We start from the raw sequence: 56,918 nt of genomic DNA, 5'->3' as shown, positions 1-56,918 counted from the left end.
CGTTCTCCTTTGTCGCGCCCGCCGCTTCCCGGGCGCTGCGCGGTTCGGGTGGCAACCGGCTCCGGATCGACCCGCAAACGGCGATCCAGTCGGCGGCGGTTTCACGGCAGCGCCACGCTGGCCAGCAGCTGTTCGATCACGGCGTCCGCGGTCACGCCTTCGCCCTGCGCCTCGAAGCTGAGCCCCAGCCGGTGACGCAGCACATCCGGCGCCACGGCCTGCACGTCCTGCGGGTCGAGATAGTCGCGCCCCGCGAGCCAGGCATGGGCACGACCGCAGCGATCCAGCGCCAGACTCGCGCGCGGACTGGCGCCCCGCTCGATCCAGCGGCCCAGCGCCTCGGAGAGCGCAGCCGGATGGCGCGTGGCATCGACCAGATCCGCCATGTAGCGCTCGATCGGCTCTGCGACGTGCAGCGCGGCAATCTCGCGCCGGGCGTCGAAGACCGCGGCCTGAGCGATGACGACAGGTGCGTTGGCCGGATGCGTATCCTCGGCAGCTGCCGGCGGCTGAACGGCCCGCTCCTCGCCACGTACCAACCGGATCACCTCGACCTCCTCCTCGACCGCCGGATAGTCGATCAGCACCTTCATCAGGAAGCGGTCGAGTTGAGCTTCGGGCAGCGGGTAGGTGCCCTCCTGCTCGATGGGGTTCTGGGTCGCCAACACCATAAACAGTTCCGGCAGTGCATGCGTCTTGCCGGAGACCGTGACCTGGCGCTCCTCCATCGCCTCGAGCAGCGCCGACTGCACCTTGGCCGGCGCCCGGTTGATCTCGTCGGCGAGCAGCAGGTTGGCGAACAGCGGGCCGGGGCTGAAACGGAAGATCGCGCCCTCGGCCCCCTGGTGGTAGACATCGCTGCCGGTGACGTCCGAAGGCAGCAGGTCCGGGGTGAACTGGATGCGGCTGAAGTCGGCCTCGAGATGGCGCGCCAGCGCCTTGATCGCACGGGTCTTGGCAAGCCCCGGCAGGCCCTCGATCAGCAGATTGCCATTTGCCAGCAGGCCGATGACCAGCCGCCGGATCACAGCCTGTTGGCCGATGATCGACTCTCCGACCGACACTTCGAGCGACGCGATCGCCTCGCGACAACTCATGGCGTGGCGTCCGATGCCGGACTCGCTTGCAGGTCCGGGGCGTAGATCGTGCGCCAGTCGGCGGCCATATCGACCACGACCCAGTCTCGGCTCGCCGCCTCGTCGAGTCCCTGATCCAGCTTGCCGATGGCGCTCTCCCGGTCGTAGGCGACCTCGCGTGCGTCGTCGGTATGATGAATCAGCACGCCGAGCCGGGGGCCCTCGCCCTCGGTGGCCCAGATCATCATCGGCACGTCGCCATCCGAGTTGCCCACGGCCATGGCCGGCCGTCCACCCAGCGTGCGCTGGATGGCGATGGGCTTGCCGTCGACGTCATCCAGAAAGGCAATATCGCCGCGCTTGATGAGTGCAAGACGCTCACCCTCTCGCGACACTTCCAGATTGCCGGTGCTGCCGATCACGTTCTGCGGCGGAATGCCGTAGACGTCTTCGGCGAACACGCGCATGAAATCGACGCCACCGCCGGAGACGATGTACGTCCGGTAACCCGCATCGCGTAGGTAGCCGAGCAGTTCCAGCATGGGTTGAAAGACCATCTGGTCGTAGGCGAATCCACTTTCCGGGTGGCGCGCCTTGGCTAGCCAATCGGCGACATCGGCCTGGAAAGCCTCGACCGACATGCCGGAATGACTGACGTTGAGAATCTCAAGCAGCGCCTCATCGCCGCCCTCGAGAAGCGTTGCCAGATCACGCTCGTTCACGGCGGCCTGAAGTTCATCACTTAAGATGCCGGCGGGGGCGCTTTCCGCACGGTCCAGCGCGTAGGCGAGCTGAAAGTAGTAGGGCTGCTCCGACCAGAGCGTACCGTCGTTGTCGAACACGGCGATGCGTCGAGACTCGGGCAGGTAGCTGTCGCTCTCCGGATCGGTGGTCGTCTCCACGAAATCGATGATGGCGCTTTTGGTGTCGCCCGGTGCCCAGGTGGGCAAGGGATCGGCACGCGCCAGCGGTACCATCAGCATGGTCAGACTGAGCAAGGCAAGATGAGAAACCAGGCGTTTCATCAACATCGTGACTCCTGTCATGCCTCGCTGCGTGTGAGCCGGTGCTGGCCGTGACACGCAACGAGGTTTCATGAGTTCAGGCTCGGGCTAGCGCTTCCATACACCCGCCCGAAGCGTGCCGTTATTGGGCCAAAGGCTCCTGCAGGGTCTCCATTACCCGGTCCAGATTGAAGCTGGCCGCTTCCTGGCGTGGCGGAAATTCCTGGAACGTCTCGAGGAAGTTCGCCACGTAGGCCTGCGCCGGCACCAGCATGAAGGCGTGATCCATCAGCCAGTCGTAGTAAGTATTGGAGGTGATCTGCGCGCGCTCGTAGGGGTCGCGGCGCAAGTTGAAGATCAGCGGCACGCGCAGCGGCGTGAACGGGTTGGCCCAGACTTTTATAGTTCCCTCGGCGCGCTGTTCCATGAACACCAGCTTCCAGTCACCGTAGCGCAGGGCCATCAGGTCGCCGTCGTCAGAGAAGTAGAAGATCTCGCGACGGGGTGTCTCTTCCGTCTCGCCGGTCAGGTAGGGCAGGAAATCGTAGCCGTCGAGATGGACATTGTATTCACGGTCGATCGCCTGCACGCCGCCCTCCAGCAGCTCCTGCTTGATATTCGGATCGCCGGCGGCGTCCAGGAAGGTGGGTAGCCAGTCCATGTGGTGCATGACCTGGTTGGAGACCGAATCCGCCTCGATATGGCCGGGCCAACGCACCATGGCCGGTACGCGCCAGCCGCCTTCCCAGTTGGTGTTCTTCTCGCCCCGGAAGGGTGTCATGCCGGCATCCGGCCAGGAGTTCATGTGTGGCCCGTTGTCGGTGGAGTAGAACAGGATGGTGTTGTCGGCAATGCCCAGCTCGTCGAGCTTGTCGAGAAATAAACCGATATGGCGGTCGTGCTCGATCATGCCGTCGGCGTATTCGTTCTGTCCCGAGATCCCCCGCAGCGAATCCTTGACGTGCGTGCGATAGTGCATTCGTGTGGCATTCCACCACACAAACCAGGGCTGGTTGGCCTGCGTCTTGCGTTCGATGAAATCCAGCGCCGCCGCCGAGGTCTCGTCGTCGACCGTCTCCATGCGCTTGCGCGTCAGCGGGCCGGTGTCCTCGATCTCGCCGTCCGCCGTGGAGCGCACCACGCCGCGCGGCCCAAACGCCTCGCGGAAAGTGCGCCCATCCGGCAGCTCCATGTCGCCAGGATAGTCGGGCAGCTCCGGCTCCTCTTCGGCATTCAGGTGGTAGAGGTTGCCGAAGAACTCGTCGAATCCGTGATTGGTCGGCAAGTGTTCGTCGCGATCCCCCAGGTGGTTCTTGCCGAACTGCCCGGTGGCATAACCCTGCGCCTTCAACAAGCCGGCGATGGTCGGGTCTTCAACACTCATTCCTTCCGCCGCGCCCGGCATGCCGACCTTGGAGAGCCCGGTGCGCAGGACGCTCTGCCCGGTGATGAACGACGACCGCCCCGCCGTGCAGGACTGTTCGCCGTAATAGTCGGTGAACATCATGCCCTCGTTGGCGATGCGATCGATATTGGGCGTGTGATAGCCCATCAGACCGCGCGTGTAGGCGGAGATATTGGACTGGCCAATATCGTCACCCCACAGCACGAGGATGTTGGGCTTGGCGGTACCGCCGCCTGACGAATTCTGACTCTCCTGCGCCAGCGCGGCGCCCGGTAGCGCCATGGCCACGGCCAGCGCGGCGGAGAGTACGCCGTTCCAACGACGTGGAGGTGGGACCTGTTGAGCGAGTTCCATCGAACAATCTCCTGCAAATCATGAGTTTGTGAAGACAACGAACATGGAATGGCAAACCTCGGACCGCGACTCTCGACTCCTTGCCCCTCTCGGGGACGATAGCGGCCACCTCCCTGGCCTCATGACGGTGCAGTCGCGCTCGCCTCTGACGACTGCCCGGGATGGTCCACCGGGCGCCGGTACTCGACGCCCGATGTCACTTGATGTCGGCGTTTGGCGTCGCCCCCGATACGTCTACTCCTGTTTCTGGGCCTCCGCCGCCGCGTCACTGGCCCCCTCTGCATCCAGCGACCGCATCGAGGCGTCCTGCTCGATAGACGTCGCCTCGTCGGTTTCCGCCTCGACCGCTTCCATCGCCGCCTGCGCGGCCTCACTTTCCCCTTCACCCACGCCCTCTCCGGTCCCGCTCGACATGGGCTCGTCGGAAGGCTCGACACCGTCTCCCGTGTTCAAGGACTCCTCGTTGGCCTCATAGGACTCCTGCATGGCATCGCTCTGGGCGTAGACCGTTCCCGTCATGCCCAGCGCCATCAGGCATACCGATAGGAACAACGTTCGCTGTGCTGTCATGACCGCCTCCTGATTCCGCTTCCTTTTCATTTTTCACCTTCCGCTTTTTCAACTTTCACCTTCCACCACCGCCACCGCATGCTTGTCAGAAGCGCTCCCATCGAGGGTTCAGCGCCGCGACGACGCCCGTTTAGAACCGCCATCGCACCCCGCCGCCCAGCACATGCAGATAGGCGTCGTCGTACGTGCCGCTGACCCGTTTGCCGGACAGCCCCTGGGTCTGGTCCACATCCATGTCACCGAGATAGACCAGGGTGTAATTCAGCGTGAGATCCCAATCCGCAGCCCACGCATAGTTGATCCCCGTGGCGAACCGCCAGGCTTCGTTCATCGGGTTATCCAGCGTACGGTCGGCGCTTTTGACCGCGGCGCTGTCATAGGCGATACCCAGGTTCCAGCGCAGGTCGTGGTGGATCTGGCGCTGAGCCCCCAGCGAGATGTGCCAGGTGTCCTGGTAGTGGCGGTCCGCCTTTGCCGAGGCGCTACCGGGTGCAGCATCGAGCTCGACGGCGACGTCGCCGAACTCGGACCAGTTCTGCCAGCCCAGGCTGCCCATGACCGCCCATTCGTCGCTGATCTGGTGAAACACGCTGGCGGTCACCGTTTCGGGGATTCGCAACCCCAGTCCGAGCCGGTCGACGGCCAACTGCTGCACGGCATTCTCGAGCACGGGGTTGTTGAGTCCGCGAAAATCGGGCCGATCGTCGAAATCGAGGTCCACTTTGCTGGTGTAGGCGATGCCGAAGCGGGTGAAGTCGTCGAGTTCGTACAGCGCCCCCAGATTCCAGCCCCAGGCGGTGTCGTCGTCTTCGTACTCCATCTGTCCATCGGCGTAGCCCGAGGCCCCGGCGATGTTGTTGTCGACCGCGGACTCGGTGCGGAAATTGCCGTAGACAAGCCGCGGGCCGATGCCGACCGACAGCGCCGGCGTCAGACGGTAGGCGAAGGTCGGCTGCAGCGAGGCGGCAACGATCGAGGTTTCCTGTACGACATAGCGCCCGGCCCAATCGTTGTCGTAGTCGAGCCCCAGGCCGAAGTTGCCGTAGAGCCCGAGCCCGATCGTCGCGCGCTCGTCGAGCCGATGACTTAAGAAGAGACTCGGCCCCGGCGTCGGTACCAGTGCGTTGCCGCCCCCACCGCCGGTCGTCGTGGCCGAATCGCTATCGAAGTCGACGCGACCCACGATCAACTGACCGCCGACAGAGAGCTGGTTGCCCGGCAGCCGACTGATGCCGGCCGGGTTGGTCATCAAGACGCTCGGGTCCATCGCCCGGGCGGCGGCCCCGGCATTGGCCAGTCCACTGTCTTCCTGCCCCGCTTCGTAGAGCAGAATCCCCCCGCCTGCACGCGCCCAGCGACAACCAGTAACAGCATCAAAACCCACGCGCCGCCCCCGGCTAGCCGGGTTACTCGAGGCGCGAATACCCACTGGCAAATGGTCGAAGGCGCGTGCATGCGTCTCTCCCCGAATGAGTCTTACTGTGGATACAACAACGTCAGGATCAGTCGGGCGCCCCAGCCGTCGGGGCCACTGTCAGGCTGCTCCACCCAGTAGCGCACGCCACCGCCGACGCTGATCGGCTGGGCTCCCAGCGAGGTCAGTTTGGTGACGAACGCATTGACGGGGACCGACCACTGATTGGCCTCCCAGTCGTAGGTCGATTCGGAATTGACGCCGTAGGTCCAGGCTTCGGGCGTGGTGTAGGACGCGAACGGCTGCAGGAAGGTGCTGTCGATATCGTTGCGATGGCTCTCGCCGGCGAAATCCCAGAGATGGTTGGCCAGCAGCCCGGTCGTCCAGGGCCCTGACTGGCGCAACACCACGCCCGTGGGCCCGCCGCCCCATTTCTCTGCGCCTAGCGTGGTTTCGGTAGCCGTCGGCAGCAGAAAGACCGGCCCCACGCCCCAGATCACGCCGGAGGCGGTAGGCGCCTTGGGCGAAAAGAAAAAACTCTGGACGGTATCGCCGAGGCCGAACTGACTGCCCTCGCCGGGCACCACGTCATCCTGGCTGACGACGGGCAGGATCGTGCGACTGATCAGGTTCCAGTTATCGGAAATACCGAACGGAATGACCGGCTGGATATTGAGCAGGAAGCGCTCGCCGTTACCGCTACCGAGATCCTCATCGTAGTTGAACTGGAACGGCACGCTGATCAGGTTGGCGACCGGATTGCTCAGCTGTTTGGCAAGCGCCTCGTTGTTCGACTGCGCCGAGGCCGACATCGACATCATGCCGGCAAGACTACCTCCGACAAGACCACCACCGACGAGGTATCGGATAACCACACGCCACCCATCCCAAGACATTCTCATATGCCCCCCTGACCCCGTTCCCCGGAGAAGACAAGTGGATACGAGAAAGCGCATGACGCGTCTCGATGCGCCCCTTCGCTATTCCTTTCTTGGTTTACGTGCCTTCACGATTATTAATGGACACAACGGTAATAGTCGGCAAAGTCAAAATTGAAACCAATTGTTATCAACGCACCACAACAACGGCATAGTAAAATTAATTATAAATAGATGGCGTTAAAAAGACTTTAAAAATCATATTTATTGATATCTTACAGGAAGTAACAAAAAATCGAACACCCACCTCGATTTCAGACTTATTGATGAAATCATCGAAAGCCGATTATTCAACGGTTAGCAGCCCATTTATCTTTAAACGGTAACATTGATGAAGAGACAACCTGGCAAGGCCCGCTGAATCACGTCGTCGGTTCGCGAGCGGCCCACAAAAAAGCCGCTGATATCAGCGGCTGCATCTTCACCCGCCAAGACGGGCCTATGCGGTAAACCGGTGTCGATGCTGGCGTCACGGATCGATGCGCATCATCACCATCTGTGCCTCGCGATCGTTCTCGAAGCTCTTCAGCGTCAGCGTTGGCGTGCTCGCGGCATTGTGGAATGCCAGAGCGCCATCCTCGGCGGGAGAAGATGACCAGTCCGGCCCCAGACATTGACCGATCCCCGAGGCAGCGGCCTCGAGCTGCGAGGTACCGGCACCGGCCTCGATCCGCCCAGAGCAGGTGTAGTAGGTGGGCCCGCTGGCGGAAACGATCGAACAGGCATTGTCGAAAGCCTGCACGTTCGTATTCCAGATCCGCCCATAACGGGTCGAGCGACCACCACGCTTGAGATCGTCGAAACCATTGTCGGCACTGGCGACGGCCTGCTTGAGGTCATCGCAATCCAGATAGGTCGTGACCGATTGCTGCACCGGCCCGCTGGAACAGGCGCCCAGCGTCAGCATCACCGCACCGCCGATGAGTGCACGTCCCGTCATCGAAATCATCCGCATACGGATCCCCCTGTGGACAAGTTATGGTGTCGTTGACCGTTGGTTCGTTAAGCATGGTCGGCTGCGGGCGGGTCATCATTCCCATCGGCGAGGACCGCCGTCGCGCTTTCAGCGTAGGCCACAGCCCGCACGCCGAACAGGGGCCATTCGCGCACCCGGCCTCGTCCTCAAGGCTTTTGGCGCTTCAGCTCGGCACCGAAGTCGAGCATGCGACCGAGCGGCACCAGTGCGCGCTCGGCGATGACGGAATCGACATGGATCTCCTGACCGCAGCCGTTGGCGTCATTCAGCACGGCGAGCGTGTTTTCCAGTCCGTTCATCGCCATCCACGGGCAGTGGGCACAGCTCCTGCAGGTCGCGCCGTTACCGGCCGTGGGCGCGGCCATGAAGCGCTTTTCCGGCATCAGCTGCTGCATCTTGTAGAAGATGCCCCGGTCGGTCGCGACGATAAACGTCGGATTGTCGAGCTTCTGCGCCGCGGCGATCAGCTGCGAGGTGGAGCCGACGACATCGGCGATCTCGACCACCGAGGCGGGCGATTCCGGATGCACGAGCACGGCGGCTTCGGGGTGCAGCGCCTTGAGCTCGAGAATGCCCTTGGCCTTGAACTCGTCATGGACGATGCACTCGCCGTCCCAACAGAGAACGTCGGCGCCGGTCCGCTCGCGTACGTAGGCTCCCAGATGGCGATCCGGCGCCCACAGAATCTTCTCGCCACGCCGGTCGAGGTGGTCGATCAACTCGACCGCGATCGACGACGTCACGACCCAGTCGGCGCGCGCCTTCACCGCGGCCGAGGTGTTGGCGTAGACCACCACGGTGCGATCCGGGTGTTGATCGCAGAAGCTGGAAAACGTGTCGGCCGGGCAGCCGATATCGAGCGAACAGGTCGCCTCCAGCGTCGGCATGAAGACGCGTTTTTCCGGACTCAGGATCTTGGCGGTCTCGCCCATGAAGCGCACGCCGGCGACGATCAGCGTGGTCGCCGGATGATCCCGCCCGAAGCGCGCCATCTCCAGCGAGTCCGCCACGCAGCCGCCGGTCGCTTCCGCCAGCGCCTGAATCTCCGGATCGGTGTAGTAGTGGGCGACCAGCACGGCGTTTCGCGCGATCAGTCGCTCGGCAATGCGCTCGCGGTAGTGCGCCCGCGCCTCGTCACTCAACGACGGCTGCGCCGCTGTCGTACCGGCGAGATGTTCACGTACCTGTTCGCGCTGCATCATGACGACTCCGTGGCGCTGCCACCGTGGGCTAAAACGAGATCGGCCAGCCTACCAGAGGCTGGCCGATCTCGGGCCGATCAAGACCATGGTCTAAGACAACCGGTCGGGCATAGCCGGCTTCCGATCAGGCTCAGTCAGCGAGCCACTCGGTGTGGAACGTCCCTTCTCGGTCGACGCGCTGGTAGGTGTGCGCGCCGAAGAAGTCGCGCTGCGCCTGGATCAGGTTGGCCGGCAGCTTCTCGCTGCGGTAGCTGTCGTAGTAGGCGATCGCGGAGGAGAAGGTCGGCGCGGGGATGCCGTTTTGCACCGCATGGGCGACCACGTCGCGCAGCGCCTGCTGGTAGTTGCCCGCGATCTCGCCGAAATACGGCGCCATCAGCAGATTCTTGAGCTCGGGGTTTTCCTGATAGGCATCGGTGATCTTCTGCAGGAAGCGCGCCCGAATGATGCAGCCGGCACGGAACAACTTGGCGATCTCGCCGTAATCCAGGTTCCAGCCGTACTGTTCGGAGGCGGCACGCATCTGGGCAAAGCCCTGGGCGTAGGACGCGATCTTGCTGAAGAAGAGCGCCTTGCGCACCTTCTCGATGAACTCGGCCCGGTCGCCTTCGAGCGGCGTCTCCGCCGGGCCCTTGAGCACCTTGGACGCCTCAACGCGCTCGTCCTTCAGCGAGGAGATGAAACGCGCGAAGACGGACTCGGTGATCAGCGGCAGCGGTACCCCCAGATCGAGCGCGCTCTTGCTGGTCCACTTGCCGGTGCCCTTCTGGCCCGCGGCATCGAGAATCACGTCGACCACGTCCTGATCGCTGCTGTCGTCCTTCTTGGTGAAGATCTTCGCGGTGATGTCGATCAGGTAGCTGTCGAGCTCGCCCTCGTTCCACTCGCTGAACACCTCGGCCAGCTCGGCGTTCGAAAGCCCCAGCGAGCCCTTGAGGATCGCGTAGGCCTCGCTGATCAGCTGCATATCGCCGTATTCGATGCCGTTGTGGACCATCTTCACGTAGTGGCCGGCACCATCCGGGCCGACATAGGCGACACAAGGCTCGTCGTCATCGGCACGGGCGGCGATCTTCTCGAGGATCGGCGCGACCATATCGTAGGCTTCCTTCTGCCCGCCGGGCATGATCGACGGGCCTTTCAGCGCGCCCTCCTCGCCACCGGAGACGCCGGTGCCGATGAAGTTGAAGCCGGCCTCGGACAGCTCCTTGTTACGACGAATGGTGTCCTCGTACGGCGTATTGCCGCCGTCGATCAGAATATCGCCCTTGTCGAGATGCGGCGCCAGCGACGCGATCGTCTTGTCGGTGGGATCCCCCGCCTGGACCATCAGCAGGATACGACGCGGCGTCTCCAGCGAGGCGACGAACTCCTCCACGCTGTAGAACGGCTCGAGCTTGCTGTCGGGGTTCTCGCCCATCACTTCATCGGTCTTCTCGCGCGAGCGGTTGAAGATCGACACGGTGTAACCGCGGCTCTCGATGTTGAGTGCGAGGTTGCGCCCCATGACGGCCATGCCGACGACGCCGATTTGCTGTTTGGCCATTGACCATGCTCCTTGCAGAAAAAAGCCGTCACGCGGCAATAAAAGTGACACTAGTGTAAGGCAGAGAGGCCGATCCGCCGAATTTACCTCCACCCGACAGGCGGATGACAGCCGACCTCTCCTCAGGTGATCGCCGTCGCTCAGTGCGCCTCGTCCCAGTTGGCGCCGCTATTGGCATCGACGATCAGCGGCACGCTGAGTTCGGCCGCGTTCTGCATGCGCTCGCGAATGGCGACGATGAAGTCGTCGACCTGGGACTCGGCGACCTCGAAGACCAGCTCGTCGTGCACCTGCATCACCATCCAGGCGTCGAAATCCGCCTGGCCCGTCGACGGGTTGAGCCAGTGATGCACGTCGATCATGGCACGCTTGATGATGTCAGCGGCCGTGCCCTGCATCGGCGCGTTGATCGCGGTGCGCTCGGCGGCCTGGCGACGCGCGTGATTTTGCGCCTTGATCTCCGGTAGATGCAGACGGCGGCCGAAAACCGTTTCGACGTAGCCATCCTCGGCGGCCTGAGCGCGAATGTTGTCCATGAACCGCGCCACGCCGGGGTAGCGGTCGAAGTAGCGGTCGATATAGACCTTGGCCTGCTTGGCCTCGATATGCAGCTGCTTCGAGAGCCCCCAGGCACTCATGCCGTAGATCAACCCGAAATTGATCGCCTTGGCGCTGCGGCGCTGATCGGTGGTGACCTTCTCCAGCGAGACACCAAACACTTCCGCGGCGGTCGCGGCGTGAATGTCCAGATCGTTGGCGAAGGCCTCCAGCAGTCCCTTGTCGTCGGAGAGATGCGCCATGATGCGCAGTTCGATCTGCGAGTAGTCGGCGGCGACGATCCGGTAGCCATCCCGGGCCACGAAGGCCTGGCGGATCTTGCGCCCCTCGTCGGTACGGATCGGGATGTTCTGCAGGTTGGGGTCAGACGACGATAGCCGCCCGGTCGCCGTCACCGCCTGATGATAGCTGGTATGCAGCCGGCCGGTCGCGGGATTGACCAGTCGCGGCAGCTTGTCGGTGTAGGTCGACTTCAGCTTGGTCATGCCACGATGCGACATGATCAGCTTGGGCAACGGATAGTCGAGCGCCAGCTCCTCGAGTACCCCTTCGGCGGTGCTCGGCGCGCCCTTGGGTGTCTTCTTGATCACCGGAATTTTCTGCTCCTCGAACAGAATCTCCGCGAGCTGCTTGGGCGAGCCGAGATTGAATTCCTTGCCGGCGAGCTCGAACGCTTGTGCCTCGAGTTCGCGAATGCGCGTCTCGAGCTCCTGGCTCTGCGCATGCAGGCGCGCGGCATCCAGCGCCACGCCATTACGCTCCATATGCGAGAGCACCGGGACCAGCGGACGTTCGAGGGTATCGAGCACGTCGGCCAGCCGGCCGGTCGCCTCGAGTTTCGGACGCAGCTCGCGATGCAGCCGCAGGGTGATATCGACATCCTCGCAGGCGTAGGGCACCGCCTCTTCCAGCGCGATCTGGTTGAAGGTGAGCTGCTTGGCGCCCTTCCCGGCGATCTCTTCGAAGCTGATCGTTTTCTCGCCGAGGTACTTCAGCGCCAGCGAATCCATGTCGTGTCGGGTCGCCGTGGAGTTGAGCACGTAAGACTCGAGCATGGTGTCGTCGAGCGCCCCGGCGACGCGGATGTCATAGCGCGCCAGCACCGAGATATCGTACTTGAGGTTCTGGCCGATCTTGCCGATCTTCGGATTCGTCAGCAGCGGCGCGAGCGCCGCCAGCACCGCGGCACGCTCGAGCTGCGCAGGCGCATCGAGATAGTCGTGGCCCACCGGAATATAGGCAGCCTCGTGCGGTTCGATCACCAGGCCGATACCGACGATCTCCGCCTCCATATAGTTGAGGCTGGTCGTTTCCAGGTCGAAGCAGAAGACGTCGCTGGCCTCGAGCCGTTTCAGCCAGGCATCGAAATCGGCCTGTTCGAGCACGGTATGATCGCTGCGCTCGGGCTTGGCCAGCGCCGGGTCTTCATCGATCTCACTGGTCTCACCGCCGCCCTCACTACTGCCTGAAGTCGCCCCGACCGACGCGCCGGCCTGCACGTCATCGACGCCCTCGTCCTTGCCCTCGAGCAGCTCGGCAAGCCAGTTCTTGAACTCGAGCTGCGTATAAAGCGCTTTCAGCGCCTCCCGGTCGGGCTCGGCCAGATGCAGGTCATCCAGGCCGATGGACAAGTCGCAGTCAGTCTTGATCGTCGCCAGCTGGTAGGAGAGATAGGCCTGCTCGCGGTTGGCTTCGAGCTTCTTGGGCAGGGTCTTGGCGCCGCGAAAGCTCAACGTCGTGATCGTCTCCAGGTCGGCGTAGATCGTGTCCAGCCCGCCTTTCATCCCCTGCAGCAGTCCCAGCGCGGTCTTTTCACCCACGCCGGGGACGCCGGGAATGTTGTCGACCTTGTCGCCCATCAGCGCGAGGTAGTCGATGATCAGCTCGGGCGGTATGCCGAACTTCTCCTCGACACCGGCCACGTCGAGCGTCTCGCCTTTCATGGTGTTGACCAGCGTGATGTGCTGGTTGACCAGCTGCGCCATATCCTTGTCGCCGGTGGAGATCACCGCGTCGCGGCCGGACTCGGTGGCGAGCCGCGCCAGCGTACCGATGACGTCGTCCGCCTCGACGCCCTCGATGCACAGCAATGGCAAGCCGAGCGCCCGGACGCAGTCGTGCAGCGGTTCGACCTGGGGCCGCAGGTCATCCGGCATCGGCGGTCGGTGCGCCTTGTACTCAGCGTAGATGTCGTCGCGAAAGGTCTTGCCCTTGGCGTCGAACACCACCGCCATCGGGCTTTGCGGATACTGCTTGATCAGGCTCTTGAGCATCGACAGCACGCCGCGCACGGCGCCAGTCGGCTGGCCGTCCGAGGTGGAGAGCGGCGGCAGCGCATGGAAAGCGCGATAAAGATAGGAGGAGCCGTCGACGAGGACGATGGGGGCATCTGCCATGAGCGCGAGTATCCGTGGCTGGCTTTCAATGCGCTCATGATACGCAAGCCGCCGCCCAACGTCAGGGACTCCACGCCATGCGGCACGACCTGGCATGCCGCCAACCCGCGGAAACGCTACACTGGGCGCGGGTATCGAGCCTCGCGTTCTGCGCGGCCTCGCGCCTTGTCGACCCCCAGCCAAGCCGGTACCGGTAGGCGGGCTCGGTCGCCGATGGTTTTCGAACTCGACAGGAGTCCGCAATGTCTCGACGTCTGCTGATGACACTGATGCCGCCGCTGGTGATCGCCGGCCTGGCACTCTCGACGCTCACCCCGCCGGCCCTCGCCCAGTCGACGCCCCAGCCGGAGGTGACCTCGCAGCGGGAGGGGCAGCGCACGATCGACGAATACCGGATCGACGGTCATCTCTACGCGATCCGCATCGCGCCGGCCGATGGCCCTGCCTACTTCCTCTATGACGACGATGGCGACGGCGATTTTCAGCGCCTCGACACCGATAGCGTGGCAGTCCCCGACTGGGTGCAGAACGACTGACCGCGACGCCAAGCCGACACGACGGTAGGAGAGTGTCGCCCCAGCCGCTACAATGCGCGCTGTTTTTCTCGACCATTGCCCCTTTTTCCAACGACCGCCCCAGACCCGAGATCCCATGGCCGTATTCACCCCCTTGAGCGACGATCAGGTCGCCGAGTTTCTCGAGCGTTATACCGTCGGCAGCCTGCAACGACTCAAGGGCGTGCCCCAAGGGACCGAGAACAGCACGTTCTTCGCCACCACCGACCAGGGCGAGTGGGTCCTGACCCTCTTCGAACAGGGCGAATTCGAGGATCTACCCTTCTTCGTCGACCTGCTCGACTATCTCGCCGATCACCACCTGCCGGTGCCAGGCCCGGTGCACGACCGCGAGGGCGTGGCGCTTCAGCGCCTCGCCGGTCGCCCCGCGCTGCTGTTTCCGCGCATGCCGGGCAGCCATCCCAGCGCGCCCAATCTCGCCCAGTGTGCCGAACTCGGCGATGCCCTGGGGCGCCTGCATGTCGTCTCGCAGCAGTTCGACGGTACGCGCCCCAACCCGCGCGACCTGACCTGGCTCCAGCAGCGTCACGGCGAGGTGCTGGAATTTCTGTCGCCCGACGACCAGGCGCTGATGCGCGCCGAGATCGCGCACTACCGCGAGGTCTTCGCCGAGCGCGAACTGCCGCAGGGCGCCATCCACGGCGACCTGTTCCGCGACAACACGCTCTACGATGGCGACCGTCTCGGCGGCATCATCGACTTCTACAACGGCTGCACGGGCGATCTGCTGTTCGACCTGGCAATCGTGATCAACGACTGGACCAGCGACGAGGCGGGCAACATCGACCGTGCGCGTTACGAGGCGATTCTCGGCGCCTATCTCGCCCATCGCCCGCTGACAGCTACCGAGCGCGAGCGCTGGCCCAGCATGCTGCGCATGACCGCGCTGCGCTACTGGCTCTCTCGCCTGCTGGTGATCCACGTCGACCCGCCGGCCCACGACATCACCCCGCACGATCCGGCGCGTTTTCGCACGCTGCTGGGGCGGCGCCTCGCATCCGGCGTGCCACCACTGCCGACACCGGCCGCGCGGTAACGCCTTTACTACGGATCAATATTGACTAGGCTCTGCCGGAACATCCGGCTGCCCCGTCGATCTGATCGACAGGGCTTCGGTACGCGTCGCGGGACCCCGGTTTTTTTCTCCCGTAACACATGGTCGTGGGCGTCCGGCGACGGCATAATGCGCGCCACTGCGCCCCGGCCCTTCATCGCGTGTCATGCCGGGTATTTACTGCCGGCTGATCGGAGAGCGCCATGACCCATCCCACCCCCGCCGCCCAGGCTCGACGCACCTACAATATCGACCAGTGGGGCAGCGGCTATTTCGATGTCGACGATCAGGGGCGCACGCTGGTCCGACCGCTGGGCAGTGAAGTGCCTGGCCCCACGCTGGTGCTCGACAGCCTGGTCGACAAGCTGCGCGAGGCCGGCCTGCGCCTGCCGGTACTGGTGCGCTTCATCGATATCCTGCACGACCGGGTCGAACAGCTCTGCATGGCCTTCGATCAGGCGATGCGCGAAGAGCAGTATCGCGGCAGCTATACCGCCGTCTACCCGATCAAGGTCAACCAGCAACGCCGCGTGGTCGAGGAGATCCTGGCCACCCAGGAGCGCGGCCACGGCCGTGTCGGCCTGGAAGCCGGCAGCAAGCCGGAACTGATGGCGGTGCTCGCGCTCTCCGGCGATGGCCCCTCCCTGATCGTCTGCAACGGCTACAAGGACCGCGAGTACATCCGCCTGGCGCTGATGGGCGAGAAGCTCGGCCACAAGGTCTATCTGGTGGTGGAGAAGTATTCGGAGCTTTCGCTGATTCTCGAGGAAGCCGAGAAACTGAAGGTCAAGCCGCGTATCGGCGTGCGGGCACGCCTTTCCTCCGTGGGCAAAGGCAAGTGGCAGGATACCGGCGGCGAGAAGTCCAAGTTCGGCCTCACCGCCGGGCAGATCCTGGCTATCGCAGAGCGCCTGCGTGATGCCGATGCCCTGGAGAGCCTTCAGCTGGTGCACTTCCATCTCGGCTCGCAGATCGCCAATATTCGCGATATTCAGCGCGGCCTGCGCGAGTGCGCCCGCTTCTACCACAGCCTGCGCGCGGTCGGCGCACCGGTGGACACGGTCGACGTCGGCGGCGGCCTGGGCGTCGACTACGAAGGCACACGCTCGCGCAGCTTCTGCTCGATCAACTACTCGATGCGCGAGTACGCCAGCAACGTGGTCTGGGCGTTTCGCCAGATCTGCGAGACCCACGACCTGCCGCACCCGCAGATCATCTCCGAGTCCGGTCGTGCGCTCACCGCGCACCATGCCGTGCTGGTGACCAACGTGATCGGCGAGGAGCGGCTCGGCCACGTCGAACCCTCGCGTCAGACCGAGGGCGATGCCCACGTCGACGAGCTGTGGCGCGTCTATGACCGGCTCGAGGGGATGCGCGAGCCTCGCGATCTGGTCGAGGCCTATCACGATGTGGCGCAGGCACTGGGCGAGCTGCAGGAGCGCTTCGTGCTCGGGCTCGCCGACATTCATGCCCGCGCCGAGGGTGAGTCGGTCTACTTTGCCGCCTGCCAGCGCCTGCAGGACCGGCTCGACAGCCGCAATCGCGCCCATCGCGAGATCGCCGACGAGCTGGCCGAGAAGCTCGCCGACAAGCTGTTCGTCAACTTCTCGCTGTTCCAGTCGCTGCCGGATGTCTGGGGCATCGATCAGGTCTTCCCGGTACTGCCGCTGACCGGCCTGGAGCGGCCGCCGACACGGCGCGGCGTAATCCAGGACATCACCTGCGATTCCGACGGGCGCATCGATCTCTACGTCGACGGCCAGGGCCTCGAGTCGACCCTGCCGCTACCGGAGTGGGAAGACGATGACGACAAGCTGCTCGGCCTGTTCCTCGTTGGCGCCTACCAGGAAATTCTCGGCGATCTGCACAACCTGTTCGGCGACACCGACTCGGTTGACGTCGCCCTCGACGCCAACGGCGAGTGGCAACTCTCCCACGTACAGCAGGGTGACGCCGTGGCCGACGTGCTCGGCTACGTCAATTTCGACGCCGATGCGCTCAAACGCCAGCTCACCCAGCAGCTCATCGCCAGCTCACTGAGCGCCGAGGAGCGCGTGCAGTTCGTCGAGGAGCTCTCCGCCGGGCTGAGCGGCTATACCTATTTAGAGTAAAACGCTTCTGTAGGAAAACGCTTCTGGAGGAAGCGCCTCTGGAGGAAGTGTCTCTGGAGAAAACGCCTCAGGAGGAAAGCACTGCTGAGTCAGACGCCCGCGGCGATCGCCACAGGTGATCTCTCCTGACGACAAACGCCAGCGACCCAGGTCGCTGGCGTTTGTCGTTACTCATCGCGGCGGTTATCGCGTGCGCGTGCCGACATCCAGTCCCAGTGACATCGACAAGCCCAGTACGGCTTCGCGCGGCAGCTTGCCGACGCCGGCCGGCGTGCCGGTCAGCACGACATCGCCCGGCTCCAGGGTAAAGGTCGCGCTCATCTCTTCGAGCAGCGCGGGGATATCGAACAGCATGTCGCTCGCCTTCCCACTCTGCTGGCGCTTGCCGTCGATATCGAGATGGAAGGTAATGGCCGACCAGTCGGGTACGCTCTCCAAGGCGACAAAACGTGACAGCGGGCAGGCGCCGTCGAACGCCTTGGCTCGCTCCCACGGGTGGCCTTTCTCTTTCAACGCGGACTGCACATCGCGCAGCGTCAAGTCCAGCGCCAGGCCCACACCGGCGATCGCTTCCGGTGCATCCTCCCGCGAGGCGCGGCTCAAGCGCTTGCCTATCAGTAGCGCCAGCTCGGTCTCGAAATGCACCTCCCCGAACGCGAACTGCTCGACGAGCGGCTCTTCCAGTGCCACCGCGCTGGTGGCAGGCTTCATGAACAGCAGCGGCGAGGCAGGAACGGGGTTGTTCAGCTCCGCGGCGTGCTCGGCGTAATTGCGGCCAACGCAGAGAATCTTGCCGAGCGGGAGACCGGTTTCGCGGCCGTCGGTGTAACGGGTAGTGAAGGACATGCAGCGCTCCTGACGCAGACAACGGTGACGGAAGGGAAACGTACCCATGAAAAAGCCGCCGCGGGGGCGACTTATCGAGTCTACCCCCAACGGCGGCTCGTTGGCATCGCCCGCCAGCGCGGGCGACTCACGTCGTCAGTGCGTGTCCTCGCTCGGCGTCCAGGTCTCGTCCGGCTGGTGCGCCAGAAACGAGGGCCGCGGGCGGCTGGCGCCAAACGGCTGCACACAGGCGTTGTCGCGCCGGTTATAGACGAAGAAGGCGTTGCTGCGTGGGTCCGGCGACATATTGGCGTTGGAGCCGTGCAGGGTGTTGCAGTCGAACAACAGCAGGCCGCCGGCGGCGCCGGTCGGCGCCTGAATGCCGTTCTGCTCGATCAGGCGGTCTAGCGCCTCATGGCTGGGCACACCGAGCTCCTGCTGCTTCAACGACTGCTTGTGATTATCGTCCGGCGTCTCGCCCAGACAGTGCACGAACACCCGATGCGACCCGGGGATCAGCATCAGCGGGCCGTTGAAGTGATGGTTGTCGGTCAGAATGATCGACGCACTGACGGCATTCATCGCCGGCATGCCATCTTCGGCATGCCAGGTCTCGAAGTCCGAGTGCCAGTTGAAACCCTTGCCGTGAAACCCGGGCTTGTAGTTGATCCGCGACTGGTGAACGTACACGTCACCACCGACAATCTGTCGTGCGCGGCCGACCATGCGCGGGTCGTTCGCCAGCTCGGCGAAACGCTGAGAGAGAAAATGCACCGCGAACAGCGAGCGGATCTCGCGGCTGTCGGGTTCGGTAATCGAGAAATCGCGATCGCGGAAGTCATCGCGTTTCAGCAGCGCGGCCAGCTCGTCCGACAGCGCCTGAACTTCCGTCTGGTCGAGGAAGTTAGGCTCGAACAGAAAGCCGTCGCGATCAAAGGCCTCGAGCTGCTCGCCGTGCAAGGGGCCTTCGAGATGGCGACCCTTGACGACCGGTTCCTGACGCTGGCGCCAGAGCGCGTCCTGCGGCTGGCGCAAACGTGTCGGATAGCGATCCTGCTTCGTCCACGTCGTGGTCGGATATTGGGGGGATGCGGTCTGTACTGACATCCAATCACCTCCAAGTTTGTGATCAGGGTTCAGATCCAGTCCTCGGCGCTATGGCGCCTTTTGGATTCAGAGAGGGGTCAAAGGATCCTCATGTGTCTTGCAATGGGAACTCCATCCTAGAAGAGGTCGCGGGGATTTCAACCGCCGAGCCATCGGTCGACTCGGGAGCCGTTACCAGGGATCACGCGGCCTCGACCGCCCCACGGTGTCAGCCGCCGTCGTCGGACACGATAACTTAAATCAACCGCAGAGGACTTTTTCCCCAAGGACTGGTCCCCCTTCAAATCCCTAAGCACGTGTCCCCCTTGAACGCGTCTTTTTCGCGCCCGGATCGCGGGAGGAAACCGCTTCACGGCGGCCGCTTCATCGTCGCGTCACATAGCACCTGCAGACTGAGACGTACGTTCCCGCGCACACGTCCGCGGGCCGATCATTCGAGGAGATTGCCATGATTCGCGTCACGCTCGACCTAACCTGCTCGGTCTGCCATCACGATCAGTTTTTCCTGCCGTTGCCGGACAGCGACCAGCGCCATGTGCGCTGCACCCGCTGCATGGCGGTGAAATGCCATACCGCCGACCTGGAAAAGGCGATGATCGCCTTGAATCGCGAGAAACGGGATGCAGCACGCGTCGCCTGACGCGTCGTGCCGACGGATGACCGCACGAACGCCTGCCGGAACGGCGAAGCGCGAAGCGCGGCGCGACAAGAACAATGCAGAACATTTCAGAAAGGATAATAAGAAGGGTAAGAAGGGATAAAAGAGGGCCGTGACGCAAGACGGCAAGACCCTCAGTCAGCATTACCCATAGTGCTGGCTATCACGGCCCTCGCAAACCGAACTTCCGTGGTATGACACATCCCTGCATCGGTATTCCTGGCGAGTATCCATCCAATGGATGCGCACAGGCTACGGGATAAACCGGATAAGTAAAATTGATTCAGGATAATTAGTTTCAATAGTTTTGTATCCTTGCGTAACAAGACCTTCCGCGTACCGACTGCCGCCATGGCCAACGTGCATGCCTAGGGTTCGGCCAACACCGTTCCACGCCGATATCGAGGTTCCCTTCTCTCAGCGATAGCGCTCGCGCGGCTGCCGTTCGGCCGCCTCCTGATGGCGAGACGCCGCCCAGCGCGAAGGTTCACCCCAGTGCTGATAGGGGCGCATGGGGCGCACCACCGCATCCTTGTAGAAGGACTCGAACGGTTCCGCGATCAACGGCGGCGACCGATGCGGGACATCCCCGAAACGACAGCGAAAATCGGCACAGCCCCGCTCACCGTCTGGCGGCGAGGCAACGGCCGGCAACGCGAGACAACATAAAGCGACGCCCAACAAGGCAACTTTCATGGCAGCTCCCGGGTAGCCGGGTCAGAAGAGCGATCGCCACCGAGTATAGAAGAAGGCCGCACATCAAGAGGCTGAAAGAGATACGACCGCCGGCAGGAGAAATACCGCGCAACGTCACGGCTCCTTGCGGCACATGGCTCGACCGGAGACGGCACGACGCTCGCAGGCCAAAGGATTTTCGAGTCGCGGTCGATAACCCTGACAACGTCGCTCCGGCGGACAACGTGGATGGTAACGGCGTCAACACGCAGAATAGCAACGCAAAAAACCGCGCTGGGCGGCTCTCGAAAGGACAAACAATGACGACAAGGGGAAGGACACCTGGTGCCGGTGAGAGGATTCGAACCTCCGACCTACGCATTACGAATGCGTTGCTCTGCCGACTGAGCTACACCGGCCAGGCGGCGCCTATCATAATCAGCCAACCTCGGAGAGACAACCACGAAACGCCATTTCAGTGCACCGCTGGCGGTGGGCGCGGCGCGGCCACCTTACTGCCACTGGCTCCTCCCGTCACTGCGTGATATTGCTGGTTTTTTGCGAAGGCGTTTCCCTATGCCCCTGTCCCGGTCACGATACTCCAGCCCCTTTGGCCTGCCGTGGGCCTGGCTGGTGGCGTTGCTGCCGCTACTGCTAGGTGCCCCGCTGATCTACTGGCAGGCCGAGCGCGCGCACGAACGCCAGACGGCCGAGGGCATCCGGCAGGCACAGGGCAAGCTCGAGCAGATTCTGGACTATGCCGACAACGCCACGACCATGGTCTCGAGCCTGGTGGGCATCAGTTGCCAGACCGCCGTGCTTCCGCTGCGGGAACACAGCATGGCGACCCCATTCGTACGATCGCTCAACCTGACCCACCAAGGAAACATCTACTGCACGTCGCTCTATGGCATCTCCGGCGCGCCCGAAGAGCCCGAGCAGTACGTCGACGGCCAACTGCGGCTGATGCCTGGCAACCAGGTTACGCCAGAGCGAGCGGTGCTGATCTTCCGCCGGGAGACAACGGACGGCAGCGTGCTGGCCGGCATCGATACCCAGTATTTGGCCGACACGCTGCAGCTGACCAGCCTCAGCGCCCCTATCGATCTCCAAATCGGCGATCTCTGGCTCGATGCCCAGGGCAACACCTTCCACGACGGGGTGGGCGAGCAGGCAACCCACGAGATCACGACAACCTCGTCGCGCTATCCTTTCTCGCTGCGTGCCTCACCCGACGACACTACACTCTGGCCACTGCTGCGCGCCGACTTTGGTCCGCTGCTGATCATGCTGGCCCTGTTGAGCCTACTGTTTGGCATTGGCGCAAGAGCGCTGGAGCGACGCAGCAATTCGCCCCTGCGTGAAATTCGGCGAGGGCTGCGTGACAACGAGTTCGAGCCGTTCTACCAGCCGATCGTGGATATCGAGACGAACACCTGGAAGGGACTCGAAGTGCTGATGCGCTGGAATCATCCGCAGGCCGGGCTGATTCCACCGGACCAGTTCGTGCCGCTGGCGGAGCGCTCCGGATTGATCGTCGGTATGACGAGCCAACTGATGGCCAAGGTAGCGAAAGACCTGGCACCGCACGTCTACCAGCTGTCGCCGGGATTCCACGTCGGCTTCAACATCAGTGCCTCTCACTGTGAGGGGAAACATCTACTCGAGCAGTGCCAACAGTTTCTCTCGGCCTTTCCTGCCGACACCATCACGCTGGTGCTGGAGCTGACCGAGCGCGAGCTGCTGAAGCCCAGCGAGATGACGACGGCGCTGTTCGAAACGCTAGGCAACATGAATATCCGCATCGCGATCGACGACTTCGGCACCGGCAACGCCAGCCTGGCCTATTTGCGGCAGTTCCACGTCGACTACCTCAAGATCGATCGCAGTTTCGTGGCGATGGTCGGACAGGACGCCCTTTCTCACCACCTGCTCGATAACATCATCGATCTATCGACTCGGCTCAACCTGGGTATCGTCGCCGAAGGGATAGAGACAACGCTGCAACGAGACTACCTCAGCCAGCGCGGCGTCCAGTTTCTGCAGGGCTATCTCTATGCGCGCCCGATGCCCGCCGAAGACCTGATGAGAACCCTGGCGACGTCACCCGAATCCTCCCCGGTCAAGGCAAGCCCTCTGGAGACCTAGGCTCCTCGAGACTTGGATTCCTTGAAACCTAGATTCCTTAAGACCTGGACCTCTCGAGCTATCGCTCCGTGGAGACGACCATCTCTGGAGACATCGCCTCGAGACTCGCCCAAACGCCACCTCAAGCGTCCTTGGGCTGCGGGAGAGACGCCTCCCGCTCCGCGGCCGTAACCGGTGCAGCGGCATCCGCTTCTTTTTCCTGACGAAACAGCGACCAGGCCACGATGAACAGGGCCGCGATCAGCGGCCCCAGCACGAAGCCGTTGATGCCGAGCAGCGTCATGCCGCCGACGGTGGAGATCAGCACCACATAGTCCGGCAGTTTGGTCTCCTTGCCCACCAGTGGCGGTCGCAGCAGGTTGTCGACGAGACCGATGACGACCACTCCGATGAAGACGAGAATCAATCCCTTGGCATAGGCGCCGGTCAACAGCAGATAAGCGGCGACCGGCACCCAGATAATCGCCGAGCCGATAGCCGGTAGCAGCGACAGGAAGGCCATGAGCACGCCCCACAGTAACGCGGCCTCGATACCCAGCAACCAGAAGGTGATCCCACCGATCGCGCCCTGCGCCGCCGCGATAATGACATTGCCCTTGACCGTGGCTCGCACCACGGCCGTGAACTTGTCGATCAACTGGTAGGTGTACTCGTCGCTCAGCGGCGCGGTGGCGCGAATCTGGCTGCCAAGCGAACGGCCGTCGCGAAACAGGAAGAACAGCAGATAGAGCATGATGCCGGCACTGACGAGAAACTGCAGTGTGTTCTGGCCAATGCTCAGCACGCGACTGGCGATCAACTGGCTGCCCTGTTCGAACGCCGATCCCAGCCGGTTGGTGATATCCGAGAAGCTGCCGATGCCGGCGCTGCCCATCCAGCTCTGTACCGAAGCCGGCAGCGCGTCTCGCACCTGCTGGAGATAGCGGGCAATATCGAGCTCGCCGCTGTTGATGCGCTGATAGACGCTGGTGCCCTCGCGAACCAGCGAGAAGAAGATCAGCGAGACCGGAATGATCACGATAAAGACGCAGGCCATGACGCTGACGAAGGCAGTCAGGTTACGACGACGATGAAAGCGAGACTCCAGCCGCCGGTGCATGGGCTGGAACAGGATCGCCAGAATGACGGCCCACAGTACGGCGCCATAGAACGGCAGCAGCAGCCAGACGAAAGCAATGGAGACCAGCGTCAGTAGCAGGATGAAGGCCTTGTGTTGGCTCAGGGGACTCATGGCTCGACCGATCGCAGACGAATATGGTCCCAGCATAGCGGTAGTCACCCGGCGGTGTCCGACCGAATTGACCAGCCTCGACGCCATCCGCAGCGGCGGCCGGGCTCTCGAACCCGGTTTCCGGCTCACCCACCGCGATGCCCGCCATGCCCATGCGCAAGACAGGCGCTTTACCGAAACAGACGATCTACCGACAAAAACGACATACCGAAAAGCGAAAGGCCCACGCCTCAGACCGGACAGGCATCAGACACGAAAAAGCGCCAAGCCTCACGGCTGGGCGCCAGTGTCGCGACGTCCCTGTTCCCATCACAAGCCTCCTGCTCGCAGCCTTTCCTGGCAGCCTTTCCTGATAGGGTCATCTTCCATGGCCCCGATAACGAGGCTAGCGCACGAGGGTGACAGAATGAGGTCAGAGATCCGGGCGTCATTTACCGAGTCGCGGCACGGCTGACGATGCGCTTTTGTACAACCTGTGACAGGACACCGACGGTCCTGGAATATCGCCAACTCAAAACAGGCAGCAGCGACGCTAGCGGCCCACACCACGCCCCTTATACGAGGAAATTACAAATCATTTCAAAACATTCAAAGCCTGCCATGGCCCGCCGCATCAGGCCTTTAGCTAAGTTAAGTTAACTCAGGATAACCAAAGAACCGAAACGTGGCAGTACAACACTTGTACAAGCAAAATCGGTATGCCAACATGATTCTCGTAGACGCCAGCAAGGATGCTGGCCAGCACGTCGGCAAGGATGCCGAACAGCGGTAAATGGCAAGGATTGCCACCTCAGCCGGCCATGATGGCTGGCTCTCAACGCCAAGGAGGGCTGACCATGAAAGACGCGATTTCATGCACCCGCTGCGGTCATACGCAAACCACGTCGACCGAGCTTCACCAGGCATGGGATGAGATCACCTGCACGGAATGCGGCGATTTTCTCGACACTGTCGGCCATCGAATCGAGGCCAACAGTCCCCACTATCTGGTGCAGATGCTTAACCTCAGTCGTCAACTGACACAACAGATGTCCCGACAGGCCAGAGCGGTCAACGACCATCCGCTCGCCATGAGGAAAAGCGCATGATCAAAGTGACGCTGGACCTGACCTGCTCCATCTGTAGCCATCAGCAGTTCATGCTGCCCGTGGCCCCCAGCGAGGGGGGAAACGTATGCTGCGCCAACTGCACCGCCTTCAAGTGCAAGACGCTGGATCTAGAGCGCGCGCTCACCGCGATGGCACGCGTTCCGGCCAAGGAGCCTCTGCGCCCCGCCGCCTGACCAGCATACTGTTCTCGTGTCGATTGACCGCCCACTTCGGGCGGTTTTTTCGTGGGCCGTTGGTACTCTCCCAATTAATGCCGATCAAGGCAGATGGCGACCCCTGCGCCTACACTGTCTAGGCCGTCATGGACCGACGGCGCTCCCCGATCCGCGAGGCATCATGGCCGATATCGAACAGTTGAAAGAGAGAATTCGCGACGCCGTTCAGGCCAGCCAGCAGCAGCGCCTGGACTTTGAACGCGGCCTGGAAGCACGCCGTCAGCAGCTCATCGAAGTACAGACGGCTGTCGTCGGCTGGCTGGAGGCGTTGAATCTGGATAGCATCGAGACGCAGACAGTGGAGAGTACGCATAGCCTGTCGTGTTATGGCGAAGAATTCCACCGAACACTGCCGGAGCTGGTGGTGTCGCTCGGGACCTGCAAGTTGTATCTGCGGCCGGAAGAGCAATACCTCAGCGGGCATCGCATGCTGCTTTTCGCCAGCAGTGCCGAGGAAGACGCCAAGGAGATCATCCGGTCAGAGGAAGGCTACCACTACTCCGACCTGCAGTTCGGTCAGAAGCGCCATCTCTCTCAGTATGCCCCTTTCACCGCCGAAGCTTTCTATAAGCTGCTGTATGCGTGGCTGCGGGTCTGAGGCGCATGGCTACTCGGGCAGTGCGTCCTTGAACGACTCTCCAGATTGACCTGAAAGCTCCCAAAAGCAAGCCTCCAAAAGAAAGACCCCGGCAGACTGCCGGGGCCCAAGCGGTTTCGCAGGAATCGAAACTGCGCACAGCTTAACTTAAGTCACGCTTAATAAAGCGTTGCCTAACGACCAGTTTGACGCTCAATTCGCGGTAACACCCGGCGACCGAATGACGTCATGGCGCAACCAGATGACGCCCTTCTCGAGCGTCTGCTGCGCGGTGAGCTTCAGCTGCGCCAGCGCATGGGGAAACTTCGCTCCCTCGTCTCGATGATCGAAGGTCGAGGGTATCCCGGCGATACCATCGATGACCGGTACAATCAGCGTGCTCACTTCGTCGATGCAGTCGGCCGCGAGAAAGGCGCCATTGACGATGCCTCCCCCCTCGAGCAGCACGCGCGACAGACCGAAGTCCTTCCCCAGACTCTCTAGCGCCGCGCGCACGTCGTGTCCGTCGGCTCCGGCAAAGGTATAGGACACACCCGCCTGCCTGAGTGACTGTCGATACGCCTCGTCCACGCGCGTCGACAGCACCACGACCAGGTGGTCTTCGTCGAGCGTGGCGGCGTCATAGCAATAGCGCCCAGCGGGGTCCATCACCACGGCGATTCCGCGCCCCTGCCGATCGCCGATAAACGGCAACGCCGCCTCGCCCACCGGTGGCCCGAACTCGGGCAGTGTACGCTCTGCGAAATAGCCCGCCAGGGTGCGACGTCCGACCAACCAGGCATCCCCCGCCAGTTGCGCGGCGGCAGATTCGTAGACCTGCTCGATATCGGATTCCGCCCAGCCCTGCGCGGCTAGATTCCAGCGCTGAGGCAACAGACGGCCATCGAGCGAAGTAATCATGTGGGAGATGACTCGAGGCCGCATTCACGCACTCCTGTCGATATTGATGACTGCCCGGATCATTTCTCGCCCGCGTATTCTTCATCCTTGACCTTCTCCATCCAGGTCACGGGACTGCCGTCGATCGATTCCTGGATCGCGATATGCGTCATCGCCACGTCTGGCGAGGCGCCATGCCAGTGCTTCTCGCCGGCAGGAAACCAGACCACATCGCCGGGCCGGATTTCCTCGATCGGTCCACCTTCCCGCTGCACGCGGCCAAAACCCGCCGTGACGATCAGCGTCTGCCCGGCCGGATGCGTATGCCATGCCGTCCGAGCGCCGGGTTCGAATGTCACCGCCGCGCCGCTGGTACGGCCCGGCTCTTCAGCACTGAAGAGGGGGTCGATGCGCACGGTGCCGGTAAAGTAGTCGTCCGGTCCGGGCGTCGAGGGCTGCGTACCTACACGATTGATTTTCATGCGTCTTAACCTCTGAACGGAAGCAGTGTATGACGTGATAGCATACTCAGCGTAGCAGCCGGCGGCCGGAGCATAATCCAATAAAACCGGCAACAGCCATGAGAGGAGTTCATCAATGCTCAGAGAAAACATGACCGGGCTGGTGGCCTTCGTGACCGTTGCCAGAGTGGGCACTTTCACCAGAGCCGCCGCACAACTGGGCGTCTCCCAGTCCGCGCTGAGCCACACGGTGCGTGATCTCGAAGAACGCCTGGGCGTGCGGGTACTGGCGCGTACCACGCGCAAGGTCGCACCGACCCTGGAAGGCCAGCGCCTGCTGGATCGGATCGCACCGATGCTCGACGAGATCGAACACGAGCTATGGGCGATCGTGGATACGCGGGAAAAGCCTGCCGGCCATTTCCGCATCACGACGACCGATTACGCGGCCGAGACGCTCGTCTGGCCCAAGCTGCGCCCAGTTCTCAGCCAGTACCCGGATATCCATGTCGAGGTTGTCACCGACTACCAGTTGACGGATATCGTCGAATCCCAGTTCGATGCCGGTATTCGACTGGGAGAGCAGGTCAGCGAGGGCATGATCGCCGTGCGTATCGGCGAGGATTTCGCCATGCGCGCGGTGGCGACCCCGGCCTATTTCGCTGCGCACGGACGCCCCCAGACGCCGCAGGAACTGACCCAGCACAACTGCATCAACCTGCGGCTGCCGACCCACGGCGGCCTCTACGCTTGGGAGTTCGAGAAAGACGGCCGCGAAATCAAGGTACGGGTGGAGGGCCAGCTCACCTTCAATACCATCAATCCGGTTCTGGAAGCCGCGATCGACGGTTACGGTATTGGCTACGTGCCGGATGGCCTGGCCGCCGACGCTATCGCCCGCGGAGAACTGGAAGCCGTACTGGAAGCCTGGTCTCCGCCTTTTACCGGCTACTTTCTCTACTATCCGCATCGCCGCCAATCCTCGCCCGCGTTCTCGATTCTGGTGGACGCGCTTAGCCTCGATACGCCACCCCCGCCTGCGGACGACGATTGACCGTCGGCGCAGCACCGGGCGCATCATCCGCCATTATTGTCCCGTCCGGCCGCGCGAGCCCCCACAGCGGAGAAGCGCCCATTGCCCGTAATTCATGAGAGGGCCTCATAAGTGCTTTTGGCCGCCGCCAGTGGTCGCACTCCCGAAGCTGTGCAAAGGTTTCACTGATAGGTTCCATTTTTTCATCCCCTATCCGTCACATTGTCAGCAGCACATGTTTGCCACGAAATCGTCTCTCGACGTCAGCACTGGCACTTCAATCACGGGTATCTGAAGCACAGGTCTCCGAAGCACGAGTATCCGAAGTACTTCTCAACGGGAAAACGAGGTTGATTCGATGAAAGCCAAGCAATGGATGGGCGCACTGAGCCTGACGCTGGTAGCCGGCATGGCTCACGCGCAGAGCATGGAAATCACGCATAGCGAAGATCGCGAGACGATCATGGGCAGCTCTGAGGTGTTCACGGGCGAGCCGATCGTGAACATGCTGTTCCGGGCGACCGACAGCACCCGGGCAACTGCCGCAGAAGTCACGTTTGCCCCCGGCGAACGCTCCAACTGGCACACGCATCCGGCCGGCCAGACATTGGTCGTCACCGACGGCGTCGGCTGGGTACAGGAAGAGGGCGGCGAGAAGCGCGAAATCAAACCGGGAGACGTGATCTGGACACCGCCCGGCGTCAAGCATTGGCACGGGGCTACCGCCACGAACTCCATGTCGCACATCGCGGTACAGGAAGAGGTCGACGGCAACAACGTCGAGTGGATGGAGCCGGTAACCGACGAGCAGTACAACGCCGACTGATCGCTCACTGCTTTTGTCATGCGCGAATCGGTAACCCGGCGGCGCCTGCCAGGTTACCGATCCGCTCGTTGAGCCACTCCAACCAAGGAATCTCTCATGCGATCGAAAACGCTCTGGGTTTTACCCCTCGTCGGCCTGCTTTCCGCCTGCAGTAGCCTGCAATCCTCTCAGGCGCCCGCTGGCTTCCCGGATGCCCCCAGCGCCGACGAGATGAACCGCGTTTCTCCGGCCTTCAAGCACTACACCGACGACGTGGTGCTCGAGGACCTGTGGCATCGCCCCGGCCTCGCGCCCCGCGAGCGCAGTATCATCACCCTCTCCACGCTGATCACCCAGCGCCAGGATGTCGAACTGCCCTATCACTTCAACAAGGCGCTCGATAACGGCGTTACCCCCGAAGAGCTCTCCGAGATCATCACGCAGCTGGCGTTCTATACCGGCTGGGGCAACAGCACCAACGCCGTCGCCATCCTGAGTGACGTATTTGACGCGCGCGGTATCGACAATTCCGACCTGCCGGCCGAACCGGCCAACCCGCTGCCGATCGACATGGAATCGGAGCAGGCCCGTGAACAGCTGGTCGACGAGAACTTCGGCGATGTCTCGCCGGGCGTCGTGCAGTACACCACCGATGCCCTGTTCCGCGACCTCTGGCTACGCCCCGGCCTGGCGCCCCGTGACCGCAGCCTGGTCACCGTCAGCGCCCTGGTGGCATCCGGTCAACCGGACCAGGTCACCTTCCACCTCAATCGCGCCATGGATAACGGTCTGACCCAGGAAGAAGCTCAGGAAACCCTGACCCAGTTGGCGTTCTACGCCGGCTGGCCGCGGGTGTTCTCCGCCATGCCGGTATTCCGCTCCGTGTTCGAGTCGCGCGGACTGATCGACGCCGACGGATGACACCTTCGCCGCCGGCGCGACCTGTCGCGTCGGCGGCCCGTGACACCGCGCTTTCCGCTACCATCTTATGGGATCTCCCCCCGGCTGCGGGATCACAGTCGGGACGACCCTCTCCTCTCAGAACCGTTTCCTCTCAGCCGCCTCCTATCTCAGCCTCTCCTATCTCAGCCTCTCCTATCAGGAGGATAGCCGCTGATCGACCCTCTCGAGATTATCAGGGTGCCGGCACACTTATGAGGCGAGCTACTAAGTCCTAGCATCTACCGGGCATTCTCAAACGAAATCGCCGGGTCTAGCCTTGATGCCTGACATTCAGCTTCGAGCGAGACACAGCGTATGGATACCTATTTCTCCGACAAGGTCGCCCTGGTTACCGGTGCGGCGCTCGGCATGGGCTTCGCCACTGCCAAGGCGTTCGCCGAGGAGGGTGCCAAGGTCGTCCTCTCCGATATCAATCAGGAGGCGCTCGATAGCGCCGTGAAAACCCTCAAGGACGCCGGCCACGATGTCATGGGCGTACTGTGCGATGTCGGCAATGAAGAGCAGGTCAAGAACCTGGTCGAGCAGACCGTGGCGACCTACGGCCGTCTGGACGCCGCCTACAACAACGCCGGCGTGCAAAGCGAGGCCACCGAGACCGCCGACGCCACCAGCGAGGAGTTTGCACGGGTCAACGCGATCAATCTGTTCGGCGTGTGGTGCTGCATGAAGTACGAGCTGCTGCAGATGCGCAAGCAGGGCAGCGGCGCGATCGTCAACTGCTCCTCGCTCGGCGGCCTCGTGGGCCTGCCGGGACGCTCGATCTATCACGGCACCAAGCATGGCGTGGTCGGCATGACCAAGAGCACCGCACTGGAATACGCCTCGCAAGGCATCCGCGTCAACGCCGTCTGCCCGGGTACCATCGATACGCCGATGGTGTCGAAGATGGTCGACAGCGGCGACCTGCCGCTGGAAGACATCCTGCGCGAACAGCCGATCGGACGTCTCGGTCGCCCCGAGGAGATCGCCTCCGCCGTGGTGTGGCTGTGTGGCCCGGGCTCCACCTTCGTCATCGGCCACGCGTTGCCGGTCGACGGCGGTTTCACGGCGCACTGAAAACCGTGCATTGAAAGAGCAGGGAACGCGGGCCGTCATCCCCGTTCCCGCGTTGCCACTCGTGTTGGGAGATAACGTACATGCCCCATGTCACGCTCAAGCTGGCGACAGGACGCTCCGACGCCGTCAAGCAGCAGCTTGCCGACGCCTTCACGCAGGCGCTGGTCGAGCTGGCTGGCGCCGAACCGGCCCAGGTCTCGATCGCCATCGAGGATGTGGATATCGCCGACTGGCGACGTGAGGTCTACGAACCCGAGGTCGCCCCCGCGCTGGAAACGCTCCAGCGAAAGCCCGGATACCAGCCATCCGACCTGCCGGAATAATCTCGATGCACACCGCCTGGCGTCGTGTCGCCGGCATGACAATTCTGGCGCTACTGACCAGTGGCGCTACGCAAGCGGGCGATGCGCCTCACGCTCAAGGAATCCCTGTTATGAACATCGTTGTCGAAGTCGACGGCCAGGCATTGCCCGCGACACTGGATGACACCGCTGCCGGCCGCGCCTTTGCCGAGATGCTGCCGCTGACGCTTTCGCTCGGCGATTTCGGCGGCGGCGTCGAGAAGGTTGCCGACCTGCCCGGCCCCCTGCCGACGAATGACGCCCCCAGCGGCATGAAGCCGGTGGCCGGTGATATCACCTACTATTCGCCCTGGGGCAACCTGGCCATCTTTCGCAAGGGCTTCAGCCACGCCAGCGGACTCGTCAAACTGGGTCGCTTCACCTCCGGTTTCGATGCCATCGACCGCAGCGGCTCGATCACCGTCACCATCAAAGCGGCGGAGTGACGTAGCTGACGGCAAGGCCCGAGGTCTTGCCGTCACAGCGTCGCTGCTTTCTCACGATCCACCGTGTGGCCTAGTGAACTCGTCACTGGGTGACCGACGAAGTCGACAACCTTGCCGCGCCACATGAACGGTGCCTCGGCCACCATTGCCCACCTCGCGGCGCCATTCCGGCCAAACGCGACAGCCAATATCACGTATCGATCCCTTCCAGCTTCAAAAACAGAGCTTTAGGCACAAACCCAATAGACAGGAACCCCTGCACAACGTGCATCATTAACGAGATAACGAATTCGATTACCCGCCTGACACGGGGATCCTATCGAGGAACTGGCTAGATGATTACTTTCACCGTGAACGGGTCGTCGCACGCTTTCGACGGCGACCCCAACATGCCGCTGCTCTGGTATCTGCGCGACGAAGCGGACCTGACCGGCACCAAATTCGGCTGCGGCATCGCGATGTGCGGCGCCTGTACCGTCCACATCGACGGTCGCCCGGTGCGTTCGTGCCTGACACCGGTCGCCTCCGTCGACGGCCGTAGCGTCGAGACCATCGAAACCGCCGAAAACCATCCGATCGGCAAGCTCGTCCAGCAGGCCTGGGTCGAGGGCCAGGTGCCGCAGTGTGGCTACTGCCAATCGGGCCAGATCATGTCCGCGGTCGCGCTGTTGAAGACCAAACCGTCCCCGACCGACGACGATATCGACGCCGCGATGAGCGGCAACATCTGCCGCTGTGCCACCTACCCGCGCATTCGAGCAGCGATCCATTCCGCGGCGGAGAAACTGGCTTATGAAGCGTAATTCCACTCGCCACGAGCCCCATGACGGGTTTGTCGGCCTGTCACGCCGGCAGTTTCTCGGCGGCATGGGCGCGGCATTAACCCTCGCCGTGAGCTTGAAGAGCGGCATCGCCAACGCGGCTTCGCTGGCCAGCGAAGCCGCCGCCGACGCCTTCGCACCCAACGCCTTCATCCGCATCGACGAGGCCGGCAAGGTCACGGTCGTCTCGAGCTACCTCGAGATGGGTCAGGGCACCTTCACCGGGCTCGCGACATTGGCCGCCGAAGAACTCGACGTGCCCATGCGTGACGTCAGCGTGGTGGGCTCCCCGGCCGACCTGCGCTACGCCAACCCAATACTCGAGGCCGTCTTCGGTCGCCCCGTCCAGGGCACCGGGGGCAGCACCGCCATGGCCGGCGCCTGGAACCAGATGCGCGAGGCCGCCGCAACCGCTCGGCAGATGCTGGTCAACGCCGCCGCCCGACGCTGGCAGGTGGAACCCGCATCGCTCAGCGTCACCGATGGCGTAGTCGTGCACGAGGCCAGTGGCCAGCGCATCGCCTATCGCGATCTACTGGCAGATGCCGCCGAGCTGCCGGTCCCCGAGAATGTCCAGCTCAAGTCCCCGGACGACTTCCGCCTGATCGGCGCGGAGCAAGGCACACCGCGTGTCGACGTGCCGGCCAAGACCAATGGCAGCGCGATCTTCACCCAGGACAAGAAACTTCCCGGCATGCTGGTCGCCGTGATCGCTCACCCGCCGAAGCTGTGGGGCAAGGTCCAGTCCGTCGACAGCAGCCAGGCCGAGGCCATCCCCGGTGTCGTCGCCGTGGTCGAGGTGCCGGGTGACGACAAGATTCAGGGTGGCGTGGCGGTACTCGCCCACAACACCTGGGTCGCCCGCCAGGGGCGCGGTGCGCTGAAGATCACCTGGGACGACAGCCAGGCGCTGACGGTCGGTTCCGAAGCGATCCTGAGCGCGTTTCGCGACCTCGCCGAGCAACCGGGTATCGTCGCCGAAGCGCGCGGCACCCTGCTGGACGACGCCCCCGAGGGCGGCACGGTCATCGAAGCCGTCTACGAACAGCCCTACCTGGCGCACTCGGCCATGGAGCCGATGAACTGTCTGGTCGATTTACAGGGCGACCGTTGCGATATCTACAACGGCGAACAGTGGCACACCGGTGACCAGAGCGCAGCTGCCGAGATCCTCGGCTTCGAAACCGAGCAGGTCTCGATTCACCAGCTCTATGCCGGCGGCAGCTTCGGCCGTCGGGCCAATGCCCGTTCCGACTATGTCCGCGAGGCGGTGACGCTGGCCCGCACCGCGCGCGATCAAGGCATCGAGGCCCCGATCAAACTGGTCTGGATGCGCGAGGATGACATGCGCGCAACCCAATACCGGCCGCTGACGGTGCAGAAGTCGCGCATGGTGCTCGACGATGCCGGCAAGCTGCTCTCCTGGCACTGGCGCATCGTCGGTCAGAGTTTCATGGAGATGCCAGAAGGTGCGGTCGACGACAGCCTCGTCGAGGGGGCGAAAGAGATGGACTACGACGTGCCCAACCTGCGCGTCGAGCAGCACAATCCGACGACCTTCCCGGTACCGGTGGTCTGGCTGCGCTCGGTCGGCCACACCCACACCGCCTTCGTCGGCGAGACGCAGATCGACGAGGCCGCCCGCGCCACCGGCCAGGACCCTTACCAATTCCGCCGTTCGATGCTCGGCAACAACCCGCGCGCGCTGGCCGTGCTGGATCTCGTCGCGGAAAAGTCGAACTGGGATACGCCGCTCCCCGAGGGCGAAAACGGTGAACGTCGCCATCGAGGCATGGCCCTGCGCACCTCTTTCGGCACCGTGGTAGCCCATGTCGCCGAAGTCACCCTGCACACGGATGGCAGCTATGTCGTGGACCGTGTCGTCACGGCCATCGACTGCGGTGTCGCCATCAACCCTGACGTCATTCGTGCGCAGATGGAGGGCGGCTTCGGCTTTGGGCTCTCGTTCCTGCGTCAAGGCATCGTCTTCGAGGCAGGCAGCGTGGTGCAAAGCAATTTCAACGATTATCCGGTCATGCGCATGAATGCCACGCCGCAGTTCGACGTGCATATCGTGCCATCTTCCAACGCCCCTTCCGGCGTCGGAGAACCCGGTGTACCGCCGGCCGCCCCGGCGGTCGCCAACGCGCTCGCCGCCATGACCGGACACGCTTACCACAGCCTGCCGCTCGGCGGCAGCGTGGCCACGTCCTGACGCTCGCCTTCTGGAGAATCGTTGATGAAATTTCGTAAGTTGGCGGGCGGCGCGGTTGCCATCGTCGTGATCGTGGCCGTCGCCTTTGTCGCCTATCGTCTGCTCAAGCCCGAAGGGCCGGAACCGACGCCGCCGATCGCCGGCGCCGCTCAGGACCTGCCGGACGACATGTCGCGGGGCGAGTACCTGACCAAAGCGGCCGACTGTGCCGCCTGTCATACCGAGAAAGGCGGTACGCCGTTCGCCGGCGGGCGACCGTTCCAGCTGCCTTTCGGGACGATCTACGCGACCAACCTGACCCCGGATGAGGAGACCGGCATCGGCAAATGGAGTGACGAGGCCTTCGTCGCGGCAGTCCGCGAGGGCGTGGGCTCGGAGGGTCACCTCTACCCGGCTATGCCCTATACCTCGTACACCGGCATGAGCCGCGACGACATTCTCGCCATCAAGGCCTATCTCGAATCGCTGCCGCCGGTCAACCAGCCGACGCCGGAAAACTCGCTCTCGTTCCCCTTCAATCAGCGCTGGGGCATGGCGTTCTGGAATCTCGCCTTCTTCGACGAAACGCGTTTCACACCGGATTCGGACCAGAGCGACGCGTGGAATCGAGGTGCTTATCTGGCCGGGCCGCTGGGTCACTGCGGCGAGTGCCACACGCCGCGTAACATCGGCTTTGCCATGCAGTCGCACGACTATCTCGCCGGTACCGAGGTACAGGGCTGGAAGGCCTACAACACCACGTCCGACTCGCTCTACGGCATCGGCTCGTGGAGCGACGATCAGCTCAGAGGCTATCTGTCGCGCGGCCACGCCCCGGGACGTAGCTCGGCCTCCGGCCCGATGGCGGAAGTTGTCGAATACAGCCTCCAGCACCTGACCGACGGCGATATCGATGCGCTGATCGCTTACCTGCGCAGCGTCGAGCCCGAGCAGGGCGACCGCAACGTCACGGTCAACGTGACGCCGGCCGCCGTCGAGGCCTCCAACGCCGTGCTGCCGGGCGACGATGCGCCGGTCGAGGACCCGCACGGCCGACGCCTGTTCGAGGGCGACTGCGCCGGCTGCCACCAGTGGAACGGCATCGGTCGCCAGACCGAGTACGCGTCGCTCGGCGGCAGCAGCAGCGTCAACGATCCGACCGGTACGGCACTGATCCAGGTGCTGCTGCGCGGCACCAGCATCGAGATCGATGGTGTGACGCAGCGCATGCCCGGCTTCGGTGGCGTCTATTCGGATACCGACATCGCGGCCGTTGCCAACTACGTGCTGGCCCACTTCGGTGACAAGGAAGGCACGGTAACCGCCGATGAGGTCGCCGAGCGACGAGCCGGACCCGCGCATTAAACCGCCAGGGTCCGAACGCCTTCGCGTTCACCGCTGACAGGATCGCGCCGAGGCTTTTGCCCGGCGCGATTTTTTTAGGCAGTCGCCTGCACCGTCGCCGCCAATTCACGCGTCAGCCGGCCTCCCATTCATGAACTGAACCGATAAATGCTATCGCCCTGGCGACGCCGTCAACCGCGGTCGCGGCCGCTACAATAGCGTCACCTCCATAGCGTCACCTCTGTCGACGACCGCCGTCAGCCGTACGCCTCAGCGCGTCGGCAATCCAACTGGACACTTCATGCAACGATACGATACCCGCGGCATGACGCCGGCGATGACGCTGCTGTTCGCCGTGACCGGCGGCTTTGCCGTCGGCAATCTCTACTGGGCGCAGCCGCTGCTCGACAACATCGCCGACACGCTGGGATTCTCTTACTCGGCCGCCGGCCTGCTGATCACCGTCACCCAGCTCGGCTACGCGACCGGAATACTGCTGCTGGTGCCGCTCGGCGACACGCTCGACCGGCGCAAGCTGATTCCCCTGGTGCTGACGGCGGCAGCGGTCTCGCTGCTCGCCAGTGCGTTAGCGCCGAGCTATGGCGTTCTGCTGGCGGCCTTCGCTGCCGTCGGTCTGACCACCGTCTCCGGACAGATTCTGATCCCGCTCGCGGGCGATCTCGCCGACGAAGCGCAGCGCGGCAAGGTGGTCGGTTCGATCGTCTCGGGCCTGTTGACCGGCATTCTGCTCTCGCGCACGGTCAGCGGCCTGCTCGCCGATGCCTTCGGCTGGCGTTCGATCTACTTCCTCGCAGCCGCCGTGACGTTTGGCCTGGCGCTGCTGCTGGCACGCCGCCTGCCCGCCGACCTGCCGCGCGAGCGTCTGGGGTACGGCAGATTGCTGCTCTCCGTGGCAGGTCCCGTTCGCCGCTATCGCGCCGTCCGCGCCATCCTGGCCATCGGCGCCTGTGCCTTCGGGGTCTTCACCATGTTCTGGACCGGACTGACCTTCCTGCTCAGCGCCGCGCCCTTCGATTACTCGGTGACCCAGATCGGCCTGGTCGGTCTGGTCGGCCTCGCGGGCGCCCTCGCCGCACGCAAAGCGGGCAAGTTACACGACCGAGGGCTCACCTACCCGGCGACCGGCGCGGCGCTACTGCTCGCACTGGCCTCCCTGGCACTCGCCGCGCTCGGCCAGCATCGGATCATCTGGATTCTGCTCGCGGTGCTCTTGATCGATATCGCGATCCAGAGTCTCAACGTACTCAACCAGACCCGACTGCTGTCGATCGAACCGGCTTCGCGCAGTCGGCTCAACACCGCTTTCGTCTTCTGCAACTTCGTTGGCGGCGCGCTGGGGTCGCTGCTTGCCGGCGTGCTGTGGTCGATCGGCGGCTGGTCGCTGCTGATGCTCGTCCAGGGCGCGATCATCCTGATCGCCGCCGCTGTCTGGGCGCTCTGTCGTCGTCACCTCTCCAGCACCGGCTGAGCCCACGCATCGCCCCTGGCGCAGGGCAAGGGAGCCGGCGAGTCCCCCGCCAATACGACAAGGCCGCGACGGGCGAGAAACCCGTCGCGGCCTTGCGTTGTCGACCGACGCGCGCGGCACCGGTCCATGGCGATCAGTTGGCGGTAAAGCAGCCATCCACGGCCAGAGACGTGCCAGTGACAAAGCTGGCCGCATCGCTGCACAGCCACAGCACCGCCTGGGCGACCTCATCGGTCGTGCCAAGGCGTCCGATCGCCTGCAGTTTCATGAACTCGTCCATGGCCTCCTTTTGCTCCTCGAGCATCTTGGCCACCATCGGCGTGCCGATCGCCCCGGGGCAGACCGCGTTGATCCGAATGCCCTGGGCGGCATAGTCCATGGCTGCGGTTTTGGTCAGGCCGATCACCCCATGCTTGGAGCCGTAGTAGGCGCCCAGCGCCTTGCCACCGACGAGACCACCGACCGAGGAGCAGTTGACGATCGCGCCGCTGCCCTGCTTGCGCATCTGCGCCAGCTCATGGCGCATGCAGGACCAGACGCCGCGCAGGTTGATACCCATCACCCGCTCGTAGTCGTCGAGCGACTGATCTGCCATCTCCGCGGGGACCGGCTGTACGCCGGCGTTGTTGTACGCCATATCGAGCTTGCCGAAGGTCGCGACGGCCTTCTCGATCATCGCCGACACCTGGGCATCGTCGGAGACATCGCAGACCACCGGCAGTACCTGATGGCCGGCCGCCTTGAGTTCCTCGGCCAGCGCGTTGAGGGCAGACTCATCGACATCGCCCATCACCACCGACGCACCGGCCTTGGCGAACGCCCGTGTCGCGGCCAGCCCCATGCCGGCGCTGGCGCCGGTAACCAGAGCGACCTGACCACTGAAATCGTAGCTGACATTCATCTCGCAACTCCTTCCACAGAAAAACGTTACATCACAGAGGACAGCGTGAACGACGACGGGGCGTCCACTCGGGGCGCCCCGTCGTCGTATGGGCCAGCGGCCCTTATTCGAACGCGTCGCCGAAGAAGCGCTCGAGCTTGTCGAAGGGAATCAGGTCGGTCTTGTCGTAGAGATCGACGTGATTGGCGCCGGGCACGATATAAAGTTCTTTCGGGTCCGCGGCGGCCTCATGGATGTCCTCACTGAAGTAGCGCGAATGCGCGTGCTCGCCGATCACCAGCAGGATCGGTCGCGGCGAGATCCAGGTGAGCTTGTCGAGCACCGGGAAATTCATGAACGCCATCGACGAACTCAGGGTGAACTGCGTCGTGGAGTTGGGATGATAGCCACGCGGGCGCGAGTAGAACTCGCCGAACTCGCAGCCGATCGCCGGCGTCTCTTCGTCGATCTGCAGCGGGGAGCCGCGCGGCGAATACTTGGGACGCCCGCTGACGAAATCTTCCCAGCGCTGCTCGGCCATCATCGCCAGATTGGAATTGCGCGTCTCTTCGTCGAGACTGCCGGCGAAGCCCTCGGCGTGCATGCGCGAGATGTCATACATACTGACGGTCGCCACCGCCTTGATGCGCGGATCGACCTGCGCGGCACTCAGCCCGAAGCCGCCGGAGCCGCAGATGCCGATGACGCCAATCCGGTTGCGATCAATACCCGGGCGCGTACCGATGAAATCGACCCCGGCATGGAAATCCTCGACGAACAGTTCCGGCGAGGAGACACGACGCGGGTGCCCTTCGGAATCACCGTTGTAGGACGGATCGAAGGTGAGCGCGACGAAACCGCGCTGCGCCAGTTCGTTGGCGTAGATGCCCGGCCCCTGCTCCTTCACGCCGCCATAGGGGGCGCCGATGATCAGCGCGGGGTAGGATTTCGATTCATCGAAATCGGCCGGCCGGTAGAGATCGCCCGCCAGCTTGATGCCGAAGCGGTTCTCGTAACTGACCGGCTGACGCGTCACCTTGTCACTCAGTGTGAAAATATAGTCGTCCATCATTGACCTCCTCGGTCGTGTCGCAAGCGATACGTTGCAACCGTGAAACCACGCCACCGGCGGCATCAAGGCGAGCGGCTGGCCGCCGCGCTGTCGTCATTTCGCGCCGCCGCCCTGCCGTCGCGCCCGGTCGGCGACTTGGCGATTCGTGTATCGACCAAGGTAGCAGAGGTCGATTGCCTGTTTTATATACAAAATATTGAACTCAGTATGAAGCTAAGCTTCAATATTGGCGTGTCGACCAACAGGGCGCGTCATGACCAAAAACAGCCTGGATGACCTGAGCGTCTTCGTCGCCGTGGGCCGCGAGGGCAATTTCACCCGCGCCGCCGCGCACCTCGGCGTCTCGCCCTCCGCGGTCAGCCAGACCATTCGCGGCCTGGAAGAGCGACTCGGCGTGCGCCTGCTGACGCGCACGACCCGCAGCGTCACGCGGACGGAAGCCGGGGAGAAGCTGCTGCGCGAGATCGCCCCACTACTCGACGAAATAGATACCTGCCTGGATGCGGCTTCAGAGTGGCGCGAACGTCCGGCAGGCACCGTGCGCATCAACGCGGACGAATATGCTGCGCGCTACGTGCTGTGGCCACGACTGCGGCCGCTGCTGGCGCGCTATCCGGATATCACGCTGGAGCTGACCACGGACTACGGCCTCACCGACATCGTCGCGGAACGCTTCGACGCCGGCGTCCGTCTGGGCGGCACCATCGATGCCGACATGATCGCGATACCGCTGGGCGAGCGCATGCGCATGGTCACCGTCGCCACGCCGGACTATCTGGCACGCCACGAGGCGCCGACCACCCCGGAGCAGCTGACCAAACATCGTTGCATCAACCTGCGCCTGCCGACCCATGGCGGGCTCTACGCCTGGGAATTCGGCAGCGGCGAGCGCGAGTTTCGCGTGCGCGTCGGCGGACCGCTGATCATGAACAGCGTGCTGCAGATTCTCGATGCCTGCCTGAGCGGCGCCGGCGTGGCGCAGCTCCCCAACGGTCTGGTCGATGCCGCCCTCGCCAACGGTGAGCTGGTCGAGCTGCTGCCCGACTGGTCGGAGCCGTTTCCGGGCTATCACCTCTATTACCCGAGTCGGCGCCAGCAGACCGCGGCCTTCCGTGTGGTTCTCGATACCCTGCGGCAACCTTCCTCGTGCTGAACCGGGGCGGCAACAAACCGCGTATCTCACCGCACCATGGGAGCGGGTTCATCGTTGCCGACTTACTCGTGTGGTAACGACAGCATCACCTCGAGCACATCGGTACCGGGGGCACGATCGAAGTCGGGCGCCAGGCGAGCGGCCAGGCTGGCCACCGAAGCAGGCATGGCGCCGACGGCATCCATCTGACGGAAGACAGCCTGTTCGGTACGCGCCGATAGCGCCCCGATCGCATCCACCGCGTAGAAGACGGTATACCCCTCGGCGACGGCATCCAGCACCGTCTGCAGCACGACCACCTCGGCCGCGAAACCGGCCACGATCAGCACCGGCCGATGGGCCGCGGCCAGCGCCTGACGCGTCGAGGCATCCATCAGCGCGCCGGCCGTGACGCGCGGATAGGTATTCTCTTCGTTCGCGTAGGGAGCCAGCGGCGCGATGATGGTCGGATCCATACCCGCCTGCGCGGCCACGCTGTGGCACATCGGCAGGCCGAGAAGATCGGCTATCTTGGCCAGACCGGCCGCCGTCTCGGCCATCGATGTCGGGGCGACGGTGCGGCTGTTCTCGGGCAATTTTCCCTGCAGGTCGGCGAACAGCACCTGGACCTGCCCCGGGTCGAGTCGAGCGGCCCCCTGGGGACCGCCGGTTGCTCTGTCATGACGCATGAACGTGCCTCGTCTCGATCAGTTGGGCTTGCCGCTGAGCGGTGCATCGGAACCGCCACCCACGACCCGGCCGACCGCATGTTCCGCCTTGTCGACGAAACGCGTGCGCATGGCATCGCCGAAATCGCCATAGGGGTAGCAGTTTTCCGGCACCGGGCGACTCAGCGCTTCCAGCCGCTCGGTGATCTCGTCGCCAAGCGTCAGCTCGACCGCGCCGAGGTTGTCCTCGAGGTGCTCGAGTGTGCGCGCGCCGCAGATCGGTGCCGTCACGCCCGGTCGATCCATCAACCATTTCAGCGCGACCTGAGACGGCGTGGCATCGAGTTCGCGCGCTGCCTCGCACACCGCGTCGATCACGCGCCAGGCACGATCCGTACTGACAAATTCGGCGCTGGACCACTGGTGCAGCGGGTTGTCGGAGCCCGCGCGGGTGTTGGCGGGCGCGGTGCCATTGCGTTCGTACTTGCCGGTCAGCATGCCGCCGGCCAGCGGCGACCAGGGCAGCAGCCCGAGACCGTTATGCATCGATGCCGGCACGATCTCCCACTCGATCTCGCGCGAGAGCAGGTTGTACTGCGGCTGATGCGATACCGGCACGGTCAGCCCCATCGCTTGCGCGGTGGAGACCATGCGCTGAATCTCCCAGCCGTTGAAGTTGGACAGGCCCACGTAATGGATCTTGCCGGCGCGGACGGCGTCGTCCAGGAACGCCAGCGTTTCCTCCATCGAGGTCAACGGGTCGGTACCGTGGAGCTGATAGAGATCGACGGTGTCGACCTGCAGACGCTCGAGCGACGCGTTCAGCGCACGATGCAGGTGGCGACGCGAGAGCCCCTGGGCATTGACCTCTTCACCGGTCGGATAGCGCCCCTTGGTCGCCAGCACGACGCGATCGGTCACTTCACGCGGGCGGCTGGCCAGCCAGCGACCGACGACGGCTTCCGCTTCGCCACCGACATAGACGTCGGAGGTGTCGAGGAACGTACCGCCCTTCGCGATGAAGGTGTCGAGAATCTTGAATGCATCGGCTTCAGGCGTTTCGTTGCCGAAGTACATGGTGCCGAGCGCGAGTTGGGAGACGGCCATTCCGGAGTGGCCAAGCAAACGATAATCCATATCGGGGCTCCTGTTGCAATCGGTTTGAAACGCGCGACTCCTAGAGCCGCGATACCGTCCCCAATACTGTAGAAGTCATCCCGAGGCGGGGTTAGTCGACCATGCCGCAAGCACTCATGAGGTTATCTCACTAATCGACCGGTATTTTCGGTATGCTCACGGCCACCTCCAGGTCACTGGCGGTCAGCGTCCGCGTCAGGCGCTGTTGCGTCGCGCGGAGGCGTTGCGTCGTAGCTGACGCAAGTGGATCTCGCGCATGACGAGAGGCATCAGAAACGGTCAGGATCATGGTCTTCTCCCGCGAGGGGCTACCGATTGGCCAGACCCTGCTACCGAGCCGCGATGACGAACGCTTTCTGCACGTCACCAGCATGGCGATCCGTCCGGGTACCGACGAACTCACGATCGTCGCCACCAACGGCGAGCGCGAGCCCGGTGACGCGGCGCTGTTCCAGGCACACGCTTTCGGGCATGCCCTGACCGGCGACTGAGCAGAAAGCCGTCTCCCATCGCTCGCGTTACGCGATGGGGGATTCTCCGCTCCGGCCTCGACGCCGGGGCATCTCCTGAATGACACCCTGCCAGACCGATGCGTGGCAACGCTCGTCGGCAAGGTCGTTTTGAGTCCGAAGAAGTGGAAAACATGCGCCCCGGCGAAACAAGCGATACCCCTAACGAGTTCTCCGAGGTCACGCACTGGAACGCCGTGTTCGCGTTTGCGTTCAGCGTTGCGGTGGTGGTGATCACGGAGCTTCTACCCATGAGCCTGCTCTCACCCATGGCGGAGGATCTCGCCATCAGCGAGGGCATGGCCGGTCAGTCGATGACCGCGACGGCGCTGGTCGCCGTGTTGTCGAGCCTGTTGATCGCCCGTGTCACGAAAGGCCTCGACAGGCGCCATGTCGTGCTGGCCTTCTCGCTGATCCTGACGCTATCGAACGTGCTGGTCGTGATCGCCGGGGATTTCCTGCTGCTGACGATCGGTCGTCTGCTGCTCGGGGTCGCTTTGGGCGGGCTCTGGGCGATGGCACCTTCGCTCACCCTGCGCCTGGCAGCACCATCGAAGGTGCCGCGCGCCCTGTCGATCGTCTTTGGTGGACTATCGGTGGCACTGGTGCTGGCGGCCCCGCTGGGCAGCTATCTCGGTCATCTCATCGGCTGGCGCGGCGTCTTTGCCGGCGCGGCGGTGCTCGGCGGTCTCTGTGCAGTCTGGCAGTGGCTGAGTCTGCCGCGCATGCCCGCGGCTCGCGCCAACACGCTCGCCGATCTGTGGCAGGTAGCCAGGCACCCCACGATGCGGGTCGGCATCGTGGCACAGTTCTGCGTCTTTGCCGGCCAGTTCTCGTTTTTCAGCTACATGCGACCTTTCTACGAGAGCTGGGTCGGGTTCGAGGGGGCTCGTCTGTCAATGGTCTTCCTGGCGTTCGGCGTGGCCAACGTCATCGGCACCTCACTGTCGTCGCGCTTCATTGAGGCCAACCTCAAGCGCACGCTGGTGATCGCGCCGCTGATCATCAGCGGCTGCGGCGTGGCGCTCGCACTGGAGAGCTCTCACGTCGGGCTGGTACTGCCGCTCACACTGGTCTGGGGTTTCGTGTTCGGCACCATCCCCGTGGGCTGGTCGACCTGGGTCACGCGACATTTCCCCAACGATCCAGAGAATGCCGGCGGCCTGCAGGTTGCCACCATCCAGTTCGCCAACATGACGGGCGCTGCCATCGGTGGCTACCTGCTGACGGTCGGCAATGCCACCACGCCGGTGCTGACGGCGGGCATTCTGATGCTGGTGACGGCACTGATCGTGGCGACGACAATCCGGTCCGATTCGCGGGCGTGAACGCCAGTGGCACGCGCCCGCCGATAAACCGGCAAGGCCGCCACAGGATCAAGCAAGTTAGCCCGCAAACGATCGCGTAACATGGACAGTTCCACCACCGCAAGGAGCGCCCTCATGCGCATGTCGAGTGAAACGGCCAGCCAGTCCGCGTCCGCCGAAGGCTCGGCGTGGTGGGCCATTCTGGCGATGATGCTGGGCGTGGCCTCGCTGATTGCCGCCGAGCTGCTGCCGGTCAGCATGCTGACGCAGATCGCCCGTGAGCTTTCCATTTCCACCGGTCTGGCCGGCCAGATGATCTCGATCACGGCGTTGACGGCGATGATCACCGGCCTGGTGCTGCCCGCGCGAATCAAGGGCGTCGACCGGCGCTACCTGATTCTCGCCTTCAGCGCGCTGCTGGTGGTCTCCTGTCTGGTCACCGCGGCGGCCCCCTCCTTCCTCATTCTGCTCGCGGCGCGGATCATTCTCGGCGTCGCCATCGGCGGTTTCTGGGCCATCCTGACGGCGGTAACCATGCAGCTGGTACCTGCCCATCGAGTCGCTTCGGCCTTCTCGATCATCTTCTCCGGCGTCTCCCTGGCACTAGTCGTGGCCGCGCCGCTGGGCAGCTACCTGGGTGGTCTGTTCGGCTGGAGGGTGGTGTTTCTCGGCGTGGCGGCCATTGCCTGCGTGGTATTGGCGCTGCAGTGGTTCACCATCCCCTCGGTACATCGTGAAGCGGAACAGCACGGCGACGGCATGGGCCGCCTCCTCTCCCGCCCCGGCGTGACGCTGGCGTTTCTCGCCATGCTGCTCAGCTTCATGGGCAACCAGATGGTCTACATCTATCTACGCCCCTATATGGAGAGCTTCCTCGGCTTCGGTATCGAGCAGATCTCGCTCTCCTGGGTCCTGTTCGGCATCGCCAGCTTCCTCGGCGCCACCTTCACCGGGGTGCTGGCCGAACGGATGCTCAAGCAGATCTTGATCGGTATTCCCGTGACCATGGTGGTGGTCAGCGGCCTGCTGCTGGCCGGTCCCCGACTCGCGTGGCTGGTCTTTTCGCTGATCGCCTGCTGGGGCTTCTTCGGCGCCGTGCTGCCGATCATCTGGTCGACCTGGATCACCCGCGCCCTGCCCGACAACGCCGACAGTGCCGGCGGCCTCTACGCCGCCGCGCTGCAGGTCGCCGCCATGCTCGGCGCACTGGTCAGCGGCGCGCTGATCGACCACTCAGGCATCGCCAGCAACCTCGAGGTCACCGGCGCGGTGATGGTCGCCACGGTGCTGATGACCCTGGTCTCGCTACGCCGGCGGCGGATTGACTGAGTAGAGCGGCGGCCGATCGACCGAGAGACAGCTCGGTTCCTGCGCGCCCTAGCGCAGCGCACGATACAGCGCCCACAGCGACACGAGCCCCAGCGCGGGCCACAGCAGCAGCAGATCGACGCGGATGTTGGCCTCGGGCGTCTGCCACAGGACCAGCACCTCCCAGGCGGCGTAGAGCCCCCAGGCGAGGGCCGCGATCAGCAGCCCGCGCGGATGGCGACGCCGGCCGAAGGCCGTGCGACGGAGCACCAGGAAGGCAGCGAGAAAAGCCGCGGCCACCGCGAAGATGGCCAGCGGCTGACCGACGAACAGCCAGACCAGCGACTCCATGGGCGCGCTCAGCCGCCCAGCACTACGGCGTCGGGAATCTCGTAGCGCTCGTCGCCGATGCGGATCGTATGGAGGTCACCCGCGTGGCTCGCGCGGAACTCGCCGGGGTCGGCCTCGCTGGTCCCGGCGCCGATGGCCCGACCGAGTCGGAAGTACACCACCCGACTCAGGCCGTCGGGCTTGTCGATGACGACGGTGGCGTAGCCGCCGCCGCTGCGTGCGACGCCGAATGCGCAGCGCGATATCGACTGGTCGGCCGCCATGGCACAGGGCACTGAGCCGGTGGCATCGTAATCGCCCTGACCGGCCCGTAGCGCCGAGTCGTCTGGCCCGGTAGCCGCGCTGCCGTCCGGTGAAATGGCGGGCGTCAGGAAGTCGGCGGCCACGTAGCCGCGCGGACCGCCGCCAAGCGGCTGGACATCGCACCAGGCGCGAGCTTCTGCGCCCCGGCAACCCAGATTATCGAGCAGGGTTCCGGCCTCGAGGCGCGCGACGATGCCCGCCGACGCGGAAGGCTCGGCGCGCAGGTTCAGCCCGCCGCTCACGTTCACCACCTGCCAGTTGCGCGGCCCGCCGTCCTCCGGCGCCGCGGGCACCTCGACCGAATCCGCGCTCGCCACGCCAGACAGCATCAAAGCGCCACACAGCACTGCCGCCCTCATCCCCCCATCGGGCTTCATGGCACTACCTCCTCTGGTATCGGGGTCGCCGCGGAAAGCATCAGCATGGTCCGCCATCCGCAGGCGCGTCCCACTCTCTCGACAGTAGGCGCTTTTCCGCGATCTCGCCCGGCGTCGTCAGCAAGGCGCAAAGCCGGAATCGCGCTGGCTGGCCAGATGCGCCAGCAGATCGATGACCACCCGGACCCGAGGCGGCAGCAGCGACGTTTTCGGCCACACGGCGTGAATCGGCAACTCGCAGCCGTCGAAGTCAGGCAGTACCGGTATCAGCCGCTCACCTTGCACGTGCTCGCCGACCAGCCAGCTGGGCATCTGTATGACGCCACAGCCGGCCAGCGCCGCCGCCAGCATGCTCTCACCATCGTTGAACTGATGACGCACGTGCAGTACCTGACGCGCCACGTCCCCTGTCGGCGTGCGGAAGATCCAGCTCGAGGGACTCTCCCTGGGCGGCCCGACGATACAGTCGTGATGTTCCAGATCCGCCGGCCTGTCGATCGATGCGGCGTGCGCCAGATAGGCCGGGGCCGCACAGGTCACCAGGCGCTGCGTGCCCAGCCGTCGGGCGATCAGGTCGCCGTCATCGTCGAGCTCGCCGATGCGCACGGCCAGATCCTGCCCTTCCGCGACCAGGTCGAGCGTGCGCTCGGTCAGCGAGACGCAGAGATCGAGCCGGTGGTAGCGCTTGACCTGCTCGAACAGACTTGGCAGCACGTGGCGCCGCCCGAACGCGGCCGGCATGGTGATCCGCACGCGCCCGCGGGGGTCGCCGGCATCGGGGGCGAGCGCGGCTTCCACATCGTCGAGCTCGCCGATCGCCTGGCGACAGACGCGGAGATACGCCTCGCCCTCCGCCGTCAGCGAGATCTGGCGTGTGGTGCGATGCAGCAGCTTGAGGCCGACGCGGGCCTCCAGTCGCGAGACGCTCTTGGCCACCCCCGAGGGCGTCATGCCCAGCGTCCGGGCTGCGGCGGTGAAGCTCCCGGCAGCGGCCGAGGCCACGAACGCCTCGATCCCCGAGAAACGATCGCCCTCGCTCATGACCGCCGCTCGGCCATGCGCCTTCGCCCGACCAAGACACCAGAGCGTCTGCCGTGGCCTTCGCGGTCCGCCTGGCATGCCCCGCTACCGCCCGATTCCGTCTGCGCGTCCATCATGTCTCGTCCTCATCGATTCTTGCAGAGGCCTCCCCGCAGCCCCCCGTGCGGCGCACATCATAGCGCCACCGCCATTTGGGGAGGCAGATAGCCGTGTACGACTTTCGTCGTCCTCGATTGCCGAACTCAGGGACAAACGCTTTGTCCCGCGACCCCGATTATCGATCCCCGCGGCTGCGTTAGCCTTCCCGGTGACCTCTCGTGCTCGGCTGGGCCATTCCACCGGGCCCCTCAGCAACACATCACGAATCAGAAACCATCGGTGCTCGACGCCGGAGAGGTCTAGGTCGTCGACGATCGGTGGCGCAAGCAAGGAATCGTTATGACAAGGGAACCTTCGGGTGCGGCACGCAAGGCCGTCGCCCTGGTCGGTATCGTGCTGTTCGCGATCGGCCTGCTACTGGCAATCGGCGGCGCTCGCCTCGCCCTGCTCGGTGGCTCGCTCTACTACCTGATCGCCGGTGCCGTGCTGTTACTTGCCGGTGCCCTCCTCTTCCGGCGCCGCCCGCTGGGTGCCGTCCTGTTCTTTCTCTATTTCGTCGCCACCCTGATCTGGGCGCTGGCCGAGGCAGGCCTCGCCTACTGGCCGCTGATGCCGCGGCTGGGCATTCCGCTGGTGCTTTGTGTGCCGGTGCTGCTCTCGCTGCCGACGCTCTTCCCCGGCCGCGGCGTGATCGGCCGACCGGCCGTCACGCGTACGCTGGCCGGCGCCACCGCGGTCTTCTGCGCCGTGCTGATCGCCTTCGCCTTCGAGCCCCACGGCATGATCACGCCCGATGAAGAGGCTCTAACGGCTGAGGCTGGCGGCAGTCTGGCACAGCCCCAGTGGGACGAATGGCGCAGCTACGCCCAGTCGCCCACCGGCGTGCGCTACGCCACGGCCGATCAGATCACGCCGGACAACGTCGACGAGCTGGAAGTGGCCTGGACCTTCCGCACCGGCGACATTCCGCAGTTCCCCTACGCCGACCAGGCCACGCCGCTGGAAGTCGGCGGCGTGGTGTACACCTGCACGCCGACCAGCCAGGTGTTCGCGCTGGATGCCGACAGCGGCGAGCCGATCTGGCACCACGATCCCAAGTCCCGCACCATCAGCACCCATCCCCGCTGCCGTGGCGTGGGCTACTTTGACGCCGACACCGCGGACAACATCGTACCGCCCGAGGCGGCGGCCGATGGCGTGTCGATGACGCCGGCCATCGCCGAGCGTCTGGCCGACGCCAGCTGCGCGCAGCGCATCCTGCTGACCACCAACGATGCCCGCCTGCAGGCCATCGATGCCAAGACCGGCGAGCTGTGCGAGGCCTTCGGCGACGGCGGCACGGTGAATCTGCAGCTGCACCTGGATAACCCCGAACCGGACTGGTACACCGCCACCTCCGCGCCGGCGGTGTTCGGCAACCTGGTGATCGTCGGCGGCTGGGTCAGCGACGGCATCCATCGCGGCGCCGAGCCCTCCGGCGTGGTGCGCGCCTTCAACGTGGAAACCGGCGCCCTGGTGTGGGCGTGGGATGCCGGCGATCCGGATACCCACGGCCTGCCGCCGAACGGCGAATACACCCACGACTCGCCCAACATGTGGTCGCATCCTTCGTACGATGAGGAACTGGGCCTGCTCTACATGCCGGTGGGCGGCACCATTCCCGACTACTGGGGCGTGGGTCGCAATCCCGAGTCGGAGAAGCGCGCCACCTCCGTGGTGGCGGTGGACATCGCCACCGGCCACGAGCGCTGGGTGTTCCAGACCGTCCATCACGATCTGTGGGACTACGATGTCTCGCCGACCCCGGCGCTCTACGACATCCCCGACGGCGACGGCGGCACGATTCCGGCCCTGGCCCAGGCGACCAAGATGGGCGAGATCTTCCTGCTCGACCGTCGCACCGGCGAGCCCCTCACCGAGGTCGAGGAAGTGCCGGTGCCCCAGACCACGGTGCCCGACGAGCAGCCCTCACCGACCCAGCCCGTGTCGACGGGCATGCCGAGAATCGGCGGCGGCTCGCTCTCCGAGACGGACATGTGGGGCATGACGATGTTCGATCAGCTGGCCTGCCGTATCCAGTTCAACGAGCTCCACTACGAGGGCTCCTACACGCCCACCTCGACGCAGAAGACCCTGCACTATCCCGGCGTGCTGGGCGGCATGAACTGGGGCGGCGTGGCGATCAACCCGACCAAGGACTACCTGCTGGTCAACGATATCCGCATCGGCCAGCTGGTCGAGTTCCTGCCGCGCGAAGAGGCCGATGCCTTCGAGGCCTCGCATTCGGGCGGCCAGGCGGAAGGCCTCGACTACATGCCGGCGAGAGACACGCCCTACGGCATCAATCGCGAGCGCTTCGTGTCACCGCTGGGCGTGCCCTGCAACACGCCGCCGTTCGGCACGCTGACCGCGATCGACCTCAAGACCCAGAAGATCGCCTGGCAGCGCCCGATGGGCACCGTCGAGGAAACCGGTCCGCTGGGGCTGCGCACCGGCCTGCCGATTCCGCTGGGCATGCCCACCCTGGGCGGCGCCATGACCACGCAGTCCGGGCTGGTGTTCTACGCCGGCACGCTGGACTTCTACCTGCGCGCCTTCGATATCAACACCGGCGAGGAAGTGTGGAAGGCCCCGCTGCCGGTCGGCGCCCAGGCGACGCCGATGACCTACACCTCGCCCGAGACCGGTCGCCAGTACGTGGTGGTGTCCGCCGGCGGCGCCTCCGGCTCCGCCGAGGTGGGCGACTACGTGATCGCCTACGCCCTGTCCGAGTGATCCGACCGGCGAGCCGGCCTCATGCCGGCTCGCCGCCTTCACATCCAGTCAATCCGCCATAAGCTCGGGTAGCGACCTGCACGCTCCGCGAACGACAGGCGCAGCAGCCGCACCTCGGCGGCAGGCAGAACCAGATCCAGCGTCAACGCCTCACTATCCAGATGCGTGATCCGGGCCTCGGCGAGCGATGCCGCAGGCAACGTCGATGTCAGCTGCGCCCAGTCGTCCATCGCGTTGCGATCGAGTAGCTCACGACCGATACGTTCGTGCTCGCCACGACTGGCCAGAAACCCTAGCCGCGCCAAGGCGGCGGCCAATCGATTGGCCGCGAAACTGTCGCGAAATTGGCGGTCCGGATTGGGCGCGACAGGCGTCTTCTGCAGAAAGCGAAAGGCCGCCTCGTGATGCTCGTCGAACGCTATCTCGGTGCGGTAGTGGATCACGGCACCGCCGACGCTATCGTCCGCCTGCAAGACCTGATAGCTGACGGCCATCTCCATCGTGGCACGGTTGGCATCCAGCCTCTGCCAGCACCAATCGGTGATGACATGCGAATCGCGTTCGGCGGGCACCTGACGTAGCCACTGCCCTAGCGCCTTTCGGTCGTCCGCCAGTCGATGCGTACCGGCATGAACCAGGCTCACATCCGGCGTGAACATCGCCAGATGGTCCTCGACGCTCTCGGTTTCCCCTTCGAAGAAGGCGAACCAGCGGTGTGCGATATCGCGAATGGCATGCTCACGCATGACGTTCATCACTCTCTCCTCGACTTTCCTGCGCCTGGGTGGGCCTGCCCCCGTTCAAGGGGATTCGGCGACGCCAGTCTAGCGAGTGCGAGATCGCAACATTATGGCTTAAAGGGATGGACTCAGCGTCTTTCAAGTCAATTTATCGATTTTAAAGACGAAATCATACTACGGCGTTCACGGGTGAATCCGGCCGCATGATTCGACGACGCGACCGCTTGATCGATAGCCGAGGAGAAAGAGATGAAAGACCGCGACATTCCCTTGTCATTGCTGGACCTGGTGCCCATCGGTCAGGGCTTTACGCCCCAGGATGCCCTGAAGAACAGTACCCGCCTGGCCCAGGCTGCCGAACAGTCGGGATTCCTGCGCTACTGGGTCGCCGAGCACCACAACCTGATCGATATTGCCAGTGCCGCCACCTCGGTGGTCCTGAGCCATATCGGTGCCAACACCTCGACCATTCGGCTCGGCTCCGGCGGTATCATGCTGCCCAACCATGCGCCGTTGATGGTGGCGGAACAGTTCGGCACGCTGGAATCCTTCTATCCGGGCCGTATCGACCTGGGGCTGGGGCGCGCGCCGGGGACCGACATGGCAACGCTACGCGCACTGCGCCGCGACCTGACCGGCAACGGTCTTGATTTCCCTGAGATGCTGACCGAGCTGCAGGGCTACCTGGCGCCGCTACAGCGCCAGCAGCGGATCAAGGCGATTCCCGGCGCCGGATTGGCGATTCCCTTGTGGCTACTCGGCTCCAGCACCTATAGCGCCCAGCTCGCCGCGGCGCGTGGTCTGCCGCTGGCGTTTGCCGCGCACTTCGCTCCGGATGCCATGTCGGCGGCGATCGCTACCTATCGCGACCATTTCAAGCCTTCTGCTCAGCTCTCCGAGCCCTACGTCATTGTCTGCGTCAACGCCGTCGCCGCCGAGACCCAGCGTGAGGCCGAGTATCTGGCGACCACCGAACTGCAGAAATTCCTGAATCTCGGCCGCGGCATCGACACCCTGCTGCCCGAACCGGTCGAGGAGATGGACCGGCTCTGGCATCCGATGGAGGCACGGCAGATTCGTCATCAACTGCGCGAATCCGCCTGGGGCACCGGCCCCCAGGTCAGCCAGCAGCTGCGCGAGCTGGCCGTTCGCACCGGCGCCGACGAAGTCATGATCAATTCGTGGATTCACGATCCCGAGGCGCGCATCGACTCCCACCAACGTATCGCGGCCGCCTGGTTCGACGCCTGACACCCCCTGCCTGCCAGTTCGCTCGAGGCCCGTCCCCACGGGCCTTCGATCATCCATTTCGATATCCCCCTCTCCGGAGCCAGCGATATGAGCCGTCTTATCACCCGCGCCGCGGCGCTGAACCTTCTGCACCAACTGACCCGTAGCTGGGCCGCCAACGACTGGACGGCGCGCGAAGCCTTCCTGAGCGCGGACGTCGCGCTGCGCAGCGATCACAAGGGCAACCATGAAGGCCGCGATAGCGTCATCGCCCAGTTCGAAGACAGCATCCACCAGGATCGTCGTCTGTTCCTGGATACCACCAACCACTACGTCACCGCCGATGGCAAGGGCCGCGCCATCGTCAGCGCCTATGGCTATGGCGAACTGTCCCAGCCACCATCGCGCTCGCCGACCACCGCCTTCGGCAACGTCATGCGGCTGCGTCTGGCCTGGTGCGGCGAAGACTGGAAGATCACCGAGATCCTCTTGAGCGTGGTCTGGGTCGAAGGCGATACCCAGGCGCTGACCGACTGGAAACTGCCGCCCGGCCAGCAGGGCTGGCGACCGGGGGATGCCCCGCCGACACTGGTCAGCGAACTCGACTCGCCTTGGGCCGTCATGCCGGATAACCAGGTCCAGGCCAGTGAAGTGGAGAAGATCGCCGATACCTACTCACGCTACGCGTGGGGCATCGATCAGAACGATATCGCGCTGTTCAAGACCACCTATACCAACGACGCCAGCGGTCTCTTTCCGCCGCTGGGGCCGCTGAGCGGTCTGCACGAGATCGTCGGGTCGCTGAAGGCGTTTCGGCGCCTCTGGCCGTGGATGCAGCACCATGGCGAGCCGCTGAAGATCACGCTGGCTGACGATGGCCAGCAAGCCGAGATGTGGGTCGGACGGCGTATCCCGGGACGCTGGGTGAACGAACAGGACGAGCGTCTCTACGGCGCCCACTACCGACTCGAGTTGGTCAAGGACGACGGGCTCTGGAAGTTCCGCTGGAGCGAGTACGTGCCCGGCTGGTTCGACGACACGGCGTTGCCGTTCACGCCCTGACGCGAGCCTCACCGCTCGAAAAAAACCCGGCCGAGGCCGGGTTTTTCTGTCGGCAGATATGTCAGTCAGTCTCGGACGGCCATACCACATCGAGTTTCGAGTAGGCGATACGCCACTCGCCGTCGATCCGAACATAGCGATCGTGATAGAGCCCGAGCAGCAGCAACGGATGGCGATCGGCGCCCGGGTCGGCCTTGGCGGCCGTCTCGAAGTCGATCAGGTAGCACTGCCCTTCGGCACTGTCCGGCCCGGTCAGGCGGATCTCGTGATTGGCAATGGCATGGACGAACGGATAGTGGCCGCGACCGTCGCGGTCGAAGAGCCGGTAGGCGTCACGTAGCCCCGCCTGGATCGCGTCGATGCCTTCCATCGCGCCGACCGTCACCTCCAGCGTCGCGTCGGCGGAAAACACCTGCGCCAGCCCTTCGATATCGCCGCCGTCGAGGCAGCGTGAGTAGGCCAGGCGCAGGTCGCGAATCGCCTCGCGTTCGAGCAGTTCGGCAAGACGGGTCTGCTGGTCGTCGTTCATGAACGTGACTCCTGTTCTGACGAGGGGCTGGCGGCCGGTTCGGCGCGCGCGACCTGTTCGTCGTAGGTGGGATAATCGGTGTAGCCGTTGGCGCCCAGCAGGCCATAGAAGGTCTCGCGATTGGCTTCCGCCAGCGGCTGGCCCTGCTGCATCCGCGCGACCAGGTCCGGGTTGGCGATAAAGGGCCGCCCCATGGCGATCAGGTCCAGCTCGCCGTTGACCAGCGCCCGCTCGCCACTCGCCTGATCGAAGCCGCCGGCCGCGATCAGCGTGCCGGTCCAGGTTTCGCAGAAACGCTCGGCGAAGCCGTCCGGGATCTTCTCGGCACCGAGGGTCAGCTGATCGCTCAGGTGCACGTAGACCGGGCCACGGGCTTCCAGCTCGCCGGCCATCGCGACCCAGGTCTCGGCCTCGTCATCGAAGGCTTCCAGATCGTTGAAGCGCCCGAACGGCGACAGCCGGATGCCGACGCGGTCCGCGCCGATCTCGGCGATCACCGCATCCAGCGTCTCCAGCGGGAAGCGCAGGCGATTCTCGAGCGAACCGCCGTAACGGTCGCTGCGATCATTGAGCGCGCCGTTGAGGAACTGATCGAAGAGATAGCCGTTGGCGGCGTGGATCTCGACGCCATCGAAACCGCTATCGATTGCCAGGCGCGCGGCGCGAGCGAACTCCTCGACGATGCGGGGAATCTCCTCGGTCTCCAGCGCGCGAGGCTGGTCGGGCGCGAGCGGTGCCGCCTCGCCGGTCTCGTCATCATAGGCGAATGCCTTGGCATCGATCGCACGACGCGCTGTCGGGCCGACCGGCTGGCCGCCTTCGGGCTGCAGCGAGTGATGCGACACCCGGCCCACATGCCAGAGCTGGGCGAAGAGGCGCCCGCCGTTGGCGTGCACGGCGTCGGTCACCCGGCGCCAGCCCTCGGCCTGCGCGGCCGAGAACAGCCCCGGCGTGTAGAGGAAGCCTCGCCCCTCGCGCGAGACCGGTGCGCCCTCGCTGATGATCAGACCGGCACCGGCGCGCTGGGCGTAGTACTCGGCGGTCAACGCATCGGGGATCTCGTTCTCGGCGCGCGCGCGGGTCATCGGCGCCATGACAACGCGATTGGCAAGCGACGTGGCGCCCAGTTCGAAGGGTTGGAAAAGTTGTTGCGTCATAGGACTCTCGCAAGATGGTCAAGGTCAGGAACGTGGCATCACCGTCATCGGGCCCGGCAACGCCCCGAAAACGTCATGCCGGCCTGTCGGCCAGCGTCGGAAAATGTGGCAGCACGTCGCGCACCAGATCTTCCAGCAGCGCGGGATGCGGCCGCCGGCTGATCTTCGGGTTGAGCGCGATGTGTTGAATGCCGGCGTCACAGGCACTCGCCATCAGTTCGGCCAGCGCCTTGCTGCCGGTGCGAAAACCCGCCCGTATCGGCTCCAGCGGATGATCGCGATCGGCGACAAGGTCGAGGAAACCGGCAATGCCGAGCGGCTTGAAGGGGCTGTCGTGCTGCGGCATGGCGACGTTGCGCCAGCTATCGGCGAACTCGCCGAGGCGAGAGAGCGGTGGCGAGGGCGCGATATGACCATCGAGGTGCTCGGCAATCCACGGCAGCGATTGCTGCGCGCGACCGATGGCGATCGTCGGCGTGCGGGTATACGGCGGCTTGGGCAGCATGTCGACCTGGCCGGCCGAGCGCCCGAAACGCGGTGACGCGAATCGCGGATAATTCGCGTCGGTAACCGCGCGGTAGACCTCATAGGCGTCGCGGAAACGTTCGCCACGGCTGTCGAAGTCGATATCGAACAGGGGATACTCGTCCGGCCGATCCCCCGATGAGAGCCCCAGCAGCATGCGGCCGTCGGAGAAGTGGTCGAGCGACGCCGTCTGCTTGGCCAGCAATTTCGGCTCACGCAGCGGTAGCACGATACCGGCGGTACCGAGCGCGATATGCCGCGTCTCGCGCGCCAGTGCCGCGATATAGGTCAACGGCTCGAACACCTGACCGGCATCGCCGTAGCGCGGGTCGAAGAACGGAATATCACGCATCCACAGCGCGCTCAGGCCGGCCTGGTCGGCTTCCCGGGCACGGGTGAAGTGATCCTGCAGCGTGGGCGCCGGGGCATCCGGATACGTCTCCAGCGGCATGATCAGCCCGAGCGTCATCTCGCCCGGCGCGAACACGCCGCGGTAACCCGGATGGGCCGCAAGGTCGGATGCCGCCGGCATCGACCGGCCATCATCGCGATGCACTGTCGTTAGGGTCATGGTCGATCCTCCTGACCCACCACTCTATGCCCTGCGACCTGCGCTATAATCCTGCTTTGAGGACGTTCATTACATCACTGGGTTCCAGAATGCCGCTAACCACCCATCTCGACGGCCTCGTCGAGTTCGCCACGACCGTCGAAACCGGCAGCTTCACCGCTGCGGCCAACCGGCTCGGCATGACCGGTTCGGCCGTCGGCAAGAGCGTAACCCGGCTGGAGAAGCGTCTCGGCACCAAGCTATTTCATCGCACCACGCGTCGTTTGACGCTGACCAACGAAGGCAACGAGTACTTCGAGACCGCCGCGCGAGCGCTGGGCGCTCTGGAAGACGCCGAACAGGCACTGGCGAATCGCCGCGCAGCCCCCTCGGGAACGGTGCGCCTCGATCTGCCCGGGGCTTTCGGCCGTCGCCATGTGTTGCCGGTGCTGAATGCGCTCTCTGCACGCTTCGACCAGCTCGACTTTTCGGTCATGTTCAGCGAACGCACCGCCGACCTCATCGGCGAAGGGATCGACCTTGCGGTGCGTATCGGGCGCCTTGACGACGATGCCGACATCGTCGCCAG

54 protein-coding genes and 1 tRNA gene (1 of these 55 running past the window's edge) are annotated in these 56,918 nt (G+C 64.1%); 27 read left to right on the top strand and 28 right to left on the bottom strand.

Annotated elements, in window-relative coordinates:
- Positions 1–101: 101 nt before the first annotated feature.
- From MC381_RS09900 to polA, 10 genes are all read right to left on the bottom strand, one after another.
- Complete coding sequence (locus MC381_RS09900) at positions 102–1,097, bottom strand: AAA family ATPase (protein WP_251977591.1); 996 nt, start codon at positions 1,095–1,097, stop codon at positions 102–104.
- Positions 1,094–2,107 (bottom strand): HAD family hydrolase, encoded by a 1,014-nt coding sequence (locus MC381_RS09895; protein WP_251977590.1) that lies wholly within the window; start codon positions 2,105–2,107, stop codon positions 1,094–1,096. The genes MC381_RS09900 and MC381_RS09895 overlap by 4 nt, the downstream gene beginning before the upstream one ends.
- 115 nt (positions 2,108–2,222) lie before the next feature.
- The gene (locus tag MC381_RS09890) at positions 2,223–3,839 is read right to left on the bottom strand and encodes an arylsulfatase (protein WP_251977589.1); all 1,617 of its coding nucleotides are present in this window, start codon (positions 3,837–3,839) and stop codon (positions 2,223–2,225) included.
- A gap of 234 nt (positions 3,840–4,073) precedes the next feature.
- Complete coding sequence (locus MC381_RS09885; protein WP_251977588.1) at positions 4,074–4,409, bottom strand: hypothetical protein; 336 nt, start codon at positions 4,407–4,409, stop codon at positions 4,074–4,076.
- Positions 4,410–4,539: 130 nt separating this feature from the next.
- Positions 4,540–5,793 carry an OmpP1/FadL family transporter gene (locus tag MC381_RS09880; protein ID WP_251977587.1) on the bottom strand — a complete coding sequence of 418 codons (1,254 nt, stop codon included), beginning with the start codon at positions 5,791–5,793 and terminating at the stop codon, positions 4,540–4,542.
- A gap of 92 nt (positions 5,794–5,885) precedes the next feature.
- Complete coding sequence (locus MC381_RS09875) at positions 5,886–6,698, bottom strand: hypothetical protein (RefSeq protein ID WP_251977586.1); 813 nt, start codon at positions 6,696–6,698, stop codon at positions 5,886–5,888.
- Positions 6,699–7,230: 532 nt separating this feature from the next.
- Complete coding sequence (locus MC381_RS09870) at positions 7,231–7,701, bottom strand: hypothetical protein (protein ID WP_251977585.1); 471 nt, start codon at positions 7,699–7,701, stop codon at positions 7,231–7,233.
- Positions 7,702–7,883: 182 nt separating this feature from the next.
- Positions 7,884–8,939, bottom strand: coding sequence for a quinolinate synthase NadA (nadA, locus tag MC381_RS09865; protein ID WP_251977584.1), 1,056 nt, complete (start codon positions 8,937–8,939; stop codon positions 7,884–7,886).
- 130 nt (positions 8,940–9,069) lie between these two features.
- Positions 9,070–10,485: an NADP-dependent phosphogluconate dehydrogenase gene (gnd, locus tag MC381_RS09860; RefSeq protein ID WP_251977583.1), complete on the bottom strand. Its 1,416-nt coding sequence runs from the start codon at positions 10,483–10,485 to the stop codon at positions 9,070–9,072.
- Between the two features lie 140 nt (positions 10,486–10,625).
- Complete coding sequence (polA, locus tag MC381_RS09855) at positions 10,626–13,439, bottom strand: DNA polymerase I (RefSeq protein ID WP_251977582.1); 2,814 nt, start codon at positions 13,437–13,439, stop codon at positions 10,626–10,628.
- Between the two features lie 242 nt (positions 13,440–13,681).
- Between polA and MC381_RS09850 the strand changes: the two genes are divergently transcribed.
- The 3 genes from MC381_RS09850 (at position 13,682) to speA (ending at position 17,179) form a co-directional block, all read left to right on the top strand.
- Complete coding sequence (locus MC381_RS09850) at positions 13,682–13,975, top strand: DUF2782 domain-containing protein (protein WP_251977581.1); 294 nt, start codon at positions 13,682–13,684, stop codon at positions 13,973–13,975.
- A 115-nt stretch (positions 13,976–14,090) separates the two neighbouring features.
- On the top strand, positions 14,091–15,050 hold the full coding sequence (locus tag MC381_RS09845; RefSeq protein WP_251977580.1) for a homoserine kinase: 960 nt from the start codon (positions 14,091–14,093) through the stop codon (positions 15,048–15,050).
- Between the two features lie 221 nt (positions 15,051–15,271).
- Positions 15,272–17,179, top strand: a complete 1,908-nt coding sequence (speA, locus tag MC381_RS09840; protein ID WP_251977579.1) for a biosynthetic arginine decarboxylase — start codon at positions 15,272–15,274, stop codon at positions 17,177–17,179.
- Positions 17,180–17,362: 183 nt separating this feature from the next.
- Here speA and MC381_RS09835 read toward each other — a convergent pair whose 3' ends face one another.
- The gene (locus MC381_RS09835; protein WP_251977578.1) at positions 17,363–18,025 is read right to left on the bottom strand and encodes a fumarylacetoacetate hydrolase family protein; all 663 of its coding nucleotides are present in this window, start codon (positions 18,023–18,025) and stop codon (positions 17,363–17,365) included.
- Between the two features lie 135 nt (positions 18,026–18,160).
- Complete coding sequence (gene thpD, locus MC381_RS09830; RefSeq protein WP_251977577.1) at positions 18,161–19,111, bottom strand: ectoine hydroxylase; 951 nt, start codon at positions 19,109–19,111, stop codon at positions 18,161–18,163.
- A gap of 448 nt (positions 19,112–19,559) precedes the next feature.
- Between thpD and MC381_RS09825 the strand changes: the two genes are divergently transcribed.
- Complete coding sequence (locus MC381_RS09825) at positions 19,560–19,751, top strand: hypothetical protein (protein WP_251977576.1); 192 nt, start codon at positions 19,560–19,562, stop codon at positions 19,749–19,751.
- A 435-nt stretch (positions 19,752–20,186) separates the two neighbouring features.
- Here the strand turns inward: MC381_RS09825 and MC381_RS09820 are convergent, their stop codons facing one another.
- Together MC381_RS09820 and MC381_RS09815 are read right to left on the bottom strand one after the other, a co-directional pair.
- Complete coding sequence (locus MC381_RS09820; RefSeq protein ID WP_251977575.1) at positions 20,187–20,465, bottom strand: hypothetical protein; 279 nt, start codon at positions 20,463–20,465, stop codon at positions 20,187–20,189.
- A 322-nt stretch (positions 20,466–20,787) separates the two neighbouring features.
- A tRNA-Thr gene (locus tag MC381_RS09815) sits at positions 20,788–20,863 on the bottom strand.
- 157 nt (positions 20,864–21,020) lie between these two features.
- Between MC381_RS09815 and MC381_RS09810 the strand changes: the two genes are divergently transcribed.
- Positions 21,021–22,592: an EAL domain-containing protein gene (locus MC381_RS09810; protein ID WP_251977574.1), complete on the top strand. Its 1,572-nt coding sequence runs from the start codon at positions 21,021–21,023 to the stop codon at positions 22,590–22,592.
- 121 nt (positions 22,593–22,713) lie between these two features.
- Here MC381_RS09810 and MC381_RS09805 read toward each other — a convergent pair whose 3' ends face one another.
- A complete protein-coding gene (locus MC381_RS09805; RefSeq protein ID WP_251977573.1) occupies positions 22,714–23,823 on the bottom strand; it encodes an AI-2E family transporter in 1,110 nt (369 codons plus the stop codon).
- A gap of 836 nt (positions 23,824–24,659) precedes the next feature.
- Here MC381_RS09805 and MC381_RS09800 point away from each other — a divergent pair.
- The 3 genes from MC381_RS09800 (at position 24,660) to MC381_RS09790 (ending at position 25,745) form a co-directional block, all read left to right on the top strand.
- Positions 24,660–24,911 carry a hypothetical protein gene (locus MC381_RS09800; protein ID WP_251977572.1) on the top strand — a complete coding sequence of 84 codons (252 nt, stop codon included), beginning with the start codon at positions 24,660–24,662 and terminating at the stop codon, positions 24,909–24,911.
- Positions 24,908–25,105 carry a hypothetical protein gene (locus MC381_RS09795; RefSeq protein ID WP_251977571.1) on the top strand — a complete coding sequence of 66 codons (198 nt, stop codon included), beginning with the start codon at positions 24,908–24,910 and terminating at the stop codon, positions 25,103–25,105. The genes MC381_RS09800 and MC381_RS09795 overlap by 4 nt, the downstream gene beginning before the upstream one ends.
- A 163-nt stretch (positions 25,106–25,268) precedes the next feature.
- The gene (locus MC381_RS09790) at positions 25,269–25,745 is read left to right on the top strand and encodes a hypothetical protein (RefSeq protein ID WP_251977570.1); all 477 of its coding nucleotides are present in this window, start codon (positions 25,269–25,271) and stop codon (positions 25,743–25,745) included.
- A gap of 192 nt (positions 25,746–25,937) precedes the next feature.
- On the opposite strand, the gene MC381_RS09785 is transcribed toward MC381_RS09790, so the two are convergent.
- Together MC381_RS09785 and MC381_RS09780 are read right to left on the bottom strand one after the other, a co-directional pair.
- Positions 25,938–26,669 carry a dihydrofolate reductase family protein gene (locus MC381_RS09785; RefSeq protein WP_264297431.1) on the bottom strand — a complete coding sequence of 244 codons (732 nt, stop codon included), beginning with the start codon at positions 26,667–26,669 and terminating at the stop codon, positions 25,938–25,940.
- Between the two features lie 35 nt (positions 26,670–26,704).
- Positions 26,705–27,106 (bottom strand): (R)-mandelonitrile lyase, encoded by a 402-nt coding sequence (locus MC381_RS09780; RefSeq protein WP_251977568.1) that lies wholly within the window; start codon positions 27,104–27,106, stop codon positions 26,705–26,707.
- Positions 27,107–27,221: 115 nt separating this feature from the next.
- Here MC381_RS09780 and MC381_RS09775 point away from each other — a divergent pair, with 115 nt between their 5' ends.
- The 10 genes from MC381_RS09775 to MC381_RS09730 all read left to right on the top strand — a co-directional run bounded on the left by MC381_RS09775 (position 27,222) and on the right by MC381_RS09730 (position 37,577).
- Positions 27,222–28,139 (top strand): LysR family transcriptional regulator, encoded by a 918-nt coding sequence (locus MC381_RS09775; RefSeq protein ID WP_251977567.1) that lies wholly within the window; start codon positions 27,222–27,224, stop codon positions 28,137–28,139.
- Between the two features lie 337 nt (positions 28,140–28,476).
- A complete protein-coding gene (locus tag MC381_RS09770) occupies positions 28,477–28,944 on the top strand; it encodes a (R)-mandelonitrile lyase (protein ID WP_251977566.1) in 468 nt (155 codons plus the stop codon).
- Between the two features lie 96 nt (positions 28,945–29,040).
- Positions 29,041–29,844 carry a carboxymuconolactone decarboxylase family protein gene (locus MC381_RS09765; RefSeq protein WP_251977565.1) on the top strand — a complete coding sequence of 268 codons (804 nt, stop codon included), beginning with the start codon at positions 29,041–29,043 and terminating at the stop codon, positions 29,842–29,844.
- 336 nt (positions 29,845–30,180) lie between these two features.
- The gene (locus MC381_RS09760) at positions 30,181–30,942 is read left to right on the top strand and encodes an SDR family oxidoreductase (protein WP_251977564.1); all 762 of its coding nucleotides are present in this window, start codon (positions 30,181–30,183) and stop codon (positions 30,940–30,942) included.
- An 80-nt stretch (positions 30,943–31,022) separates the two neighbouring features.
- Entirely contained in the window at positions 31,023–31,265 is a 243-nt protein-coding gene (locus MC381_RS09755) for a tautomerase family protein (RefSeq protein ID WP_251977563.1), read from the top strand.
- A 110-nt stretch (positions 31,266–31,375) separates the two neighbouring features.
- Positions 31,376–31,729, top strand: a complete 354-nt coding sequence (locus MC381_RS09750; protein ID WP_251977562.1) for a cyclophilin-like fold protein — start codon at positions 31,376–31,378, stop codon at positions 31,727–31,729.
- A gap of 335 nt (positions 31,730–32,064) precedes the next feature.
- Entirely contained in the window at positions 32,065–32,532 is a 468-nt protein-coding gene (locus MC381_RS09745; protein WP_251977561.1) for a (2Fe-2S)-binding protein, read from the top strand.
- On the top strand, positions 32,522–34,765 hold the full coding sequence (locus tag MC381_RS09740) for a xanthine dehydrogenase family protein molybdopterin-binding subunit (protein WP_251977560.1): 2,244 nt from the start codon (positions 32,522–32,524) through the stop codon (positions 34,763–34,765). The genes MC381_RS09745 and MC381_RS09740 overlap by 11 nt, the downstream gene beginning before the upstream one ends.
- Positions 34,766–34,789: 24 nt before the next feature.
- Positions 34,790–36,109 (top strand): cytochrome c, encoded by a 1,320-nt coding sequence (locus MC381_RS09735; protein WP_251977559.1) that lies wholly within the window; start codon positions 34,790–34,792, stop codon positions 36,107–36,109.
- Positions 36,110–36,389: 280 nt separating this feature from the next.
- On the top strand, positions 36,390–37,577 hold the full coding sequence (locus MC381_RS09730) for an MFS transporter (RefSeq protein ID WP_251977558.1): 1,188 nt from the start codon (positions 36,390–36,392) through the stop codon (positions 37,575–37,577).
- A 133-nt stretch (positions 37,578–37,710) separates the two neighbouring features.
- Here MC381_RS09730 and MC381_RS09725 read toward each other — a convergent pair whose 3' ends face one another.
- Together MC381_RS09725 and MC381_RS09720 are read right to left on the bottom strand one after the other, a co-directional pair.
- Entirely contained in the window at positions 37,711–38,478 is a 768-nt protein-coding gene (locus MC381_RS09725; RefSeq protein WP_251977557.1) for a glucose 1-dehydrogenase, read from the bottom strand.
- A 103-nt stretch (positions 38,479–38,581) separates the two neighbouring features.
- On the bottom strand, positions 38,582–39,526 hold the full coding sequence (locus MC381_RS09720) for an alpha/beta hydrolase (protein WP_251977556.1): 945 nt from the start codon (positions 39,524–39,526) through the stop codon (positions 38,582–38,584).
- 42 nt (positions 39,527–39,568) lie between these two features.
- Here MC381_RS09720 and MC381_RS09715 point away from each other — a divergent pair, with 42 nt between their 5' ends.
- Entirely contained in the window at positions 39,569–39,805 is a 237-nt protein-coding gene (locus MC381_RS09715) for a hypothetical protein (protein ID WP_251977555.1), read from the top strand.
- Complete coding sequence (locus MC381_RS09710; RefSeq protein ID WP_251977554.1) at positions 39,783–40,682, top strand: LysR family transcriptional regulator; 900 nt, start codon at positions 39,783–39,785, stop codon at positions 40,680–40,682. The genes MC381_RS09715 and MC381_RS09710 overlap by 23 nt, the downstream gene beginning before the upstream one ends.
- A 62-nt stretch (positions 40,683–40,744) precedes the next feature.
- On the opposite strand, the gene MC381_RS09705 is transcribed toward MC381_RS09710, so the two are convergent.
- Both MC381_RS09705 and MC381_RS09700 read right to left on the bottom strand, forming a co-directional pair.
- Positions 40,745–41,350, bottom strand: coding sequence for an isochorismatase family protein (locus tag MC381_RS09705; RefSeq protein WP_251977553.1), 606 nt, complete (start codon positions 41,348–41,350; stop codon positions 40,745–40,747).
- A gap of 18 nt (positions 41,351–41,368) precedes the next feature.
- Entirely contained in the window at positions 41,369–42,466 is a 1,098-nt protein-coding gene (locus MC381_RS09700; RefSeq protein ID WP_251977552.1) for an aldo/keto reductase, read from the bottom strand.
- A 287-nt stretch (positions 42,467–42,753) separates the two neighbouring features.
- Between MC381_RS09700 and MC381_RS09695 the strand changes: the two genes are divergently transcribed.
- The 3 genes from MC381_RS09695 (at position 42,754) to MC381_RS09685 (ending at position 45,611) form a co-directional block, all read left to right on the top strand.
- Positions 42,754–42,957, top strand: coding sequence for a hypothetical protein (locus MC381_RS09695; protein ID WP_251977551.1), 204 nt, complete (start codon positions 42,754–42,756; stop codon positions 42,955–42,957).
- A gap of 152 nt (positions 42,958–43,109) precedes the next feature.
- Positions 43,110–44,303 (top strand): MFS transporter, encoded by a 1,194-nt coding sequence (locus MC381_RS09690; RefSeq protein WP_251977550.1) that lies wholly within the window; start codon positions 43,110–43,112, stop codon positions 44,301–44,303.
- Between the two features lie 114 nt (positions 44,304–44,417).
- Positions 44,418–45,611, top strand: a complete 1,194-nt coding sequence (locus tag MC381_RS09685; RefSeq protein WP_251977549.1) for an MFS transporter — start codon at positions 44,418–44,420, stop codon at positions 45,609–45,611.
- 48 nt (positions 45,612–45,659) lie between these two features.
- Here the strand turns inward: MC381_RS09685 and MC381_RS09680 are convergent, their stop codons facing one another.
- From MC381_RS09680 to MC381_RS09670, 3 genes are all read right to left on the bottom strand, one after another.
- The gene (locus tag MC381_RS09680) at positions 45,660–45,941 is read right to left on the bottom strand and encodes a hypothetical protein (RefSeq protein ID WP_251977548.1); all 282 of its coding nucleotides are present in this window, start codon (positions 45,939–45,941) and stop codon (positions 45,660–45,662) included.
- A gap of 8 nt (positions 45,942–45,949) precedes the next feature.
- The gene (locus MC381_RS09675) at positions 45,950–46,621 is read right to left on the bottom strand and encodes an SH3 domain-containing protein (protein WP_251977547.1); all 672 of its coding nucleotides are present in this window, start codon (positions 46,619–46,621) and stop codon (positions 45,950–45,952) included.
- Positions 46,622–46,738: 117 nt separating this feature from the next.
- Entirely contained in the window at positions 46,739–47,662 is a 924-nt protein-coding gene (locus MC381_RS09670) for a LysR family transcriptional regulator (protein ID WP_251977546.1), read from the bottom strand.
- A gap of 438 nt (positions 47,663–48,100) precedes the next feature.
- Here MC381_RS09670 and MC381_RS09665 point away from each other — a divergent pair, with 438 nt between their 5' ends.
- On the top strand, positions 48,101–50,536 hold the full coding sequence (locus MC381_RS09665) for a membrane-bound PQQ-dependent dehydrogenase, glucose/quinate/shikimate family (protein ID WP_251977545.1): 2,436 nt from the start codon (positions 48,101–48,103) through the stop codon (positions 50,534–50,536).
- A gap of 38 nt (positions 50,537–50,574) precedes the next feature.
- Here the strand turns inward: MC381_RS09665 and MC381_RS09660 are convergent, their stop codons facing one another.
- Positions 50,575–51,291: a hypothetical protein gene (locus MC381_RS09660; RefSeq protein WP_251977544.1), complete on the bottom strand. Its 717-nt coding sequence runs from the start codon at positions 51,289–51,291 to the stop codon at positions 50,575–50,577.
- Positions 51,292–51,525: 234 nt separating this feature from the next.
- Between MC381_RS09660 and MC381_RS09655 the strand changes: the two genes are divergently transcribed.
- Complete coding sequence (locus MC381_RS09655) at positions 51,526–52,527, top strand: LLM class flavin-dependent oxidoreductase (protein WP_251977543.1); 1,002 nt, start codon at positions 51,526–51,528, stop codon at positions 52,525–52,527.
- An 87-nt stretch (positions 52,528–52,614) separates the two neighbouring features.
- The gene (locus MC381_RS09650) at positions 52,615–53,568 is read left to right on the top strand and encodes a nuclear transport factor 2 family protein (RefSeq protein WP_251977542.1); all 954 of its coding nucleotides are present in this window, start codon (positions 52,615–52,617) and stop codon (positions 53,566–53,568) included.
- Positions 53,569–53,629: 61 nt separating this feature from the next.
- Here MC381_RS09650 and MC381_RS09645 read toward each other — a convergent pair whose 3' ends face one another.
- The 3 genes from MC381_RS09645 to MC381_RS09635 all read right to left on the bottom strand — a co-directional run bounded on the left by MC381_RS09645 (position 53,630) and on the right by MC381_RS09635 (position 56,350).
- Positions 53,630–54,097, bottom strand: coding sequence for a nuclear transport factor 2 family protein (locus tag MC381_RS09645; RefSeq protein ID WP_251977541.1), 468 nt, complete (start codon positions 54,095–54,097; stop codon positions 53,630–53,632).
- On the bottom strand, positions 54,094–55,254 hold the full coding sequence (locus MC381_RS09640) for an alkene reductase (RefSeq protein ID WP_251977540.1): 1,161 nt from the start codon (positions 55,252–55,254) through the stop codon (positions 54,094–54,096). Before MC381_RS09640 ends, MC381_RS09645 begins: the two co-directional genes overlap by 4 nt.
- Before the next feature lie 73 nt (positions 55,255–55,327).
- Positions 55,328–56,350, bottom strand: coding sequence for a TIGR03571 family LLM class oxidoreductase (locus tag MC381_RS09635; protein ID WP_251977539.1), 1,023 nt, complete (start codon positions 56,348–56,350; stop codon positions 55,328–55,330).
- 89 nt (positions 56,351–56,439) lie between these two features.
- Between MC381_RS09635 and MC381_RS09630 the strand changes: the two genes are divergently transcribed.
- Positions 56,440–56,918 carry the 5' portion of a LysR family transcriptional regulator gene (locus MC381_RS09630; protein ID WP_251977538.1) on the top strand. It continues 439 nt past the right edge of the window, so only the first 479 of its 918 coding nucleotides appear in the window; its start codon is at positions 56,440–56,442; its stop codon lies off the right edge, out of view.

It is taken from the genome of Salinicola avicenniae (assembly GCF_023736115.1).
In the GTDB taxonomy this organism is placed as follows: domain Bacteria; phylum Pseudomonadota; class Gammaproteobacteria; order Pseudomonadales; family Halomonadaceae; genus Salinicola; species Salinicola avicenniae.
The sequence above is the reverse complement of the archived record's forward strand: the minus strand, read 5'-3'. Positions and strand labels throughout refer to the sequence as shown.

Coding starts and splice junctions, on each gene's coding strand:
- MC381_RS09680 (WP_251977548.1), bottom strand. CDS start 45,941: ATGGAGTCGCTGGTCTGGCTGTTCGTCGGTCAGCCGCTGGCCATCTTC.
- MC381_RS09885 (WP_251977588.1), bottom strand. CDS start 4,409: ATGACAGCACAGCGAACGTTGTTCCTATCGGTATGCCTGATGGCGCTG.
- MC381_RS09685 (WP_251977549.1), top strand. CDS start 44,418: ATGCGCATGTCGAGTGAAACGGCCAGCCAGTCCGCGTCCGCCGAAGGC.
- MC381_RS09725 (WP_251977557.1), bottom strand. CDS start 38,478: ATGAATGTCAGCTACGATTTCAGTGGTCAGGTCGCTCTGGTTACCGGC.
- MC381_RS09695 (WP_251977551.1), top strand. CDS start 42,754: ATGGTCTTCTCCCGCGAGGGGCTACCGATTGGCCAGACCCTGCTACCG.
- MC381_RS09675 (WP_251977547.1), bottom strand. CDS start 46,621: ATGAAGCCCGATGGGGGGATGAGGGCGGCAGTGCTGTGTGGCGCTTTG.
- MC381_RS09795 (WP_251977571.1), top strand. CDS start 24,908: ATGATCAAAGTGACGCTGGACCTGACCTGCTCCATCTGTAGCCATCAG.
- MC381_RS09790 (WP_251977570.1), top strand. CDS start 25,269: ATGGCCGATATCGAACAGTTGAAAGAGAGAATTCGCGACGCCGTTCAG.
- MC381_RS09800 (WP_251977572.1), top strand. CDS start 24,660: ATGAAAGACGCGATTTCATGCACCCGCTGCGGTCATACGCAAACCACG.
- MC381_RS09635 (WP_251977539.1), bottom strand. CDS start 56,350: ATGACCCTAACGACAGTGCATCGCGATGATGGCCGGTCGATGCCGGCG.
- MC381_RS09740 (WP_251977560.1), top strand. CDS start 32,522: ATGAAGCGTAATTCCACTCGCCACGAGCCCCATGACGGGTTTGTCGGC.
- MC381_RS09650 (WP_251977542.1), top strand. CDS start 52,615: ATGAGCCGTCTTATCACCCGCGCCGCGGCGCTGAACCTTCTGCACCAA.
- MC381_RS09750 (WP_251977562.1), top strand. CDS start 31,376: ATGAACATCGTTGTCGAAGTCGACGGCCAGGCATTGCCCGCGACACTG.
- MC381_RS09735 (WP_251977559.1), top strand. CDS start 34,790: ATGAAATTTCGTAAGTTGGCGGGCGGCGCGGTTGCCATCGTCGTGATC.
- MC381_RS09895 (WP_251977590.1), bottom strand. CDS start 2,107: ATGTTGATGAAACGCCTGGTTTCTCATCTTGCCTTGCTCAGTCTGACC.
- polA (WP_251977582.1), bottom strand. CDS start 13,439: ATGGCAGATGCCCCCATCGTCCTCGTCGACGGCTCCTCCTATCTTTAT.
- nadA (WP_251977584.1), bottom strand. CDS start 8,939: ATGATGCAGCGCGAACAGGTACGTGAACATCTCGCCGGTACGACAGCG.
- MC381_RS09770 (WP_251977566.1), top strand. CDS start 28,477: ATGAAAGCCAAGCAATGGATGGGCGCACTGAGCCTGACGCTGGTAGCC.
- MC381_RS09705 (WP_251977553.1), bottom strand. CDS start 41,350: ATGCGTCATGACAGAGCAACCGGCGGTCCCCAGGGGGCCGCTCGACTC.
- MC381_RS09805 (WP_251977573.1), bottom strand. CDS start 23,823: ATGAGTCCCCTGAGCCAACACAAGGCCTTCATCCTGCTACTGACGCTG.
- MC381_RS09710 (WP_251977554.1), top strand. CDS start 39,783: ATGACCAAAAACAGCCTGGATGACCTGAGCGTCTTCGTCGCCGTGGGC.
- MC381_RS09825 (WP_251977576.1), top strand. CDS start 19,560: ATGATTCGCGTCACGCTCGACCTAACCTGCTCGGTCTGCCATCACGAT.
- MC381_RS09665 (WP_251977545.1), top strand. CDS start 48,101: ATGACAAGGGAACCTTCGGGTGCGGCACGCAAGGCCGTCGCCCTGGTC.
- MC381_RS09655 (WP_251977543.1), top strand. CDS start 51,526: ATGAAAGACCGCGACATTCCCTTGTCATTGCTGGACCTGGTGCCCATC.
- MC381_RS09700 (WP_251977552.1), bottom strand. CDS start 42,466: ATGGATTATCGTTTGCTTGGCCACTCCGGAATGGCCGTCTCCCAACTC.
- MC381_RS09730 (WP_251977558.1), top strand. CDS start 36,390: ATGCAACGATACGATACCCGCGGCATGACGCCGGCGATGACGCTGCTG.
- MC381_RS09820 (WP_251977575.1), bottom strand. CDS start 20,465: ATGAAAGTTGCCTTGTTGGGCGTCGCTTTATGTTGTCTCGCGTTGCCG.
- MC381_RS09835 (WP_251977578.1), bottom strand. CDS start 18,025: ATGTCCTTCACTACCCGTTACACCGACGGCCGCGAAACCGGTCTCCCG.
- MC381_RS09900 (WP_251977591.1), bottom strand. CDS start 1,097: ATGAGTTGTCGCGAGGCGATCGCGTCGCTCGAAGTGTCGGTCGGAGAG.
- MC381_RS09810 (WP_251977574.1), top strand. CDS start 21,021: ATGCCCCTGTCCCGGTCACGATACTCCAGCCCCTTTGGCCTGCCGTGG.
- thpD (WP_251977577.1), bottom strand. CDS start 19,111: ATGTCAGTACAGACCGCATCCCCCCAATATCCGACCACGACGTGGACG.
- MC381_RS09745 (WP_251977561.1), top strand. CDS start 32,065: ATGATTACTTTCACCGTGAACGGGTCGTCGCACGCTTTCGACGGCGAC.
- MC381_RS09780 (WP_251977568.1), bottom strand. CDS start 27,106: ATGAAAATCAATCGTGTAGGTACGCAGCCCTCGACGCCCGGACCGGAC.
- MC381_RS09765 (WP_251977565.1), top strand. CDS start 29,041: ATGCGATCGAAAACGCTCTGGGTTTTACCCCTCGTCGGCCTGCTTTCC.
- gnd (WP_251977583.1), bottom strand. CDS start 10,485: ATGGCCAAACAGCAAATCGGCGTCGTCGGCATGGCCGTCATGGGGCGC.
- MC381_RS09720 (WP_251977556.1), bottom strand. CDS start 39,526: ATGGACGACTATATTTTCACACTGAGTGACAAGGTGACGCGTCAGCCG.
- MC381_RS09670 (WP_251977546.1), bottom strand. CDS start 47,662: ATGAGCGAGGGCGATCGTTTCTCGGGGATCGAGGCGTTCGTGGCCTCG.
- MC381_RS09760 (WP_251977564.1), top strand. CDS start 30,181: ATGGATACCTATTTCTCCGACAAGGTCGCCCTGGTTACCGGTGCGGCG.
- MC381_RS09850 (WP_251977581.1), top strand. CDS start 13,682: ATGTCTCGACGTCTGCTGATGACACTGATGCCGCCGCTGGTGATCGCC.
- MC381_RS09845 (WP_251977580.1), top strand. CDS start 14,091: ATGGCCGTATTCACCCCCTTGAGCGACGATCAGGTCGCCGAGTTTCTC.
- MC381_RS09690 (WP_251977550.1), top strand. CDS start 43,110: ATGCGCCCCGGCGAAACAAGCGATACCCCTAACGAGTTCTCCGAGGTC.
- MC381_RS09640 (WP_251977540.1), bottom strand. CDS start 55,254: ATGACGCAACAACTTTTCCAACCCTTCGAACTGGGCGCCACGTCGCTT.
- speA (WP_251977579.1), top strand. CDS start 15,272: ATGACCCATCCCACCCCCGCCGCCCAGGCTCGACGCACCTACAATATC.
- MC381_RS09645 (WP_251977541.1), bottom strand. CDS start 54,097: ATGAACGACGACCAGCAGACCCGTCTTGCCGAACTGCTCGAACGCGAG.
- MC381_RS09775 (WP_251977567.1), top strand. CDS start 27,222: ATGCTCAGAGAAAACATGACCGGGCTGGTGGCCTTCGTGACCGTTGCC.
- MC381_RS09785 (WP_264297431.1), bottom strand. CDS start 26,669: ATGCGGCCTCGAGTCATCTCCCACATGATTACTTCGCTCGATGGCCGT.
- MC381_RS09660 (WP_251977544.1), bottom strand. CDS start 51,291: ATGAACGTCATGCGTGAGCATGCCATTCGCGATATCGCACACCGCTGG.
- MC381_RS09755 (WP_251977563.1), top strand. CDS start 31,023: ATGCCCCATGTCACGCTCAAGCTGGCGACAGGACGCTCCGACGCCGTC.
- MC381_RS09890 (WP_251977589.1), bottom strand. CDS start 3,839: ATGGAACTCGCTCAACAGGTCCCACCTCCACGTCGTTGGAACGGCGTA.
- MC381_RS09870 (WP_251977585.1), bottom strand. CDS start 7,701: ATGACGGGACGTGCACTCATCGGCGGTGCGGTGATGCTGACGCTGGGC.